Source organism: Rathayibacter sp. VKM Ac-2928 (assembly GCF_022815545.1).
Classification (GTDB): Bacteria; Actinomycetota; Actinomycetes; order Actinomycetales; family Microbacteriaceae; genus Rathayibacter; species Rathayibacter festucae.
In genome coordinates this window covers 1-57,671 of record NZ_JALGRU010000007.1, presented here as the reverse complement: position 1 = coordinate 57,671, position 57,671 = coordinate 1, and the positions used below count along the sequence as shown (strand labels likewise).

Below are 57,671 nucleotides of genomic sequence, written 5' to 3'. Positions count from 1 at the left end.
TCGTTTCGCTGTCCACGTCTTCGTCTCACCGTTCTTCAAAGCGGGATTACTGGCGGTGGACGCCGCTTCGTGCTCGACCTGAGCAGCCGGTCCGCCCGCCAGATCGCCTTCGTCCACCTGATCGGGGTCTTGCACAGCTACTGAGACGTCGCCGCCCGGCGACTCAGCGGGGTGCTCTTCGTTTGTCATGCGTACCTCCCTGGTCACCCCCAAAGTTAGGCGCATTCCGGCGGAAGCTTCATCTGCTTGTATATCGAACTGGTAACTAAAATGTTCATCGACCAGGGTGCTGTGCGGAACGTCGGCCTTGTGGCGCCCTTCTACGATAGTCGACGTTATTTCAGTTTCGAGCTGAGCTGTCTGCGTGTGGTGAGCCCCGGCGGGTCCACTCGACCGCCGTTCTGTTTCCCCGTTCGCTGACGACACCGGCAGGGGGCCTCGAGCGCATCGACGGTTGAAGCGGCCTACTTTGCGTTCGTCGAATTGTGAAAAGCTGCTTCCGCCTGGTCGGGCACGCGAGCGTCCAGGACATCGCGAAGATCGCGGAGACGGCGCAGGCATGGAAGGGTCACGACCCGATCGCAGAACGGGCCGCAGCCGTCGTGCAGCGCGAAGTGCTCGAGCGCTACGGCGTCGACACCGCCGTGCTCCGCGACGCCACCAGCCAGGGGAAGTCGGAGCTGGACCTGGCGAAGGAATGGGCCGCGGGCTCCGCGCCCGAGGACTACCACCACCACGACGACGACCGGCTCACCATGCGGGTCGGCGACCGTGTCGAGCCGGACGTGAACGCCGAGCGCGCCCTGCTCACCGACTACCGCGCCGCGCTGGCCGGCGACGTCGCCACCATCGAGTTATCCGCGGCTGAGGAGTGGAAGCGCGACACCGACCCCGCCGGGTTCCAGAACTACCGGGTGCAGACATCGATCGACTGGAACGACGCTGGCCAGGACAGCACCCCCGACCCCGCCGTCGTCGCCGCTGCGCGAGCGGCACTGGTCGAGGAGTGGAAGGACACGGTAGCTCCGGAGCGCGCCCGCGCCGGCGCCGAGGCGACGCAGGCGCAGCAGCTCATCGCGGAAGCCGATCGGCTCGACCGCGCGAACGACGCCCGCAACGACGCCCGCAACGACGCCGCCGCTCGAGAAACCCCCGGCCCGGCCGATGTCGACAACGGTCCGGCGAACATGGCAGCCGAGCTCGAAGCGCGCGCCAACGATTACGACCGCGACGCGGCCGGGGGCGGCACCGTCAACGTAACTTCCGACGAGCTGCGCGAGCTCGCCGTCGACGCACGCGCTCAGGCGCAGCTTTTCCGCGACGACGCCCCCGCCGAACGCCGTGACGCCGCTCAGAGGACCAATGGAACAGCGGCCGACTCCACACCCCCGGCGACGGATTCTCGCGCGTCAGCGGCGCGGGAAGCCGGCGAGGTCGCCTACGACAGCACCGCGCGGCGCCAGACGACCATTGAGGCGATGGAAGCCAAGGGAGTGCCCGCGCACGTCATCGAGGCGCGCATGAGCGCCGACACTGCACACGCCACCCCGCCCAGCGCCGCCGTTACGTCGAAGGCGCCGATGAGCACCGTGCCGCAGACGCGCCGCGGGCGGGGCCAGGGCCAGGGCGTTGATCGCGGAGATCTCAGCCGCTAGCCGATCTTCTACAACGGAGAAGGGGAGCACAAGTCGGTACTCCCGCTCTCCGCAGCCAGACGTGCGTGTGTTTGATTCCCACCTGAGGTAGCGAGCTGAGCGCGCCGCAGTCGGGAGACCATGCCTCATCTCATCGAGAGTGAGACGATCGACGTGAGGCGGACATACCTACACGACAGGCAACTTCGATGAGTGGCGCGCTGGCAAATCCGGGCGCAGAAGGAGTGATAATGATGGAACCTCACGAGCCGACCGCTGCCACGCTAGATCGAATGTTTTCGACGATCGAGACCTCAATGCTGAGGCGAGAGAGGCGAGGAAGGAAAGCGAAGATATTCTCCATTGGAGGTGGCGTCCTACTTGTTTTTGGAACTTCTTTGGGAATCGGGGCCGCGATGCAAACGCCCTCCGCGCTCGCTGAGTATGGAGCGGCATGTTGGAGCGATTGGTCGACCAGCGGACCTCGAAGTGATGTGGTGCTAGACGTACCTTTATCAAAAGATCCCGAAGAACGTGCCTCGCAGGCGCTTAGTTTATGCGGAACGACATCGACCACCTCGGTGGTTTGCGAGGGACACGATGGGCAAGCCAACGTCTTCCCGCGACGAGATGCCACCACCGCTGCGCAGGTATGCGGCAGGTCCAGCATGGCTCCGCTCGAATGAGCGATGTTTCTAGCGATAGCGGGGACCAACAGCTATTGGCTGCAGTTCTCGACGGCAACCGCCTGGCGTTCAAGCTTGTTTGGAACCGTTACGCGCCGCTAATCTATCGCTACGCCGCGTCACGCGTAGGAGCTCCTGACCTTCGGGAGGACATTACTCAAGAAGTATTCCTGACCTTCTGGCAAAAAAGAATGTCGATAATAATCTACGGAGAGACTTTGGCGCCCTGGCTAATAGCCACTGCGGCGTATCATATTCAGAATCAAAACCGAACGCAAACTCGAATAACACGAGTAACAGCCAAAATTGCGGCAAATTTGAATACAAATGATAAAAGTCAGCCAAGTGCAGAAAGTGATTTCTTCGACCAAGAGTTTGCCCGAGCTTTGCACGACGCATTGTCGCAGCTACCCTCAATTGACCAAAAGCTTTATATTTTATGTCATCGTGATGGGGTGACTTACGCAGAAGCGGCTAGACGTCTTCAAATTAGTCATGGAGCGGTGCGAAATAGACTTTTGCGTATGCGAAATCGACTTCGTGCCACCTTGAGTGCCGAGATCTAACGCAAAATGCCGGGTCCGGAGCACAATGCTCCAGACCCGGCATTTTATCTATCGTCCGGTGGTCAGTTCCAGAAAAGAATTGACGAAGCCCTGTCGTTCCAGGTGCTTCCAACCCAAGCCAACTGCCAGTTCGGTCCGTAGCCGGCGCCGCCCTGGTACTTTCCGTCGAAGAGGGTGACTGTGCACTGGGTTCCCTTGAATGAAGAGAGCCGGTTATCCCACCCCCATACTCCCAAGTCCCCCTTTACCTCGGGGTAGCTCGGAGCGCAGGCTGAGAGGTTCTGAGAAGAAAACGTGAGTGCGCTTCCTCCGTAGTTGATGTTGTCGTAGATGGTTCCCAGCGGGTAGTAAATGGCCGCCGCTTGCGCTCCTCGGTTGAGCGGGATGCTATCGATGAACGACTCCGCATCCTTCGTTCCGTCGTCGTAGAGTATGCCTAATTGCGTGTACGCTGCTTCGTAGACACCGGATTCCGTGTCGGCACATGCTTGTTCGGCAGAGTCGACGCTTCCGTCAACTACAGCGAGACAATAGGATTCTTCATCGGCAGGAACCTCCTCAGCTGAAGCCGTAGGAGCGATCCCGATCAGCCCTACTACCACTGCACACATCGCGAAGCCTGCAGACAGTCGCCTTTTCCCCTGCAACATATTTCCCCCCATTTGAGTTAGTGAATTCGATGAGCGAACCACATGCTCAGCGCTAGGAGCAGGCCCCCAGACGGGGAAGATTTGTTGATTTTATCCTCACCTAAATCGATGTGGGGTGGCGCCTATTGTGGTCTTCTCAATGTTGCGGTCTCCACGTCGTCGCGGGGGCTGCGCTCGGGCGGGATGGTCTATGCGGGCCGGCTGACTCATCGTCGCCTGCCACTCCAAGCACGCCAGCTAGATCCCGACACCGGCTCCCCGAGCCGGCTCCGCGACCTCAGAGGTGCCCCCGGTGGGAGATGATGCGCTTGTACGCGACATCGGCGGCCTCCGCGCACGACAAGGGAGTGTCGAGAGCCTGGAGGTGACGACCGGCGTCATCGACCGCGAAGAACTGGACGAGCATCAATACGAGATCCACTGCGGCGACCCGTACCTCGACGCCCGCGAAGTCTTCGTCGATGTCTAGGACATCGCTCAGACGCTCTGCGAGATACGCCTGGCTCGCCTGCCGCCCGTCCTTCCCTCCGCGGCGCAACCGCGGCTGTAGGAGGTTGCCCGCTTGCGTGAGGCGCCCTGCGAGCTGCGATCGGAATCTGGTCTTCACCTCGAAGACCACTAACTCGCCCTCCATGATCGCGACCAGGTCGAGATCCTGACGTCCCGCTGTTCGAGGCAATCCCGAATCCCCGAGAGCGACGATCGTCGCTCCCATCTCCTCCTCGAGGAGAGCAGCGACCGTCTCCTCACCGAGGCCACCGATCTGCGCATCCGTCGCGCCAGCAAGCAGACCCGCGAGCTCGTCGTCTCCAGTAGCCACCGCGTCGAAGCGGTTCTGGAAGGTTCGTGTGTCGACCGAGCCGTCGGAGACCAAGCCGAGCTGGATGCGTGCTGGCATCGCAGACAGATCCTCGTAGATGGGTCGCGCGAAGAAAAGTGATCCCGCCGGGCTCGCGACCGCTCGCCGCTCCAGCGCCCGATACTCCCGCCCGTCCACGGACCACCCGCGGTTCAATGCGCGATCCTGCGGGAACAGATTCGGGCCGTAGCCGCCCCCCGACGCATGAGGGAAGAAATGCCCGCGGTCGAGGGGCCGACCCGCGCACGTTTCGGGGATCGGGTGGCCGCGCTGATAGCTGGCCTCCCGTGAACGAGGCGGCGCGGAGGGCGTCCCGCAGACAAGGACACTGCGGTCCGTCTCCATGTCGAACAGGTAGGAAGCGCCATGGTGGCGGAACTCCACGAGCATCGAGTCCGGGAACTGGGCCTGGTAGGTATCTGCGGCCGCATCGCTCAGCCACTCGGCGACGGAAGCGCCCTGCTCGGTCGCCTGGGAGACCAGCGCGCGCACGTCGAGCTCACGCTCGTCCGAGTTCGAGGTCGGTACCAAGTAGCCACTCCAAGGTCTCGAGACACAGAGAATCAGTCGGAGAATATCGTTGTTCCGCTCGATGCGGCAGCTGTTCTCGGGCACCCAGAGTGCGATCTATGTTCGCTGAGCCGAATAGTAAATTTTCCGCCGGCCCCGTTCGAGGTGCGAGTAAACGGCCGACATGTAGTGGTGCCGGCTTTCTGCCGGACGGCCTGCGAGGAGTCGGCCAGGCCCGTGGTGCCGCCGCCGACCCTAGCTAGTGTCTGTCGCGCGCCAAGGCGGCCACGGATACCCGTTGAATCATCTACAAAATTCTCCGTAACAGCGGGAGGGCCGGGTCGCGTCGACGCCCTGGCCCTCTTCCGTGGACGTGCCTTTTCCGCTCGGTGGCGGGTTCTGCGGCACACCTCGTGCGCGACCGATCCCGTGCCGTGAAGGGTCCACGGGTCGCAGCGACGCTGTGTGAGCCGCGTGGTCGTTGTACCCAAAACGTGGGTCAATCACCGGCGCCCAAACATGGAGACGAGGTTCGGCTGCCCCTGCAAACTGGCACATTTCGCGAATCCCGAGCACTACACGCAATTTCAATCCGCAGTCCCCAAGTCTTGCTTCGAGAAATCTCAGGAGCGTTTGCGCTTGCTGCTACTTATGCTCTGGCTTGGGGATGCATGTGAGAGGCGCTACCTGTCTGAGTTTTATCACAGGTAGGGGTAATGAAGTGGCTTCACGTGCGTTTCGCCGAGGCGTAATCAACAAGCACAGCCGTATTCAGGGTTTGGCGCTGATCACCGTCACGGCTTTGACTGGCGTGTTGATGGCACCAGTCGCTAGTGCAACTTCAGAACTTGCTGCGCAACAGCCTGCCGCAATCGGGCCGGTGGATTCATCGGGTGCCTCGACCGCAGCAGACGCAGCGGCGATCGCAGCGAAGTTCGATCACGATGTCGTGGTCAGCAGCATGACAACTGCGACTGAGATCACGACGGCGCTGCCTGATGGCACCATGCAGTACGTCACGAGCACGGAGCCGCAGCGTGTCGAGGAAGACGGCTCGTGGGTTGACGTGGACACCACGTTGTCTCGGACACCTAGTGGGGCGGTCGAACCCGAAGTGGCTGTGGTGCCCGTTCGATTCTCTGGTGGCGGTGACGACACTCTCGCGCAGATCCAGACGATCACGGGTGCCTGGCTGACGATGACGTGGGATCACGGTGTCCTGCCGAAGCCCGTGCTTGATGGCGCGACTGCACTGTACGAGGACGTGTTTCCCGACGTGGACCTTGAGGTCGCGTCGACGAACGTCGGCATGTCGCAAGTTCTGATCGTGAAGACGCCGGAAGCGGGGGAGAACCCGGAGCTGGATACCGTTCGCTTCGAATTCGATGGCGGCGAGGTCTCGCAGGCCGACGACGGCGGCTTGTCGGCAGAGGTTGACGGCGTGGACTCGGCGCTCGTCTCGAGTGAGCCCACGTGGTGGGACTCGTCTTCCGTTGATGTGGACGAGCAGCCGACAGGCGACGCGCCAGCGTCGAGCTCCGTCCCCACCGAGACGACCGGCGACTCGATTTCTCTCGACGTCGATTCGGTACTCGAGACACCGAACCTCGAATACCCCGTGTACATCGATCCGGACTTCAACGGCACCAGCATCCACTCCTGGTGGATCGCTTCCAACCTTGCAAGTTCGTCGTTCCTCGATGGGCAGGGCAACGACGGCCGAGGCCAGTCCGTCGGGTCGGTCAACGACCCGGCCGGAAACATCCGCAACGCGCGGTCCTTCTTCCTGATGAACACCAACGGCATCAAGGGCGCAGACATCATCAGCGCGAGCTTCAGCGCGCACGAGATCTGGTCCTGGAACTGCACAGCAACCCCGGTCGAGCTGTGGTGGACCGGCAGCATGCGCGAGGGCGCAACCTGGAACGAATCCGGCGGCGGAAACTGGATCCAGAGACTCGACACCGTCAACGCATCAGGACGGCGCGGCGCCTCCGACTGCCCCGAGAAGAACGTCGGATGGAACGCCTACGAGGGCGCAAAAGTCGCCGCTGGCGCCAATGCTGACTCCATCACGTTCGGGCTGAGGGCGCCGAACGAGGGCGACTACAGCCAGTGGAAGCGATTCGAGCCCTCCGTCTCCATGACCGTGAGCTACGACCGCAGGCCGGACACGCCGACCAACGTCACCATGTCGACGCCCGACCGAGGCTGCGGCGTCGCCTCCGACCCCGCCTGGGTCACGAACAACACCCCCCTCGTCCTGCGCGCCAAGATGCACGACACCGACGGCGACCAGATGTACGGACGCTTCCAGATCGTGACCGCCAACAGCGGGGGAAACAGCCACGACGCTCCGCCGAACTCCTCCCGGGTCTTCTTCTCAACCACACCGGTCGAACCCAACGACTGGGACCGGAACATGACGATCAACGCCGGCACCCTCCCCGATGGGAAGTACGCATGGTCCGCTCGAGCTGACGACAACCGCCTCCAGTCCGATGACTCGCCCTGGTGCTACTTCAACGTCCGCAACAACGGCCCCTCGAATCTGCCGGAGATCAAGAACGACTCCAACCCGACCAGCTACACGGTCGGTCAGCCGTTCAACGTCCACTTCGAGGCCAGAACCGACGACGGAGTGGACCGGTTCCTCTACCGCTGGATTCCCACCAATGGCGTACCGAGCAACTACAACCTCAAGACGGAGGCAGGACCGCTACCCGCCTGCGGCTCGAAGACCGGACTGATCTACGTCGTATGCCCGGACTCCTCCGGACGGTCCGCAACGATCACCGTCGCGCCGATCTCGGAGATCTCCACCCTCATCGTGACAAGCGTCGACAAGGTCGGCAGCTGGGCGAACGTCGGCAACTCCGACGGCACCCGATCGACTGTCGCGCAGCTGAAGATCGGCGCATCCATCGACCCTGCAGCGGCCAGCTACAACGGCGGCCACGGATGGCTCACCCAGAAGCAAACCTCGCTGAGCTCCCCAATGGCCGACGAGAACACGAACAACGGCACGGGAACCACGGCAGCACTCCCACTCTCCTTCGGCGTGGGGACGGACCTGACGAAGAAGGCGGACCTCGCAGCGAACACGGTGACCGGGTCTGGCCCATCGCCGGCAAGCGTCATCCAGGCCTCAGGCGCACAGCCTCTGACAAGGTGGCTCTCCGGCTCCTACCACCGCGCCGAGATCGGTGACGGCTCGGGAACACTCGGAAGCTTCACCTTCCAGGGCGCGACAGGATGGCTCGCACCCCCTGGATCGACCATCACCGGGACGACCGCGCTCTACCGCTGCGCCGGCACGAACTCTGCATTCGTCTGGACCGACTCCGGCTGCCGCGGCGTCACCTCGACGTCGAAGCTGATCGGATACTCCTGGCCGAGCGCCGCCGCCACCGGCGACGCAGCATCCGGCAAGGAGCTGTTCCTCTGCCAGAACGGAAGCAACGCAGCCACCGCCGACTACCTGCAATCCACCGCCACGGACTGTGAGGGCCTGACGAAGGTGAAGTCCCTCGGCTTCATCTGGTCCAAGCCTGGATCAACGCTGGAGCACTCACCGATCAACGGCACTACCGGCCCGGCAGTGAACACGACAAAGAGCTTCACGGTCAGCGCCTGGCTGAACCCCGACGCCTTCGTCCCCGGCGAAGACATGAACGCGATGTCTCAGGTGGGAACGACGAACGGCGGCTTCTACCTGCAGCTGATCAACAACGGAGCCAACAACGGAAACGGCACCTGGCGATTCTGCGTTCGAGCACAAGTCGCCGGAAGTGGAGCTGACTGCGCAACGACGCCGAACACCAGCGGCACCGACTGGACGCTGCTGACCGGGGTGTACGACTCCGTCAACCGCCGCATCCTCCTCTACACCGGCACAGTCCTCGCCACAACGGTGCTGCACTCCGTGCCGGCAGGAGACTCGTCCGCGTCAGGACCGCTCGTGATCGGTACCGGTTTCTCGGCAGGGACATACCTCGCGTCCTGGAAGGGCCAGATCGCCAACCCAGCGATCTTCCCGGGCGTGCAGACCCCCACCCAGATCTCCTCCTTCTACAACGTCTCCCACTAGCCCGTCTCCGACGGCACGTACTCGAGAAATGGGCAGTCCCATGGCATCTCCGCATTCCCTCCTTCGGCGCGCTCGTATCCGTCGCAACGTTGCTGTGACGATCAGCGCTGTACTGGTCGCCACCGTCCTCACTGCGACGCCGGCATTCGCCGCTGATGTCGTGCCGCCGGCGGATCGTGGCGTGCTCGTTGACGTCGACTCGATCGTCGGCAGCACGCCTGATGTCGAAGCGGTTCCAGCGCCGCTGTCGGAGGAGGCGACTCTGCCAGAACCGGAGTCGTTCGACGTCGACTTATCGACGGACGAGCCGGCGACGCCGGATCCGGCGGAGGGCGGCGAGGACTCGTCTCCGGCGGCCAGTCCGGCGCAATCGGAGCCGTCGACCGACGTGCCCTCCTCCGAGGCACCGCTATCGTCGTCCTCTTCCTCTCCCGCCGATACGTCGACTCCGGCCATGCACCTCGAGGCCCTTCGCGAGATGTCGGGCCAGACTGCCGAGGGAACGGCGTCTCCAGAGGAGCTGGGAGACACGGGTATCACCGTTCAGGCGGTGCCTTCGGACGGCGCCGCCGCGGTGGACTCCGTATCGGTTGCGATTCTCAGCGTGGAGGATGCCGCGGCGAAGGGCGCTACCGGGCTGACTCTTGAGGTGACTCGAACGGACGGAGCCTCGACGCCGGGAACGATCGAGCTCTCTGTACCGGATGCGCTCACGTCCGCCCTCTACGGCGGCGACTATGCCTCCCGGGTGTCGTGGGTGCAAATCCCGGCCACGTCCTCGAAGAAGACGGCGGCGGCCACGCCTCTCGAGACGGAGAACTCGGACGGTGCGAGTGTGATGAGCGTCCAGACGAGCTCGACGCCGACTCTGGTGACGGCCGCCGCGGCGACGAGCTCGACGCAGGGCAGTGGGGACTACAGCGCGACGTCGCTGGCCTCATCAAGCACATGGGACGTCAGCGCGCAGACGGGTGCTTTCGTGTGGAGCTATCCCCTCGCCGTGCCGCCGGCAGCGGCCGGCCCGCAGCCGGATCTCGCGTTCACATACAACTCGCAGAGCGTCGACGGCCGCACATCGTCGACGAACAATCAGACTTCCGTTGTCGGTGAGGGCTGGGACCTGGCCGGCAGCGGCTTCATCGAACGCAGCTACATCCCCTGCGCCCTGGATGACAACGCCTCCAGTGACGCGAAGGCATCGGGCGATAAGTGCTGGAAGACCGACAACGCCACGATGTCGTTCGGTGGCCACTCCGGTCCCCTCGTGCGGGTCGGAACCACGAACGTGTGGAAGCTCGAGCAGGACGACGGCTCGCGGATCGAGAAGCTCACCGGCTCGAGCGAATGCGCGAACAACGGCGCGAAGGACGCTGAGTGCTGGCGGATGACGACCACCGACGGCACCCAGTACTTCTTCGGCCGGAACCGTCTCCCCGGGTGGACATCTGGGAAGACCGAGACGAAGTCGGTCTTCACAACGCCTGTCTTCGGCAACGACACGGGAGAGCCCTGCCACGCGTCGACGTTCGCGGCCTCGTCGTGCACGCAGGCATGGCGGTGGAACCTCGACTACGTCGTCGACACGCATGGCAACGCGGAAGCGTTCTACTACGCTCAGGAGACCAACCACTTCAAGTCGACGGCCGGCACCGGGTCGACCAGCTACGTCCGTGGCGGCGTTCTGACGAGCATCGAGTACGGCCTGAAGGCCAGCAACGTCTACATCGCGAACGCCGCGACTGGGAAGGTCAGTCTCGGCTACAACGCCAAGGGCCGCTGCAACGCCTCCGACACCAGCCAGTGCGCCCCTCTCGCGCTCGGCGGTGACGTCGAAACCCCGGGAGTGAACGGCACAGCAGGAAGCGCGAGCGTCTACCCGGACGTTCCCTTCGACCTGAACTGCAAGACCGGCACCTGCGACAGCCAGCGGTCACCCAGCTTCTGGTCGACCGCGCGCCTGGACACCGTCACCACCCAGGTCCGCACAGCCTCCGCCTACACGACGGTCGACACGTGGACCCTCGGTCACTCGTTCCCCACCACGGGCGACGGCACCGACCCCGCCCTGTGGCTCGACTCCGTCGCCCACGCCGGCGGCAGCGGCGCCAGCACGCTGCAGGAGGGCACCACGACCTTCACGGGCGCGCAGTTCCAGAACCGGGCGCGGGCGGCTATCGGCTACGCGCTGCTGAACAAGATGCGCCTGAACGCGGTGAAGCTGCCCACCGGTGGCGGCATCAGCGTCACCTACCTCGCGCCTGAGTGCGATGACGCGACGGTGCAGTCCGCGGTACTCGGCAACCTGACCGCGAACACGAAGCGCTGCTTCCCGCAGTGGTGGACGCCGAAGGTTACCGGGGCCGTGCCGCGACTGGACCTGTTCAACAAGTACGTCGTCAGCACCATGCTCGAGAGCCCGCAGACCAACGGAGCGATCGATGCGACGAAGGTCTCGACCTACGAGTACAGCGGGGGAGTGGCCTGGCGCTACGACAAGAACCCGCTGACCCCGGAAGCCAAGCGCACCTGGTCGGACTACGCCGGCTACGCGCAGCTCACCATCCGCGTCGGCGACCCGAACACGACCGACAAGCGAATCCGGACGGACTACGTCTTCTATCGCGGCCTGAACGCAGACAAGGACAAGTCGGGCACCCAGACCGTCCCCGGCACGAGCGTCACCGACGACCGATGGTTCGCCGGGCGCGTACGCGAAGTGAAGACTTACGTCGACACGACAGTTCTCACCGACACCGTAACAACACCATGGGCATCCGCCGTCGGCGCCGACGACGGCGTCCGCCAATCGCGCAAACTCAGCGACAGCACCGTCCAAGTCACGGAGCCTCTCGCGAGCGGCACCAACAGGGTGACAACCACCACGACGACGTTCGACGCGACCTACGGATACCCGACCAAGGTCAGCGTGGCGGCACCGACCGGTGAACTCTCCACCTGCACCACGACCAGCTACGCCACCCCGAACACCACGGCCTGGATCATCGGACTCACCAGCGAGGTCCTCAAAGTCGGGAAGGTATGCGGAACGACCCCGAGCTACCCCGGTGACGTTATCGCCGCGACCAGGGCCGCCTACGACGGCGCCGCGGTCGGAGCAGCAGCGACGCTCGGCGACGCCACCGCTAACTGGGTCGCGAAGTCCTACTCCGGATCCACGGCCACCTGGCTCAAGACCAGCGCCACCAGCTACGACAGCCTCGGACGAGTGACCTCAGCCATCGACGTCGCCCAGCACACCACGACGACGGCCTACACCCCCGCCGCGAACGCCGCCGCAGGATCCGGCGCACCGACGCAGATCGTCGTCACCAACCCCAAGGGATGGCAGACCACGAATGTCCTCGACCCGGCACGCGGCCAGGTGCTCACCAGCACCGACCCAAACGGCCGCATCACCTCGACCGACTATGACGCCCTAGGGCGGCTGAAAGCGGTCTGGAAACCGGGATGGCTGAAGACCGACAACCCCGACTACCCGAGCGTCAGCTTCACCTACGCGATCAACTCCACCGGCATCTCCACCGTCGAAACTCAGACCATCAAAGCCGGCCGCATCCTGAAGAAGCTCGACGTGTACGACGGGCTCGGGAAGATCGTCCAGTCCCGCACACCGGGACCGGAAAACAGCACGATCGTCGCAGACACCCAGTACGACTCCCTCGGACAAGTCATCGCCACCAACGGCCCCTACGGAGCGAACACCACCTACTCCAACAGCGCGGTCGTGCTCCAGGCCTACTCCTCCAACAACATCCCCACCCGCACGGTCAACGCCTATGACTCCGCTGGGCGCATCACCACGGCCTCTCTGTACGAGGTTGGCAACCACCTGCGCTCTAAGACCACGACTGCCTACTCGGGAGTCGACCGCGTCGATGTCACACCGCCGGCCGGCGCCATCGCGCAGACCACCTACACAAACGCGCAGGGCCTCACCAGCAAGCTCGTCCAGTGGCAAGGCGCCGTCGGATCCGCCTCACCCATCACCACCACCTACAGCTACAACGCTCAAGGTCAGATGGCGACCATGAAGGACCAGAACAACAACACCTGGTCCTGGACCTACGACGTCCGCGGCCGCAAGACCTCCTCCAACGACCCCGACACCGGCTCCTCGAGCTTCACCTACGACGACTCGAGCAACATGCTCACTTCGGTCGACGGCCGCGGCGTCACCCTCAAGTACACGTACGACGAGCTGAATCGGAAGACCGCGCAGCTCGATGGCTCCGACGTGGAGCTCGCCGACTGGACCTTCGACGCCCTCGCCAAGGGGCAGCTCAACGCCTCCTCGAGTACCGTCGCCGGCAAGATCTACACCAAAACCATCAACACGATCGACGCCGGCTACCGACCCACCAGCATCACCACCGCCATCCCCACCGGAGCAGCGGCCTTCGCCGGCTTCACCTACACCGAAGGCGCCGAATATTACGCAGACGGAGCACTGAAGAAGACCATCCTCCCGGCCGTCGCCGGCGCCCCCGGACAACCCGGACTCCCCGCTGAGACCGTGCAAACCACGTACGACTCGCTCGGCGCCATCGCCGGATCGACAGGCCTCCGCGACTACGTCGGAAGCGTTGTCCTCACCAACGTCGGAGAAGTCGCTCAGTTCCAGAGCAACCCAGATCCGAACGCCGCCGGCCGAACCACCATGTACACGACCACCGACCACGACGATGCAACAGGGCAGATCACCGCGATCCGCAACCTCACCATTGGCACCAATGGCGTGTTTACGGTCGCCGATCGGACCATCGGACGCAATCTTGCAGGCGGAGTTACTTCGATCCTCACCAAGATCGGCGATGCCAGCATCGACAATGTCGCACCATCCTCCTCAGACACCGCGGCGCAGGAGATGCAGTGCTTCAGCTACGACGCCCTGCAGAACCTCAAAGACGCCTGGACCCCCGCCTCCTCCTCGGGAGCATGGTCGTGCGGCTCGAGCGGAGCAGGAGTGACTCTTGGTGGCTCGGCTGCGTATCGGACGACCTATACCGTCGACGCGATCACCGGCAATCGAACCGCACAGTCAACGGCAGCCGCAGCCGGCGGAGGGGCCGCTTCCACTACGAGCTACACCTATGGCGCAGCCGGACACGCGCACGCTGTCAGCGCGACCGCCAGAACCGTCGGCACCGGATCACCTACAACCAGCAGCTACACCTACGACGCCTCCGGCAACACCCTCACCCGGCCCGGTCAGACACTGACATGGGACGCTCGAGGCAAGGTCAGCGTCATCACCGCGGGCACCGCCACTCAGTCCAACATCTACGACGCAGACGGCGACCTCCTACTTCGCATCGACTCCGCGGAGGGCGGACGACTCATCCTCGGCAGCACGGAGCTACGCCGCAGTCCCGGTTCGTCGACCACCTTTGGCACCCGTACTTACAGCTTCGACGGAGCCGCAGTTGCAGAAAGGACGACAACAGCATCGGCACCCTCAACGAACACCGTCGTTTGGCTAGCAACCGACACAGTCGGGACAGCATCAGTCTCCGTCGACCAAGCAACTGGATTGATTCGACGCCGATTTACGGACCCCTACGGCAATACCCGTGGGGCCGGAATCGCCTGGACATCAAACCATTTGTATCTCAATGCATTGCTATCATCAACGAGCGGACTTTCGCATTTGGGCGCTCGTGAATATGACTCGGCTCTTGGAAAATTCATCAGCGTCGATTCGATTCTCTCACCATCGGATCCGCAGCAGAATAATGGGTACTCTTACTCCTCGAACAATCCAATATCCTTGTCTGACCCTTCTGGTAATTGCCCAGTCGGCACCTTTGACAACTGCCACGGAACCTCTAATTCTCCGACATCAGGCGCCAAGTCCCCGCCAAGCGCTCCGTCAAAGAGCACGCCCCCAGCAGCTGGTGGCGTAAAGACGCCGTCGTCGGGTTCGCCGCAGCCGAAGCAAACGAACGATGTAGCTACGAAGTCGAAAAGTAGCTCTGGGTCCGGATCTCAGTGCGTCTACAGCTACACTCGGTGCGGCCAGGCCCCGCCGACCACCAACCAGCAATCAGTAGGCCTCGATTTCAGCTCTCGTAGCCTTTGGGATCAAGGGAAGTACAGCTACACTTACAATTGGAAAATTGCGTCCACCAAGAGTAAGTGTGGAACGGCAGAATGTGTAATGGGAGTGTTTCAGGAACGCCCGTCAGCAATTTTCCCTTTCAAAGTTAGCGGATGCGACTCCTTCGAATCAGGTGGTTCGTGCCGACTAGTCAATGCGCTCGGAGCTTTCCCATACCAAGGAAGTGCCGATGTGTCCGTCGAGACGACAAAAACCTCGGTTCAGTTCACGGTGACGAGTGACGATTACTTCGACGCACCTGGCTCTCAGATCACTTTCAGCACTTACGAATATGGTTCGAACGTATATCTTCGACAGCAGGGAGCTGGCCAAGAAAGCAACATTCTTGTCGCGGGAGGTGTTGGGTTCGGTGCAGCCAGCGGAACTTGGAGTATTCAAGCCGATAATCTAGCTCGGGAGGTGCAAAATAAATGACGGACGAAACGAGCGAGAACAGGCAAAGCGGCAAGTATGCCAAATCGGCTCTAAGCTTGACCGTCGGAAGCTTTCTCCTTGGTCTCTTTTTTCCGGCGCTTGGCGGATGGATTTCATTCTCGTCTCCTGAGATCCAACTTTTTCTAGGTGCCGCAGTGGTATCCGGATTACTTCTCACGCTAAATAACGTTCTCTTAAGTCTAATTCTAGTCCTGATAGAGAGGACTATTGTTCGGCGCGTAAGTGAAATAAAAAAGTTGATCGTTGTATTAGTGGTTGGAGTTGCTGGAACATTTTGGTTCTCTTGGCTAATAGCAGGAGCTCTCTTTCAGGAAGAGAACGTCACTCTTCGTGTGAGCTTGATGTTGCTGAATGGCCTCCTACTCGCTGTCTTGAAGTTGAAAAGGCTTAGTAGCACTCATCGACGAATGGGCCCACTCCAACCCTCACGGTGACCGGTCGGTGACGCAACGTGCGTGCGCCGCCCGACACTGCATGCGAGACCAAGTAAGCTCCGGTCGCACATCTGACGCTTGAGCGCGCTGTTCATTGTGGCCGGCGCCTCTCTCGTCAATATCCGATAATCGACGTTATGTCAGTTTGTTCGCACACACTCAGCTCGACGGGCTCCGAGGTGTGAGTTGCACACGAGCCTCGGAACCCGCCGGAGTCCCGCCGGCTAGGCGCCGGGTGCGAGGCCGAGCTGCCTGAGGATGCCGAGCTCGTCGCTGCTTCCCCAGCGCTCGGCGAGCTTGCCGTCGACGAAGGTGCTGATCTGCATGCCGCGGATCTTCACGGACTTGCCCGTCGGCGCGTGGCCCTGGAACACACCGGTCTGCGTGCCGGTCAGTGTGTAGGCGAACGCGACGCTGTCGTCGTCCGCGACGAGCTTCTCGACCTCGAGTGCCATGTCGGGGAACGCGGTCCGCAGGTCGCCGAAGAACGCGGCGTATCCCGCCGGACCGGGTGCCTGGCCGGGCGCCGGGTCGTGATCGACCGAGTCGGGCGCGACGAGTGCGTCGAACGCGGCGAAGTCGCCGGCGTTGACCGCCTCGCCGAAGGCCTGCTGGGAGGCGATGTTCTGCTCGCGAGTCATGTGCTGTCACCTGTTCTGCACCGGTCCGGTGCCTCGAGGAGTGGTGCGGGTCGTCAGCGACGGTACCCAGGCCCGTCGAGGGCGGTACAGGGCTTGTGCGCTCCCCCGGGCGCTTCCCAATGCCGCTTCTCATAAGCGAGATTATGTCAGTTGTGAGACCGAGCGCGCGTAATGGCTCAGTGGAGGTCGGCGCTCCCGGCGCGTCTGTTGCACGATTCGAGTTCAGAGCGCCGTCAGAACGCCTGCTTGTCGAACCCCTCCGGAGCCGTGTTCATCGGATCTGCCCATTGCAGGCCGGCTGCGACCGCGCGGGCCAAGCTCTCGATGCCGGTGTCGAAGTAGCAGTACCCGTGGGTCGTCTCGATCTGCTGGTGCGGCGGCATCACCACGAGGCGCCAGTTAAACAGCATCTTGCACACCTCGACCGTGAAGGTCTCCGTCTCCTGCAGCCGGAACCCGTTCTCCGTCCGCACGAGCCGCTCCACCTTGATGTCGGCTTCGGAACGCAGCTGCTGCTCGAGGTCATCCAGCGCCTCAGCTCGGGTGCGCAGCATCGCCTTCTGGTCCACCACTCCAGTGTCCCGATAGCCGCCCCGTCACCGGGCATTTCATCGGGCGGGTCTAATGGGACACTGCCGCCCGCGCCCGCGCGCGACGCATCCCGCTCGCCGAAGTGACGCGGTGAACGACCCCTCAACGGACGCCAAGCCGACCCGGTGACCTACCTGTCGCTCGTCAAGCACGACGGACGCCTGGTCTCGGTCGGGATGCTGGAGCCGATCCACGAGGGGGGCATCGACTTCTCGACGATCTCGCTCCAGCGCATCTCGATCGCCGGCTCGATGATCGGCAGCATCGCCGAGACCCAGGACGTCCTCGACTTCTGCGCCGAGCACGGCATCAGCGCCGACGTCGAGGTCATCCCGATCGACCGCATCAACGAGGCGTTCGACGCGATCGTGGCCAAGGACATCGAGTTCCGCTACGTCATCGACATCAGCACGCTCGACCACCCCGAGTGAGGCGCTGACGGCCCCTCTCCAGCGAGGGGCCGTGCCGCGCCGGCGAGCAGAGGATGCAGGGGAGGGCGGAGGCATGTTCTCGGTCGCGGCTAGCAGCAACCGGGCGCCGCGTCGAGGGCCCCGACGCCCGACCCGTGCCGGGGTCACGATGGGAGGGCGCCCACAGGAGTAAGCACAGAGGAATACGCCTAGAGGAGCGCGCCCCACCATCGCAGAGGAGGTTCCGCCATGACGGACCGCACCGCCTACCTGAGCTACGGACCCGAGGTCGAGCAGCAGCAGCCGCACGAGGACGAGGACGTCCAGGCGCTCCGCGAGACCTTCGCGAAGATCCGGATCATGGCGTTCGAGAAGACCCGTCACGCCGTCCGCGACGCGCACGCGAAGAGCCACGGGATCCTCGCGGGCACTCTCCGCGTGCATGACGGCCTGCCGGTCGAGCTCGCGCAGGGGCTCTTCGCGCGGCCCGCGGAGCACCCCGTCATCGTCCGGTTCTCGACGGCTCCCGGCGACATCGTCTCCGACGGCATCGGCTCGGCCTTCGGCATGGCGATCAAGGTGCTGGAGGTGGACGGCGAGAAGGTCCTGCCCGGCGACACGCAGCCGCGCACGCAGGACTTCCTGCTGGTGAACCATCCGACGATCTCCTCCGGCGACGTGCACACCTACCGGCGCGACCAAGCGGTGCTGCTGCAGACGTCGAAGGCGCCCGAGGGTGTCCAGGTCGCGGCGACGACGGTGCTGCGCGGAGCGGCGGACGTGCTGCGCAGCGTCGGCATCGACCGCACCGGCGGCCCCGCCGGGCAGGCGAAGCCGCACGTGCACCTGCTCGGCGAGACCTACTGGTCGCAGGGCGCGCTCCGCCACGGCGATCACGTCGCCAAGGTGTCGGCGGCTCCGGTCTCGGAGAACCTCACGGCGCTGACCGGCGAGCACGTGTCGATCCGGGAGCCCTCCGCCTACCGCGACCTCACCTCGGCCTTCTTCGCCGAGGGCCGCGGAGTGTGGGAGCTGCGCGTGCAGCTGGCGACCGACCTGGAGACCACGCCCGTCGAGGACGCGTCCGTGCGCTGGCCGGAGGACGTCACGCCGTACCGGACGGTGGCGACGCTCACCCTCGAGCCGCAGGACTCCTTCTCGCCGGCCCGCCGCGTCTACGGCGACGACGAGCTGTCGTTCAACCCCTGGCACTGCCTCGTCGAGCACCGGCCGCTCGGCTCCATCCAGCGCGTGCGGCGCCCGGTCTACGACGACTCGACGTCCTACCGCTCCGACACGAACGCCCGCGCCCTGAACGAGCCCGAGACCCTCGACGACCTCCCGGACTGACGCCCCGACGCTCCCGCTGCGCGTCTCGCGCGCGCGGACAAACGAGCGACGGGCGCCCGCAGGCACCCGTCGCTCGTCCGATCACCCCTAGGACGGAGCCTCAGTGGGCGGGGTGCAGGACGACCTTGGTCCAGCCGTCGACGCGCTTGTCGAACTGGTCGAAGCCGCGCACCGCGTCGTCCAGCGGCAGCTCGTGCGAGACGATGTCGCCCGGAGTGGCGCGGCCGTGGATGATCAGGTCGCGCAGGTGCCGGTTGTACGCCTTCACCGGGCACTGCCCCGTGCCGATGCTGATGCCCTTCGTGAACGCGGTGCCGAAGTCGAAGGCGATGCGCCCCTCCTTCGCCTCCTCGGTCGCGGCGTCGGGGTCCGACGGGTTGTACACGCCGACCACGCCGATCGCGCCCGTCGCGCGGACGACCTGCACGAGGTTGTCCAGCACCAGCGAGGGGTGCTCGTTCCCGGCGGAGTCGTGCGCCTGGTAGCCGACCGCCTCCACCCCGGAGTCGACGCCGAAGCCGTCGGTGCCGTCCATGATCGCCTCGACGACGTCCACGTCCGCCGCGTTCACCGCGGTCGCGCCGTACTTCTCGGCCAGCGCGAGCCGGTCGGCCTGGTGGTCGACGACGAAGACCTGCGACGCCCCGCGCAGGAACGCGCTGTGCGCCGCCATCAGCCCCACCGGGCCGGCGCCGAAGATCGCGACGCTCTTGCCCGGGGTCACCTTCGCCAGCTCCGTGCCGTGGTAGCCGGTCGGGAAGATGTCGGAGAGCATCGTGTAGTCGAGCTCGTGCTCTGTGCCGGCCGGCAGCTCGAGCAGGTTGAAGTCCGCCCACGGCACCCGCAGCAGCTCGGCCTGACCGCCCCAGTACGGCCCCATCGCCGGATAGCCGTAGCCCGCGCCCGGCTGGCCCGACGGGTTCGCCCGCAGACAGGCCGACGTGAAGCCGTCGTTGCAGTTGCGGCAGGTTCCGCAGGCGAGGTTGAACGGCACCGACACCCGGTCGCCGACCTTGATCCGGTTCACTCCGGGGCCGACCTCCTCGACGATCCCCATGTTCTCGTGGCCGAAGACCATGCCCGACTCGAACTCGACCCGGCCCTCGTAGGGGTGCAGATCGGACCCGCAGATGTTCGCCGAGGTGATGCGGATGATCGCATCCAACGGCTCCTGGATGGTGGGATCCGGCACGGTCTCCACCGCGACGTCGAACGGTCCCTTGTACACGACAGCCTTCACGGCGTCCTCCTTCGTGGCTCACCGCCCCAAGTCGAAGCGGCTCCTGGAACCCATCCAAGATCCGCTCTCCCAAGGGGGCAAGGGACCTGACCCCTGACGGAGGGGGATGGCGGATTCGCGAACCATCGGATACCGGCGTCGTAGACGGCTCCTCAGACGGGCGGGGTCCGGTCGAGCTCGGCCTCGGCCAGGATGACCAGGCCGCGGTCGCTGTGCGAGGTCTCGAGCATCGCGAGGACCCAGGCCTTGTTGATGGTGGGCGGCCGGCTGCCACTGAACTGGAACTGCAGCGGGATCGACGGGGCGATCCACAGCGAAGCGCGACCGGAGCCGTGATCGACGGAGATCGGCCAGGACAGCAGGAAGCTCTCCTGGCGGCGCAGCTTCGCGGTGAGCGCGAGCTTCACGTGCGCGAGGGTGCGGTCGTCCATGTCGTACTCGGTGCCCGGGCCGTAGATCAGTTGTCCCACGGGTGAAGCCTCCCACAGTCGTTAGACGACAACCGTCGGCGGGTCAACCGTGTCCATGGAGTCCCCTTCACTTCGTACCGTCGAGGATGCCGGCGTCAGGTCGGCGATGAAGGGGTACCACATGCTGCAGGTCACGGTGCAGGAGCGGACCTATCTGCTCGCGGCAGGATCGACGATGATCGAGACGAAGCAGGCGGTCCTGGACGCGATGCGGACGGCGCCCGCGTTCCTCTCGCTGCGCACCGTCCTGGGAGGTCAGGTCGAGGTGCTGGTCACGGCGACGAGCACGGTCGTGCTCGAGCAGCACGACGAGGCCCCGCTGCCCACCATCCCGCGCGCGCCCGTGGGCGAGACCGACTACGACGACCTGTACGGCATGGACTACGTCTGAGCTCCGCATCGACGACGAAAGCCCTCGCCACCGTGACGCTCAGTGGATAGAAATCCCCGTGGCGCTCTAGGTCGTCGATACCGTCACTACTGCGTCGCAGATTCGAGGCGGTTCCAGTCCTAGGACCGCCGGGCGACTACAGCGCGTCGTTGAGGGCGCTGATCGTCACGCCTTCTGAAGGGGTTCCTCATGCCTGTCGTCTCGGTCCTGTCTCGTCGTGCGACATTCGTCCTCCCCCGAGCGGAGTGGATCGCAGTCGGTCCCGCGGTCTGGTCGCCGTGTCCTCCGGACTGCACCAGGGCCGCATCGAGGTCCGCGGCGCCGCTTTGACAGCCCTCGACGACACCGGTGCGCTCATCGGCGCCTTCGGCTCACTCCGTGAGGCGATGACCGCCGTCGAGGGCCACGTCACCAGCGTCGACGTCGCCGCCTGACCGAACGCATCACACGCTCCCTCCACCAGCTCCCCCTCCTCCCTCTCGAGACAGGATCACGATCATGGGCACTCTCCTCTACGGCACTCCTCCGACCGAGCACGACATCGAGGACCGTCTCCTCGCGCACCTGCAGGTCGTCATCATCAACAAGTTCCGCCGCGGGGAGTCCTTCGCCTTCACCCTGACCGTGCCGGCCTCGCACGGCAGCGGCCGCCAGACGCTCTGGCTCAGCCCGAGCATCCCGGTGCAGTTCTCCTTCCACGGCAGTCGAGCCCCGGCACTGAACCCGACCTGGGTGCAGGAGCTGATGAACGAGGCCAACAGCGGCCGCGGGCTGAGCGTGATGCCCGAGCCGCAGCACCGCCAGGCTCCTCGGACGACCGTCGCCGCCTGATCCAGGCTGCAGGCGCTCGCGCAAGGGGAGTGCGCGCGGGCGCCGATAAGCGCTAGCTGGCTCCATCGCCTTATACGACGATCAAGGAACATCTCGCACCCGCGTCGGACAGGATGACGCGGCGCACCGGAACGAGAAGGGAGACGAAGATGGACTTCTTCGAGTTCGCCTCGTCCGAGGACCGCGGATACCCGGACGACGTCGTGCCTCTCTTCGCCTGCTCCACGTCCCACGTCGACGGTGGCGGAAGCGTCGCCATCACCCCCGACGCGGTGTATCTCCGCGAGGGCGGCGATCTGACCCGCATCGATGCCGTCGACATCCGCTCCTGGCGGTCGGCGTCGCGCGGGCCGCTGTTCGCGCTGACCGTCGAGTGCGACGAAGCGCACGTCACGCACCTCGTCGCTCACCTGCGCTCCGCGACGGTGCAGGCCATGTCGAAGGCCGTCGGACCCGAAGGCGTCCAGCTCCGCGCCGCTTAGTTCATCCGCTTAACGAAACGACGGGGCTCTCGATGCCGCGCGCACCGTTGCTCCGTGGGAATCTATGGACGATGAACACGGATCACGGTCGGGTCGCACGGTCGGAAGTGACCGGCCACGACTTCGACGAGGCGCGCACCCTGCTCGAGGGCGAGTACCACGGGTACGGATTCAGCGTCGAACCCACCGAGGCCGACTTCACGTTCCGCTACTCACAGGTCGGTGACGACGAGCTCACCCTCCGCGGCAACCTCTTCACCGGATCGATCCGCGGCGCGATCCACACCGAGGGCGAGTACATCGTCTCGTGGATCACCGCTGGCACCGGCGCGCTCGACCTCACCGGCGACGCCGTCCGCCTCGCGCACGGGCAGCCGGCTGTCTTCGCCAACGGCCGTCCGGCCGAGTTCGACTTCGCCGATCACCGCCAGAACCTGATGCACTTCGACGGCGCCTTCCTCGAATGCGTCGCCGCCGAGCACGAGGGTGCCACCGGCGCGCTGCTCTTCGACACCCGCGCCCAACCGACCGGCGACGCACTGCAGAAGTGGGCGAGCACTGTCGCCGGCGTCGCGCGCGTCATCTACAACGACGACAGCCCCGCCCTGCTGGGCAGCGAGGCCAAGCGCACCGCCGCCGTCTCCCTCCTCGACACCTTCCCCCACATTCCCCTCGCCGTTTCGACCCCGATCGCCAGGCCCTCCGGCGCCACCCTCCGCGCCGCGATCGAGCACCTGCACGCCGACGCCCACCTCCCCATCGCCATCGACGACGTCGCGACCGCCGCCGGCGTCAGCGTCCGTGGTCTTCAAGCTCTCTTCCGACGCGAACTCGACGTCACCCCGCTCGACTACCTTCGCCGCATCCGCCTCGACCGCCTCCACGCCGAGCTCCGCACCCTCGAACCCGGCACCACCACCGTCGGCGAGATCGCCGGCCGCTGGGGCTTCACCCACCTCGGCCGCTTCTCCGCCCACTACGCACGCCGCTTCGGCGAATACCCCAGGAACACCCTCAACACCGACTGATGCCAGCGCCGCGCGCGCGCCGACTCCTCACTGACGAAATCGGTGACCGGTAGACCATCCCCTAACGGGACGTGCGCAGGTGGTCTTGTGCTCATGGATCCAGATCATTTAGACGACGAGGGACGAGAGGAAGACGACCTGCGTCAGCTGGTCGCTGTGGGTTTGTCCCGATCGGGCGGCGTGTCGGCCGTGAGGGGTCGGCCCGCGCGCTCCTCGAGGAGTGCGGCGGCGAGGAGCTCGCCGTCCACGTCGCCGAAGGAGGCGAGGGCCTCCCGGTGCAGGCGGGTGACGAGCGCGATTGTCTCGCGCGGCGTCCCGGCTTCCTCGGCGAGGCGCAGCACCGTCTCCAGCTCCTCGACGACGCGGCCGAGCGGGAAGTCGGGCATGCGGTCGCCGGCGAGGAGCGCCGGTGCGTGCCGCTCGAGGAAGGCGCTTGCGCCGGGACTCTCCAGCAGCGCGGCGCGTAGGGCGGGCGGTTCCCAGCCCAGCGCTCGGCCCAGCAGGAGCACCTCGGTGACGGCGATCACCTGGCCGAACCAGAGGGTGTTGGCGACCAGTTTCGCGACGTGCGCGAGCACGGGATCCGACTGCGCGACGGGCATCGCAGCGTCGTGCCCCAGCGCCACCAGCACGTCCACCACCTCGTGCACCGCGGCGGCGTCCCCGCCGAGGTAGAAGCCGAGCGTCCCCGCCGCGGCGTCCGCCGGCCCGCCCCGCAGCGGAGCCGCGACCGCGCCGATCCCCCGCCGCTCAGCCTCCGCCACCAGGGTCGCGACGCTGCGTGGGTCGTTGCTGGTGAAGTCGAGCCAGACGCCGCCCGGAGCCAGCCCGCCGAGCGCGCCGCCCGCGCCGAGCAGGGCCTCCCGGCACTCGATCGGCCCCGGCAGCACGGTGATCAGCGTGTCCGAGCGGGCCGCCAGCGCGGCACCGTCCGGCGCCGTCGACAGCCAGTTGGCCTGCGCCCGCTGCAGCGCCTCCCGTCGACGTCGGACACCGTCACGTCGAAGCCGTGCCCCTGCAGCCGCCGCGCGACGGGTACTCCCATCCGGCCGTACCCGAGGATGCCGATGCGTCTGATCATGGCCCCAGCATGCCTCGCGCGGCACGACGGAGAGGAGAACGGAGGCCCTGCCGAGAATATCGGTGGCCGTTTGGGATTGCGGCGTACCGCGGAGCATGGTGCCGACGATTGGCGCCTTCCGGCGCACGCGGTGTGGGGCGCTCGCTTTTGCCTCACCGGAGTTTTGAGAAGATGACGCTCGGACCTTCGGCGTGTGTCACACTCCCGAGATGGGCGCAGTCTCCTGTGTCGGGAAGGCCACCATGGGCCGCTTGCACTACGACTCCTCCCTCGAAGCAGACTTCGATGACCGAGTCCTCGCCCACCTCCAGATCGTCATCGGCTCGAAACTGACCCGCAACGAGTCCTTCTACTTCTCCTGGAAGGACTCCCAGAGCATCGGAGACGGACGCACCAGCATCTGGATGCACCCGGCGATCCCGCTGCGGTTCAAATACCATGGCGGCCGCCCTCCGGCGATCAACCCGAGCTGGATCCGTCAGCTCCTCGCCGACTCCCACACCGCCGCGGGCCTGCGCATCAGCGACGAACCCGATCAATCCCCCACCGCGACGACACGGCCTGAAAGCACAACGACCCCATGAGAAAGCTCTACTACTCCAGCGGATCCATGCTCGTCGCCGACGTCACCTGCAAAGCGGTCCTCCGCTACGCGCGAGCCCTCGCGGACGTCGGCAAATCAGACGTCGTCTCTGTTCCCGCCGTCACCGACGGCGGCAGCAACGCCTACGCCCACCTACTCATCGGGCCCGCCAACCAGCTGTTCTCCACCCCCGTCGAGAACAGCCACGGCGACGAACCCGTCGATGAAGACGCCATCGCCCACATCGAACGAGAGACGCAGCGCATGCAGCCGGCCCGCCCCTCCTGGGACGACGAAATGACCGACATCACCGACGTCGACTTCCTGACCTACCCAGAACCCAGCTGACCTGCACACGCGATCGTCGCCGCAGAAGAACGACTACACCGCCGGCTGCGGGGGCGTCGTGCTGACATCTCATAATTGAGACTATGTCAGTGTTTTGTTCGGACGGATCGAGATGGGCTGCGGTCAGAATCTTCGGTGTGAGAATCTCCTCGTGCCCGCCCCCTCCGTTCTTGGTCTCGAATCGCAGCGCGAGTGCGAGCGCTTCTGCGGGATCTGCGGTGTCTGGGCACTCTCCACCCGGGCTCATGTGCCTCCGCGTGCTGCCGGCAACGGGACCAATGTGAAGCGCCTCGTCTTCCGCACCGTCGACGGCAGGGTGCTCCCCGCGGGCCGACCGCTCGAGGGTGGGATGTGGGTGCGCGGTCTGTGCTCGCGCTGCAATAGCGACGCAGGAAGTCGCTTCGACGAGGCGTATGCGGACTTCGCACGCTCGGTCATCCGCTACGGGAGCACCTTCGCGCCTCTCGCACAGCTGTCAGCCGTGCCACCTGTGCGATTGGCACCCGGACCCGTCTCGCGCTCGATTCTCCACGGGATGCACGCCCTCAACCCCACTCTGCGACTGTTGTTTCCCGAGCTTGCCACCGCTCTGCGAGCAGGTGGGCCGGTGCGGCTTCCGGCGCAGACAAAGCTTCGCGTCGCTGCATATGGGTTCAGCCGAGCGCGCCTCTCTGGCTCCATCCATTCGCGACGTGTTCTTCAGGAGGCCGCGGTCCATCTCTCCTTCGCAGACGTCGTCTTCCCGCCGTTCATTTGGAGCCTGGTCGTCGCCGAAGAGGGCCAGGCGACAGATGACTGGGCGGACGCCAGCGAGTGGCCGCTCTACGGGCCGGACGCCGTTGTGGGCTTGAGACTGCTGACCCACCGATTCCCTCTCGCCAATTATCCGCTCGACGTCCTGCCCAACTCGTGGATCCAGATGCACTCCGACGAGGCGGCGGTGATCTTGGAAGGAAACGTCCAACGGTCTGACCTACTTCGGTGATCGGCTTGATCAGGACAGGCAAGCGCCCCCGCGGGTATGCCGAATGGGGGATGGAGCAGAGTTTCTCTCCGCTAGAAGCCGTAGACGATCTGCAGGTTGTCGACGAGGATTCGGCGGCGGTCCTTCTGGCGGGTAGCCCACGAAGCGAAGAGGTCCAGAAGAGCGGCGTCATCGGGCATTGGTACTTCGCCGCGTGAGGCGGTCGGGTGCGGCCAATCACCTCCCTAGAGCATCCGCTCGGGTGCTGCGCTCGCGAAAGCGGCGCCGACAGCAGAGCGGTCGCTGTAGCTGGGTGGCCCCTCCGGGGACTCGTGGTAGACGCCGGGGAGCTTGACCCGCGCTTGCCCCTCGTCGATGAAGTCCATCACGGCCGCGAAGGCCGGATGCGTGACGGCCGGGATCCGGCCCATGTGATCGATGACGAGATCGGTCGGTAGTCCTGATGCGGTCGGGGTTCTCGAGAATCCCGTCTGCACCGGGTCATGGACGCCGAAGCCACCTTCGCCGTCTCCCTGCACGAGCACGATCCCGGATTCCAGGCCATCCGCGATCACGACGCGGACACGGCCAGCTCGGCCATGGAGACCCACATGAGCTGAGCAAGGCCAGCGACTCTCGAGCACGAGACCGACCAGACCAGCTGAGCCCGTCCGGCCGATCACGAGCTCACCTCCGGTTCTTGCGCTTCGGCTGCGTACGCTGTCCGCGCCTGGCCGGCGGAGGAGCGCTCGCGAACTTCTCGATCGGGAGCAGCCTCTTCACCTCCTCATCCATCTGCGAGTCGGGAGTCGGCAGCGTCCCGTCGTAGACCACCTCGACGAGACGCTCAGTGGTCTCGTCGTAGATCAGGACCGCGCCCCGTCGGAGCTGCAGCTGGTACTTCTTCGCCTTCAAGTACGTCCTGGTCTCGTCGACGACGTCTGCCAGATCCACGCCTTCAGGACGCGTGCACAGCACCAAGAGCCAGGCGTTGTCGGCCGTCGTTCCAAAGGGAGTGGTCCAGCGTCGAGGTGATCCGGTCGGCTCGTCGAGCAGCCTCTTCAATCTCCGTGGCCAATCAGCCTGCATTTTGGTGGAACCGGAGATGAACGTCGCCCCCAGGCTCAGCCATCCGTAGTCGCCGCGCTGCTGCAGCTCATCGGCCAGAGCGTTCAACGGGCTGTTGAGCCTCACCGGTTTTGGAGCGCTCGGTTTCGCAGCATCGATCTGCGCGTCGTGCCATGCGTCGAGCGGGTCGGTGAGGGTCGGGATTACCACGAGCTGCTGCTGGGCACGACGTCGTAGGTCCCCAGTGCGGGGAGCGCTTGATCGCAAATGTGGCAGCGTCGCGAGAGTCGGGTCGGGCTCGACGTAGAGCCCCTTCCGGAAGAAGTAGAGGAGGAGGTCGAGCTCGTCCGCCGCGAAGTATCGGCGGGACGCCTCGGGGTCGCGGCGCCGACGAAGGTAGAGCAGGAATTCCGCCGGCCGGTCGATGACGTCTGCGATGACCTGAAGGTCGTGAATCGACACCACCCACGGTGTCTTCGTCGCGTCGAGCAAGTTCGCGTCGATCAGATCGTGCGTCGCGATCGCCAACCCTGACAGGTCCTCCAGGCTCAGCACGACGGTATGTATCTCCCGGATATGGGTGAGATCCAGCCATCCGCCGTATCGCAGTTGGAGACCGCCGTCCTCCTCGATTCTCGTCTGCACGCGGGCGGCCTGCTTCGCGGCCTTCGTGACGATGCCGACCAGGTTGTCGCGCAGTCGACGCGTCTCCCCAGCTCGCGCTGCGGGAGTCAGAGCGACAGCCTTCGCTTCGATGATGACGGCCACGTCATCCAGAACGACCAGGAGATCGCCCTCCACCTTCTTGGTATACGCCGTCGGTAGACCGCTCGCCTCCTCGGCATCAACCGGAACGAAGTAGTCGAAGGAGAAGTGCGTGGTGCAGCCCGGGAGCAGTTTCTGGAACGCCGCCTTCCCGATCTCTTCCAGCACGTCTCCGCGGCGCTTCTGGTAGACCGCCCACGCGGATGGCGTCGTCTTCATCAGCTGCTCGAGATTTTCCCGAACCGCCGGCTGAACTAGCGCGTCGTGAACCATGAGAAAGGTGCCCCGATCCGTTCGGATCACCGGGTTCGTCCTGAGTGGGTTGTCCCCACTGAGGAAGCTGTCGAGCACTTCTCGAGCGTTCTTGCCTTCCACGGAAACCGAGAACTGCTCAAGCACGGCGAACGCTACCGACTCGGTCACACCTGCTTCGGCGGCGATAGCTGCCGGCGTAAAGGCCACCAGGTCGGCGGTCGGCTGAGCGGCGTTGTTGATCGCGGCCTTCGCGCGGCGAGCGAGCTCGGATTCCGCATCCGTCGTCCCCGACTCCGCAGCCTCCTGCAAGGCCGTCACCATCGCCTGAAATCGTCCGTTCAAAGCAGACACCTGCAGATCGTGCAGAGCCGTCATGACCCCAACGGCGTCGTCGGCATCGAACCCGGCGAGCTTCATGAGCTCCGAGCGCGTCGGTTCCTCCCTGAAGAGGAGATCGTGGGTGGTTTTGACCATGTCCGGGTATGACGTGTTCCGCACCCACAGCTCCCTCAACCGTGATGACATCGCGATGGTCGTGAGGGGATCACCTGCGTCAGCCCTGGCGCCCAGGAAGTGCAGCGCTTGCATCGAGTAGATCAGCGCCTCTGTCTGCTGTATCCACTCCTGAGCCTCCTTCCGGAGCGAGTGTGGATCGTCATCCTCCGCTGAGCCGTCCGCTGTCGCTGTCGACGAGGAGAGAGCGAGAAGAGCGATCAGTTCCGCCTTGGCCGGTCCACTCTGCGTATCCACCCCCATGCCCAGAAACCCTGACCAGGGAAGGCATCCGAGCCGTGCAAGCTCGATCACCCGCTCCGGACGGTGCTCCTTCAGAGCGTCCGTCAGTGCCGCCAGCTGCGACGTGATCTGCTCCTCCGCTGCCGCCATCGGGGAGGGCTGTGCCTGCAGCTCTTCGAGAGTGGCCAGCAACGAGTCGACGGATTGCATCACCTGCTCGCTATGTTCCACGCTCCGCGTCGTTCTGGATGGTTGCTGCTCTCGGGGCGGGGTGCGTCGCGCGCTCATGGCGTCATCCGACCACATCCCTCCGACATGGACAGGCGGACTTCTCATGCGGAGATGACGCTGACCACCTCGCCGAACGCTGGCTCTAGCCGATCCGACCGGTCACCCACTCCTACGATCGACCTGTGCCCTCGCGATCGTCGTCCCCTTCCGAAGACCTTCCGTGCGTCTTCATCGGTTCGTCCTCGGAGGGGATTGAGATTCGGGGTCTGCATCCGACCTCCAGGCGACACGGCCGCCAGCTCCTCGACCGTCGCGGCGGTCAGGGCGAGGACGAGGGGCCGGCGCTGCCGGCCCCTCACTGACCGAGTGCCCCTACTGGCTAATAATCGCGGGTATGTCCGTGTGGCTGCGTGCCGCTATCGCAGCGAGGTAGGCGAGCCCACGACACATGAGGCGACGCTCAGCTGTGATCCACTAGAGATCATGACGACCTACATAGTGAGTTACGACCTGCGCGCTCCAGAACGCGACTACTCGAAGCTGCACGAACACCTGAAGAGTTACTCGGAATCGAGCCACCCCCTCGAGAGCGTATGGATGGTCGTGAGCACAGGGAGCGCGGCCGAAGTTCGGGATATGGTGGTGAAGCACGTCGATTCCGATGACAAGGTCTTGGTCGTAACTGTCACGAGTGGATGGGCCACTCGAAACATCTCGGTCAGGCTCACCAATTGGTTTCGTAGCCATCTGTAACGTCTACCACCGCGCCAATGCTCGCAAACCCGGTGCGGCCTTCGCCGCACCGCAATCGAACCTCGATCGTCGAGGGTTCCAGCGGGGCGCTCGGCGGTAGGCTCGCGCCATGACCGAAGAGTGGTTGCGGGGAAGCTACATCGTCACGGCGGCGGCGCGCCGACCTGACCTCGTGCTTCTCGTAGATGAGGTCATGGGTGACTACTCGACGGTTGGGCTAATCGATCCGCCGCACGAGGTAGAGATCGAGGTCCGGGCGTCAGAAATGGGGCGAGCGCGAACCGACGCCAACGATGTTGCCATGATCACGGCTCTGGTCACCGATGTCTCGGTCAATCTGGCGGCGTCCGCGATCTGGGCCGCGATCGTGTCCTCCGTGCACGGGATCCTGCGAGCAAGGCGTGCGCAGCGAGACGCAGAGCAGCGCTTCGTTCTCACTGTTGTCGTCCCGACGTCCTCCGGTGATCGGATCGTGGAGAGCGAAGTAGTCGGCGAAGGGTCGATCGAAGCGGGGCTGGCAGCGACGGAGAGGATCGTGTCGGAGATCCTCGGCTCCTCAGCTCGAGACTGAGTCGAGATGGCGGCCCTCGTACGGCGTCTCGCCGGCGCGTTGCCCTTGAAGCTCGATTGGGGCGTCGCGGATGTCCCGCACACGTGCCCTTCGTGTAAGGCGTCGTTCGTTGTCTTGTCGACGATCGTGGCTGATTGGCTCGACCACGTCGGAGCGCAAGCACAGGTGGCCAGCGCAGAGGGTATCGAGTGCCCTGCGTGCGGGAGGAAGCTCCCCTTCGCTGCGCCGCTCTTCCAGATCCGGAACGGCGACGCAGCTGACCTCCTCGCGGCGTTCCCCTGGGCGACGACGCCGGACGAGGACACAGAGTGGGTCGTTGCCGCTCGCGCTGCTTTTCCTGAGATGACCGCCGCGCGGATCGCACCAGTCCGCGTTGACTGGTGGCGCGGTGTCTCCGCGGCCCCTCTCGGCCCGGTTCTCGTCGGCGTCATCGACCCCGACGTGCCGGCGCCGCATGACGAGATTCGGTCTTGGCGCTCCTCCGTGACAGAGATGCTGCCGATGCCGCCCATCACCGCGATGGTGGGGCAGCTGGCGGTCACCGAGACCTATGCGGCCGCTCAGGCGCTCCTCGAAGCGCACCCCGAGCTAGTCGCACCGCAATGGAGAACCACGGTGCGGGCGACGATCCATGCACTCATCAACGCGCAGCCCGACCCACAGACGCGCGACCTCGTGATGGCACGAACGATTCAACGACTTCGAACGCTCGACCTGTTCCGGGGAGGCGCGCCGACTGATCTCCAGGCGGAAGTCCAAATGCTCGTCGACGCGGCGGCTGCGCTCGCGCCCAGTGATGGAGGAAGACTGGAGGCGGTGAGGACTGCAACGGCCGCGCTCGAGTCGACGCTCAGGGAGGGTGTGGAGGTAGCTGGAGCCTTGACCTCGCTCTCCCGAGCGCTCTACGACAGTCCCCGCCGGAACCGCAGCTATATCGAGGAGGCGATCCGGGTCGCTGATCGAGCTGTCGCGATGGCGGAGAGCGCGTTCGACGCCGATCACGATCTCGTCGTGATGAACCGAGCGAACTCATTTGTGATGGCCGCTGATCTGCTCGGTCCGGACCCAGCCGATGTCGAATCCGCTGTGGACCGTGTGAGTGAGTACGCGCGGATACTGCATCTGCGGGCATCACCGCACCTCCCCGATGTGCTCACGAACCTCGTCGGGCTCATGCACCGCCAGAGGAACCTGCCCCGCGCGGCTCGAAGTGAGGCCCAGCTGGGTCTCCTCGCGCAAGCCGAGCGGGCAGCGTTGCTTCTCGACCCGGACAACACTCACCTGCGCTTCGTCATCGAGACGAACATCGCGACCACCTACGGCGCTCGTATCGTCGGAACGTCGAACGCCGACACGGCACTCGAGTCGCTCTCGCGCACGCCGAATCAGCCGGGACTGAGCCTGTCCGCAGCTGACCTACTGATGCGACGAACGACCGAGGTCTCGATCACCTACCGGTCAGTGAGAGACAGCGGCTCGTCGACCGGGATACCAGCGCTCCTCGAACGCTGTGTGGGCTTGCGGGACGCCGCGCTGGCTCTGAGCGCAGACAGTGAGGTGGCGATAACGGCGCTCGTGAACTCCGCGTCGATCATGGGGGATCTCGTCCATCGATCCGATCCAGCCGGTGCTGGTCGCCAGTATCTGCCGCAGGCTCTGGTGACGGCGAGGCTCGCGGTCGATCGTGCCGCGGAGCACCTCGGGCTCACCACCAGTGCGCACCTGACGGCGCTGATCACTCTGGGGAATCTCCAGTCGTTGTCGGACTCGGAGACGAGCGCTGCCGATTCCGCGGCGAGCTACCGCAGCGTCGTGGAACTGGCTCGCGGAAACTCCGACCATCACGTTGCGGTGGCGTGGCGGAACCTCGGCACCCTGTACTTCGAGGTGGGTTCATGGGCAGAGGCGGCGACGTCGTTGGAGCAGGCAGGCTACGCCCGTCGGCGCCTCGTCGATAGTGCGGACGGCACTCACCTGATCCTTGGAGAATTGGCCGACAGTGAAGACCTGGTCGGACGAGAGGCCCTCGCGCGAGTTCTGGAGGGGCGGCCGCTTCTGGCTGTCGCCGCCGTGGAACGGAGTCGAGGCCACCTACTCCGACGCCGCCTTGGGCTCCCGCCGACCGATCTCACGACGCAGGAACTGCCCGAATCGACGACGATTCACCTCACCGGCAGCAACATCGGCACATCCCTCGTCATACGAGGAACAGACGGAGTCCGATTCGCCACAGCCTACGCATTAGGCGTAGAGGTAGCCGATCTCGTCGCCCAGCTACTCCGAGTTCGTTCACGAGCTGCCCGATCTTCCGCCCTAAGGCAACTCGGTGCCAAGTTGAGCCCGGTCTTGGCGGACATCGTCTCCTTCGCTCGCGGCGACACCGACCTCCACGTCGTCACTTCAGGAGCATGGGCCGGCGTCCCGCTCCACATCCTCCTCCGCGAACAGGGACCACCAAAGTGGCGTCCCACCGTCCGCTACCTGCCCTCCGAGGGGATCGGCCTCGCCCTCCGAGAACGCCCTACTCGCAGCGGTGGTGACGCGATCGCCTTCATCGACCCCGACGGAGACCTTCCGCTCGCCGCTCACGAAGGCGCCGCCTTCACGAGCGCCTACCCTGACACCCGGACGTTCCCAGGAGCCACGACCCGCACGACGGCGCTCGCCTCGATAGCAGACGCTCACACCATCCACCTGGCGTGCCATGCCCGGTTCGACTCGAGCGATCCGACTCGCTCCCACCTCTCGCTTGGACAAGGACAGGAACTGACTTTCGCGGACCTGATCGCGACCGCAGAGGCGCAGCACCTCGACCTCGTCGTCGCATCCGCCTGCCAATCAGGCGCATCGGGCGGATGGAACCCCGATGAGATGACCGCGATCGCCCACGGCTTTCTCCACGTCGGCGCGCGCGCCGTCGTCACAACGCTCTGGGATGTCAACGATCTCCCCGCGGCGCTCGTGATGTGCAAGTTCTACAGCTCGGACTCAGTACGTTCCGATCCCGCCACGGCACTTTCAGAGGCACAGGACTGGCTCCGGGCGCTCAACCCCGCCGACGCAGCCAACGGCTTTCACGAGCTGCCGCTGCAGATGGCAGAGATCCTCGAGAAGTACCTGAAGCGCCTGGAGCCGGACGACGCGCCCTTCGCGAACGCCATCGACTGGGGGGCATTCGTCTACGTCGGCCCGTGACTCCTGCAGCGCCGCCGAGAGGGAGCGTGCGCCGAGGGTGGACGTCGCCTGCTGCTGAGCGTTGTCTCCGGCGATCGCGATGTTGCCGTAGGTCTAGGGCGAGCTACTCTCGCGATATGGATGATGCAATGGAGCATGTGAAGAGGGCCGCCGGAGCCGACGAGGTCTGGGAGGAGCGTCGGTTCCAGATCTACCGCGGAAGTCGACAGATCACCGTGACGGTCTCCGATCAGGGCCCGTCCGTCCCCCCGACGCTGCGGTACTCCGCTCGAGCGGAGGGAACCCGCCCCGAGGACACGACGGTGAGCCACGGAAACCCCGCGAGCACGATCGAGGACGCGCTCGAGAACGTGCACTGGCAGGAGTTCGACGGCGAGGCCTGAACCCGGTCGCGCCGCCCGGCGCCGCAGCGAGCGACCGCAGCTGCTGCCTCCACGATCCAACTGGCCGGCAGCATGGGTGAACGCGCGAGGCTCCGCACCCATAGGTGCGGAGCCTCTTGGGGCTTAGAGCCCCAGCCACCATCTCCCGACCGTCAACCCGATGTGGACGACTGCTTGCACAGCCAACCCCACCCAGAAGCGTGTCCGCGAAGAGGCGCCGCAATGCGCGCAGTGAGCGCTCATCTTGTCCTCCGTAGAACTGGTCGAGTTCACGAAGGACGGTGACGCCTGGTGTGGCAGAGCTACCCGCCGTCCACGACCGGGGCTGTGGATAGCTGCTCGACACGCCCGGGGCGCGTCGGGTTTTGTGGATAACTTGCTGCCGCGTAGTATTTCCGGTATCACGACCGGGAAACACTACTTCCCAAAACGTTCACCGACTGGCGAACAGACAAAGCTCAGACCGTTGGTAGCGGTGCTGGGCTTTTCGTCTGTCCGGGGGCGCCGAGCTCGACCTGCTCCCGACGTCCTGGCATCCATTATCCCAGAACACCCCTCCCTTCGTGGGCTCTCAGAGGCGATCTCCGGCCCAAGTTCGCCTGGCCGACCGGAAATGCGTCCTCAGCCGCAGGTATCGCGCTGACCACGCCCTGGAATCGACGTGGGACCCTTTCTCCAGGGTCTGGTCGGTCGGCGTGTCGCAGGGAGGCCGGCAAGCTGCAGGCTGCAGGGTCAAGCCGCAGCGTTTGAGACCAAGTAGCGCGTCGATCTACGCGGTAGCCCACCGCCTGTCGTGCTCTCGTGTCCGCCCCGAGGGATCGTGCGCCGGACGTTCCGATGTCTCGCACCACCCGGAGTGACCGTGAGCGGTCCGCGGAGCGTGACTCGAGGTGTGAGCGAGGCGACTACCGGGCGGGGGTGGTCCAGCGGACGACGCCGTCCAGCAGTAGGCGCACGGAAAGTTCCTCGGCCACCTTCTCAAGGGAGCGTCAGGCACTCTCCACGTGGCCGGTCACGGCTGCAATAGTGAGGAGGAAAGACCGGGTGAAACGCACGTCGTATCCTCGGTCGCACCAGGCGCGATCTCCTGAAGAGGGTCGTGACGAAGTCAGGGAACGAATCATTTCCGTCCCCGGTTTCCCTGCAGGCGCCGACTGTTGACGAGCGTGCGACGCGGTGGCGGCACGACGCGGATGGTCTTGCGGATCATGAGGCGGAGATTTCCGTGCGCTCCACTCGCCTTCAGTTGGGCGACCGCGAAGTGGCCTGAGGTGGCGGATTGCTGCTGCTCGATGTAGTTGTACTCGGCGAGGTCGAAGGCTTCATCGATCTCGTCGAGCGCCTGGACCCAGACCAGGAACGCCACATCCATTTCATGGTCGCCGTAGGCGCCGATCAGAGCTCGCGCCTCGGCCTCCGCCGCGAGATCTCGCTCGGTGTCCGGACGTCGGTTCGGTGCGTACGGGTCACCCGGTGCACCGGTGTAGGGATCGTCTTCCCTGCGCGCCTGGGTGAGGTTGAAGATGCGGTTGTCGGCGCTGCGGAGGCCGGTCTCGAGGAGCTGCAGAACGCGCACCATCGCCTTCGCCCGCTCGCCGGCATATTGCAGCTGCAGTCCGGCCAGGCGGTTGCGATGCGCGACCCAGGTGTTGGCGATGATGCCCGCGCTTCCGACGACGAGCGCGACGCTCGCTGCGATGAGAGCTGCCGTTCCCGAATCGATCACGCGCCGGCTCCCGTCGACAAGAAGGTAGCTGCCGCTCCTACCGCGGCGATCGCCCGAGTGGGCTGGTGCTCCTGCAAGAGACGCTCTCCGCCAGGTGTTCGGGCTTCTAGTGCTTGGTGTCCTTGGTGGATGACTCGTTGCCCGGCTTCACGGTGTCGGCGTCCCGGATCACGCCCTTCGGGGTGCGGATGTAGACCTGTCCGCCGCCCGCCGCAGAGACTTGGCTCTTCGCGATCTTCTCGGCAGCCGACTGAGTGCGTGCGGTCGCGGTCGGCCGGCTCGCGCCGGGGGTGGTCACCTTCCATCCGTTCCCGGAGTTCGGGGAGACGTCGCGGCGGTTGTTGTTCGGCATGATGCCCTCCAATGTCTGGTGACTCCAGGGTAGCAAATCTTCACCAAAATGTTCATTGCTGTGATGATTGCGGTGCTAACCTCTAGGTGAGGAAGGTGATCGATGATGGTGACATCCACTGCACGACCCCGCACGCTTCGTCCCGCTCCGGAACCGCTCGGTAGCTTCATCCGCCCCGGCTACAACGACCACACGGTCCTGGCCCAGGCGTTGGCGGAAGGCCGTGGGAGCGGGTCCGGGTTGGTGATCAATCCGGTGCACGCGGAGCGCCAGGTACCCCTGATCGAGCACGCGCGTGCTGCTGGTGTCGAGACGGTCCTGGACAGCAAGAGCCTCGAGCTCTCCTCCCCCGGCGGCTACGCCATGAGTGGCGTCCCGCGCCTCCCCTGGGCGTCCGAGGTGATGCAGTCGCCACTGACGCTCTCCGGACCGGGGGCGGGTCAGCTCGTGCGTTCCTTCTCCGAGTACGCGGCTGAGGCCCGGGTCAGCGCCGTCCTCGCCCCGACGCATCTGCTCGGGAGTGCCGACTCCCCCTGGTGGGCGATCGACGCCACACTCACTCGTGCCCTCCGGCAGAATCTCAACGAGCTCGAACTTCGGAACGCCCTGATCTACTACCCCGTCATGGTGCGGACCTCGACCTTGGCGACACCAGGGCTGATGGAGCAGCTCATCGAGCACCTGAGCGGACTGCCAATCGATGGAGTGTGGCTGCGGCTGCATCCCTTCGGCACGAGCAGCAGCGGACCTCTCGCCCTCAAGCGCTATCTCGCGCTTTGCCGGCAGTTGCACGCGCTCGGGATCCCGATCGTCGCCGAGCACAGTGGCAACGTCGGAGTCGCGCTTCTCGCGTTCGGCGCTGTCGGGGGCATCGAGTCGGGGGTGACGTTCACCGACACCGTCAACCTCGACGGGATCCTGCGAGCCCCAAAGCCCGACGCGCGAAAGTTCCTGCCCCCGGCTCGTGTCTATCTGCACCAGATCGGTGCATTCCTGGACCCGAAGGTGGCGGACTCCCTGTTTGCGAAGCGGGGTATGAAGTCGTTGCACGGATGCCACGACACGACCTGCTGCCCGCGCGGTTGGTCAGACCAGGTGGCGAACCCGAGAGGTCACTTCCTCAGGGAACGGGCCCGCGAGGTCGCGCAGCTTTCCGCGATGCCGCCGTCGCTGCGCGCCGGCTACTACATGGAGAACTTCCTCCGCCCTGCGACCGACCGGGCGGTGCGAGCGGCCGAGCTCGAGCCGGCTCTGCTGAACGTGCGCAAGCGTCTCGACTCGTGGCGGCGGACGCTCGGAGCGGAACTCGAGCAGCGCTCCGACTTCAGTATCAGCGCACCCGCCGCTGGACGCCGGCTGCGCGTACGTCCCAGCGCGTAGCTCACAATGGAAGGAATGACGAGAGAAGAGAGCACACCATGGCAAGCGCAGTAGCGGCGCGCCTGGATTCGATCAAGGCGCACGCCGGAGTTCAGAGCCGCGAAATCGCCCAGCTCCTGGACACCACACCACAGACGATCTCGAGATGGCAGCAAGGGAAGGTCGACCCGCACTCCGCGAAGCTGCAGCAGCTGCTCACCCTCGAGTGGCTCGCCGACCAGCTCAGCGAGTTCTACGACCCCGAAGAAGCCCGACTCTGGCTCTTCTCCCGCCACCGACTCCTCGCGGGACAAACCCCCGCGGACCGAATACAAGCGGGCCGAGCTGACGACGTCCTCGCTCTGCTCGACCAGCTCCGAGACGGAGCGTTCGTCTAACCATGCCCACCTACGACCCCGCCTTTCTTGACGCCATCGAGAACCTCCCCACACGGGAGTGGCGGGGTCGTGTCTGGCGGCACATGTTCAACGACTACGAACCCGAACGCATCAACATCGGCGGTGCCCGATGGAACCCACCCGGCGTCGGTGCCATCTACGCTGCACTCGACCGCGACACCGCGATCGCCGAAGGCGACCGGATGATCGAAGTTCAGCCACGACGGTTCTTCCGCAGACGCGTGCTGTACGAACTTCAGGTCGATGCCGACAACATCGTCGATCTCACCGGGCCTGGCGCTCTCACTGCTGCAGGACTCTCGATGACCGACGTCGAGTCCGACGACCACGCGGCATGCCAGCGGGTCGGCGGATCGATCGCTTGGCTCCAACGCGGAGGCATCCTCGTCCCGAGCGCACGAAACAACGGGACCAACATGGTCATCCTCATCGGCCCCGGCGGCGACGCCGAAATCGACCGAGTCGGACAAGAAACCCTCTTTGACAGTGACAGGAAATAGGGGCCCTCTCACTATCCCGTAAGGGAGTTCAAGAGCAATCTCGTTTGCATGTCGTTGACACCCGAGATCGTCCTGCTCGGCAGGCTGCCCGGCGCGCCCGCGGCAGACACCTCGCGACACGGCTGCGTCCGGCTTCACGGTCCAAGGCCCACAACGAGAGAGGGAGGGCGGCGCGGGCGCTTCCCTCCCTCTCTCGGATCAGGCCGTCTCGTACGCCTCGCTCGGGGCCGAGACATCCGGCTGCTTGTCCGGCTGGAACAGGTGTTCCGGGGGTCGGTTGTAGGGCAGTGGGTCTCCGACCTCGTTCTCGTCTCTCGAGTCCCCGAACGGGCCGTCCGGTGAGAGCAGGACCGTCATGTGAGGCCCAGCATGGTTGATCCACCAGGTGCTCGTGCCGAGCCCGGGGTCAAGGCGTGCAGCCTCCCAGCCGCGCCAGAGAGTCTCGAGGCGCTGCACGGCCTCGTCGGTGTTCCACCACTCCGCTTTCCACCGTCCGGTAGCGGTGCCCTTTGCGGACACTCTGCGGCGGTAGGTGAACCGCCAGTATTTCCGCAGCCACTCATCCACCGAGCCGTACACGGTGTCCTCCGTCGACCCGGTACCGGCCTCATCCGCTTCTGCGGGCTCGAATGCGCGCTCGACCGCGGCGGTCGTGCGGTCTTGAAGCATCAAGACCCGTTCGGGCGTCAGAGCGACGCTGAGCGCTTCCTTCGCGAGCTTAGAGACGAGCTGCGCGACGACGGCGGTCGCCGCCTCTGACACGAGGGCGTCGACGTCGAGCGCGCCCAGGGCGTTTTCCACCGCTGTGTTCATCCCCGCCGCGAGCCCCTGGGGACTCTCCGCGGTCGGAGAGCCCCCATCGGCCGGAGAGGCGGAGTCGAGGTCGTCGGCGTCGAGCGGGTCGTAGTCAGCCATCGATGTGCTTCCGCTCGTTCTCCTGCTCGTTCTCACGCTCCATCAGCGCTCGCATCGAGGAGGCCAGATCAATCGGTTCCGTGGAGCCGGTTGGCTGGGCCGGCTCCGTCGCCACGACGACCGGCGACGCCGGCGCTGGTGCAGCGCTGGCTGCCGGCGACATCGGAGCTGTAGCACTCGCGGGGTCGTGCGCGGCGATTGACGCCTTGATCGCAGCGACCTGCTCCTTCTGCCCCTCGTACCACGGGACCGTGCGCAGCAGCGCCGCTCGAGCGCCGGTGGAGAGCATCACCGCGCGGCCACGCGGCATCGCGCCCAGCTCGTCCACGGTCAGGATGCGCTCACGCTTGAGGGAGGAGGACGTCGAGCGGACGCCCTTGTTGTAGCTGGCGGAGGTCGTCTCGCGGTCGTAGTCCCCGACGAGCTCTGACACGTTCTGGAGGAAGTCGTTCTCCTTCACGCTGCCGAGGTAGAGGAACGCGTTCGACGCGCTCCACAGCTTCAACATTCCCTCTTTGCCGAACACGGCGACGCCCTGCGACCAGGACTGGAACACCGACATGATCGGGATGCCGCGGGAGCCGAAGTGCGAGTACAGGTCGGGGAGGTCTCGCCACCGGCACACGTTCGCGGCCTCATCGAGGATCCCGACGAGCGGCGTGCGCAGCCGGCCTCCGGGCGAGGTGTCGGCCAGGTCGGTCGCCGCCTCGAGAGTGGCGGCGGTGAGCGCGGTGACGAGGGGGCCGGCGGTGCCGGCGCCCTCCTTGGAGAGCGAGTAGAGCGTGCCGTGGCCCTTCACGAACTCGGCCGCGTCGAACTGCGGCCGCGGGTCGGCGGCGCCGCGGGGGTTCACCCAGTCCGCGACCTGCGTGTTCTTCAAGCACGCGGCCATTTCCTGACCCGTGGAGTAGACCGAGCCGCGCAGCTTGTCGGTGGACTGGATGATGCCGAGTACGGCGTCTCCGATCATCGGGTAGCCGCCCGCGCGCAGCAGCCGCACCGGCTCCTCGTTGGTCGAGTCCGTCAGCCAGGAGAACACGTCCCGGATCGGCCGCTTGCCGACCGCGGCCGCGAGCAGCATTCCGGCGAGGAGGTTCTGACCGGCGCCGTCGAAGAAGGCATCCGTCTTCGCGTCCGTCGCCCGGGATCCCGAGGCGAAGTACTGCGCGAGCTTCGCCGCGCGGGTGTCGTCGGTGACATAGGAGAGGGGGTTCCACCACCACGTCGCGTCCTCGCGGGCGACGCGCTGCGGGTCGAACACCCACACCGGGCCGTCCTTCTCGCGCACGTCCCGGGTCGCATCGAGCACGTCGCGCTTGTTCGACGTCGTGACGACCGCGCCCGGTGCGGCGATGATCGCCGGGATGACCAGCGATGTCGACTTGCCCACGCGAGGGCCGGCGATGACGGTAATCATGTCCTCGAACGAGGCGTAGAGCATTTTCCCGGTCGTCACCAGGCGCCCCACGGGAACGCCGGGCGAGCCCTCGACTCCGAGGCGCTTGGACTTCTTCATCGCCTCCTTGCTCAGCATTGGTGCGAGGTCCCGCTCCGTCGCCATGTACCGAGCTGCGCGGTCGACGTTCGCACGGTTCTTGCGGCCGAGAGCGCGCATCCACATCATCCACAGGGCGATCGTCACGATGACGCCGACCGCGGCAAGCGCGACCGCTGTCGCAGACGCCGACCAGGTGACGGTGCCGCGGGCGAGGCCCGAAAGGATCTCGAACGGGTCCTTGGGCAGGGTCTCGTTTACGCCGTCGAGCTGCGACCCGACGGCGACGGACACCCAGACGATGCCGATAGCGGCGATTGCTGCGAGGGCTCCGCCGAGCATCAGGCCGTCGTTGTTGGCCTTGCCAGGCTCCCGCCGGCGGTTGTTCGTCGTGCTCATGCTGCAGCTCCTTCAATCGGTGCGGTGGTGGTGCGGGTCGGTGGCGCGGGAATCGCCCGCTGCACCGTCGCGGTGAACGCGAGAGTGGCGGCCGTGGCTACGAGGACCGCGACCGCAAGGAGCCCGGCGACAGCCCCGATCTGGCCGAGCGGATCTCGCAGCAGCGCGTCCCGGGTGCGGGCGGCGATCACGATGTCGCCCGCTCGAGCGGCGGAGCGGATGCCGGCAGGAACCGGCGCGGCTCGCACCGCTCGTAGATCGGCCCGTCGTAGCGGGCCGTCGTGTCGTCGGTGGTCGCCTGTCGGCTCGTGCCCCAGGTGAGGAGGGCCTGGCCGTTGTCGGCGTACTCGACGGGCAGGTCCGTGATGTGGTCGGTATGCGGGAGCGTCGTCGTCATCGAGCAGCCCCAGAGGTAGCCGTCGTAGACGACCGTCGACGTGCAGCTCATGCGATCACCCGGTCCCACTGGTCCCAAGCGACGAAACCCGCCATGAGGGCGACCCCGGTCCAGCAGCCCGTGAGCAGAAACCGATCGCGCTCCGCCGCCCCCCGATGGCGGGCGGCGATCACGCTGACGATCGCGGCGCCGGCCGCGCCGAGCGCGACGCAGCTCGCGCCGAGGGCGACGAGGACGCTCACGGCAGAATCTCCACCATGACCGGATCGGTCGCCAGCGGCTCGTTCGCGCGGCCTGCGCGGCTCGTGGTGTGCCAAAGCTTGTTGGTGTCGTTGACGTCCTTTTCCGCCGCGGTCAGGTGGACGCGGACGGGGATGCCGGGACGGCCACCCACCTTGATCAGGAACAGGCCACGGCCGGGCGGGTCCGCTTCCTTCCCGGAGACGCCATCCCAGGCGGGCGGGTCCTGCCAGCTCGTGAGCATCTCCTGCTCCTTCGCGGACAGCGGCACCGCCGACGTGAGCAGGGGCATCTCCGCACCGGGAAGGCCGCCGCAGATGACCATGCCGGAGCGCTCCACGAAGCCGCGGGCCTTCATCCGGTCCTCCTCGCTGGAAAGCGCGAGGAGGTCGGACATGGTGTGGCTGATCATCGCGAGGCCGACTCCGCGGGCACGGTTCAGGCGGGTGAGCGCGTCGACGCGATCGACCATGCCCTTGCCCGCGCGCAGCGCCCGCCACAGCTCGTCCAGGATCACGAAGTAGTGGCGGCGGGGCTCGATCCCCGCGTCGGCCAGCGCGGCGGCGACGTTGACCGTCCCGAACCCGGCGGACCAGCACGCGAGAAGGATCGCCGCCTGGAGGTCGCCTTCGGAGTCATCGATCGAGGACACGTCGTAGACCACCGGCCGGTCCCGCCGCATCGGGGTCGTCGTCTGGCGGGAGAAGATCTCGCCCAGTCGGCCACCGGAGGTGAGGCCGATGAGCGATGCTTCGAGGTTCTCGGTGATTTCCTTGTACCGCTTGAGGTCGTTGCGGTCGAGGGCGACCTGTCGAATCTCGTCCGGCGCGGCCTGGATGACGGCGAGGAGGTCCGCGAGGACGGGGATGCCCTCGTGGTGCTCGTCCAGGTACTTGAGCGCCCGGTCGATGATCGTCTCCTCCCGGTCCGTGGGCGGCTGGGAGCGGAGGATCGTCAGGAGCGCCGCGATCATCGTGTGCCGGCGGCCGTGAGCGTCCGCGAGGACCTGAGCGGCGAGGCGCTGCGCTTTCACCGCACGCAGGCGCAGCTCCTTGGAGTCGCCGCCGCGCGCATCGAGCTCCGCGGCTTGCTCGAGCGCCTGATCGGCGTCGTCGCGCAGGCGCTTCGCCGCGCTGGTCGCCTCGCCCGGGTCGAGGATGTTGAGGTAGCCGCGGTCGCGGCCGAGGGTGATGACCTGTCCCTCCATCGCGCGGATCAGGTCCACGTAGTCGGGCTTCAAATCCCCGAGGACCAGCGGAATCGTGCCGTACCCGGCGAGCCCGGTCGCCATGCGGCGGGTCAGTGAAGACTTCCCCAGGCCCGGCTTGCCGAGGACGAACATCGACGGGTTGGAGATGAGCTGCGCCCGCTGGAACCACGAAATCGGGTCGCACAGCACGGAGGCGCCGGTGGTGAGGTTCTTCCCCAGCGGTACACCGATCATGGGCGTGCCGGTTCCGACCGAGAACGGGTACAGCCCGCACACCTGAACGGTCGTCGCGCGGAACTCATCGGCGGGCTGGATCGAGACGGCCTGTCCGCCGCCGCGGCCGAGCCATCCCGTCGACGTCGGCCGCATCGGGCGCTTCGGCGCCGACTCCTTCTCGATGTTCTGTCTGCCGCCCTGGTGCGGGATCGCTCGCTTCTTCCGGGACCGCTTGGAGGGCTTCTCGCGGGCGAGAGGAGAGCTGGCGGCGCGAGCTGCGGCGGCCTCCTCCTCAGCTTTCTGCGCGCGGCGTGAACGGGCGCGAGCGTCCGTCGACGTCGCCGCGGCCTGCGCCGTCGTCGGGGCTCCGACCGCGCCCGTGGGTGTGGCGGAGTCGAGCGCGTCGACGTCGCCGGCCTCTTCGCTCTGGTCGACGTCGACGGCACCGGTGGGCAGCTCGTCGCCGTCGACGTCGGCGGGGGCGTCGACGGGCTCGGTGTCGCGGTGGCGGGAGAAGAACTTGGTGGTGCTGCTCACTGGGGGCCTCCAAGAAGGGTCGGAACGACGGCAAAGACGGGTGAGGGCTGAGGGTTAACCCGGGACGGCACCGGACGTGTGTCCAGTGCCGTCCTGGTGGTGGCGGGGTGTGTCACAGGATTTCCCGCATCTCGTTGGGGATGCGCAGGTGCCGGGGCAGGACCAGCCCCAGCGGGAGGGCGGCGGCGAAGGCGGAGTCCTGCGAGCCGAACGCGGGCCGCATCCGTAGTCGGGCGGCCGAGGTGAGGGAGTCGATCGCGGCGCGCGCTTCGGGCTCCTGGCCACGCTGCAGCGTGGTCGTGGTGACGATCAGGCCGAAGTTCATCAGCCCGGCGCCGGAGGCTTCCTCCGCGGCCGTGGCCTGCGCCGAGCGGGTCGAGAGCGTCGAGCGGGCCGTGGGCTTGGTGGACGCGGAGGAGTTGAACTGGGCGGCGTTCAGGTCCGCCTCCACGAGCGCAGCGGCGCGGGCGGGGTCGATGGGCCGGTAGAGCAGGGTGACGCGCTTGCGGGCGATGTCGCGGTGCGGTGCGAGCAGGCGGGCGAGGATGTTCGACTGGACGACGCCGCGCGGGGGCGCCGTCATCGTCCATGACGTCGACACCGCTCCGTCGTGACGGTAGGAGTCCCAGTGCGCTTCGGCGCCCGCGGGGCCGACGTCGGTCCAGGACAGGTCCGCCGTCTCGCCCTCTGCGCGCGCCTGATCGATCAAGAGCGCCGCGTCGGGGTCGTAGGCGGTGCGGATGACTTCGCAGAGCTCCTGCGCGCTCAGGGGTCGCGCTGCGCCCGCTCCCGTCGCTGCGAGGGAGGACGTCAGGCCGGGGATGCGGGCGGAGAGGTCCGCGGCGACCTCCTTAGCATTGCGGCGCTTCCCATTGATGCGGGCCGTCGCCGTGAACGTGAGCGCGATGTAGGCGTGGATCGTGGCCGATCCGACCGGGTAGGTCTCTACGACCTCTTGGAGCATCGCTCGCGCGAACAGCGGAGCGTCCGGGTCCATCGACCCCTCGACCTCACCGCGCAAGCGCGTGCCCGTGTCGGGCGCCGTCTCGACGGTGACCGACGCGGCTTCGATGCCGGGCTCGTCTCCAAGGTTCGCGAGCCAGATGCCGTACTCCGCGACCTGGTTGTTGATCTGCTCCTGATCCACCAGCGCGGCGCCGTCCGGCTCGGTCGCCAGCACGACGGTGAAGTGCTTCGTCATCGGGGTGCTGATCAGTGCGAACCGGCGACCGTGGGAGTCCTCGTGCTCGGTGAGCTGCGAGGGTGCGGCCAGGCCCGGGAGCTGGAACGTCCCCCACTTCGCGCGGCCGATCGGCCCGGAGCGGTAGATGTTCGCTCCCTTGCTCTTGGTACGCCACCAGTTCACGCGGACCACCATCCTTCCGAGGGCGCTCTGCCCGTGCTTGTCCTTGACCGAGACGGTCAGGAGGATGCCGCCGAAGATGGCGGCGACGATGAGTGCCGGCCCTAGGCCGGAGAACATGGACGCGATGATCGAGGCGACGATGCCCACGAACATCACGAGGGTGGCGAGCTGTCCCAGCCCGCCGAGGCCGGCGGTCTGCGGCTTTCGCCAGTTGCCGTAGGTGCGAGCCTTGATCGTCTCGGTTGCTGTGCTGGACATGGGTTAGCTCCCGCTCTCGTTGCTGCCGGTCGCCTCTTCGGTGCTGGCCTTCACGGCCTGCGCGGCGTGCTTCGCGCCCTCCGCGGCCTTCGTTGCGACGGCGATACCGGCGCCGATCGGTCCGGCCGCGGCCGCGGCGCCGCTCGCGGCTGCCCCGGCCCCGGCGCCGCTCGACGCCGCGGCTCCCGCGCCGCTGGTCGCCGCGCTTCCGGCACCAGCACCTGCGCCGCTTCCTGCCGTCGACGCCGACCCAGACGGGTCAGCGGCCGACGTCGACGCGGGAGAGCCCGGCGTCGACGTGCTACCGGACGGTCCGTCCGTGGACGAGCTGTTGCCGCCTCCACCGCCGCCATTCCCGCCACCGCCGCCACCGTTGTTGCTGGCGCGGATCGCGCCCGTCGCGACGTCACCTGCGGCCGAGAGCGCCGCGGCGCCCAGCAGCAGGCCCGCCGCCCCGCCACCGCCGACCGAGGAAACGGCCGGGACGAGGAAACGCATCAGCGCGGGCAGGGCCACGAGCGCGATGAGCATCAGCGCGAGGCCCGTGACGATCTGGAAGAGCCCGGTGCCGTCCGACTTGAACAGGTCCGTGCCGGTCATCCGGAACGCGATCGCGTACACGATCGCCGCGGCGGGCTTGTAGAGGATGAATGCGAGGGTCCAGGCCATCGCCTTCTTGAACCACTGCCGCCCGATTTCCGTGTTCGTCGCTGCGGCGGCGATCGGGAAGATGCCGGCGAGGACGACGAGCATCGCGCCGCGGAACACCATCAGCGCGATCTGCACGTAGGTCATGAACACGGCGAGCATGCCCAGCAGGAACAGTCCGATCAGGCCGATGGAGTTCTGCGACGCCATCGTCATCCCGATCATCGCTCCGACCGTCGTGCCGAAGCAGTTCGACTCCCCGTTGGTCACGCTGCAGTCGGTCGAGTTGTCGAGGATCCAGACGGAGAACGCATCGCCCGCGGACGTTGCCAAGCGGATCACGACGAGGCCGGCCCCGGCCACCGCGATCAGCGTCAGGACCGACCCCGCGAGCTCGCGCAACGGCATCGCGCGCTGCGTCCACACCATGCGACCCGCGGCGACGAGGATCGAGAGGATCGCGATACCGCCGGTGTACCACTGCAACTGACCCTGCACCCAGCCGACGACGCTCGAGGACTCGTTCAGGTGCATCGCCAGAGGCAGGAACCCGGTCACGAGCGCCGACGCCGAGGACAGCAGCAGCACGGCCATGATGATCACGCCGATACGGCCCATGTGAGCCTCGCCGTCGCCGTGCCGGCGCCGGGAGGCCATCATCACTCCGGCGATGATGAGGGACATGACGGCCAGGCCCGCGGACACCCACGTCACGTAGCCGAGAATCGTCTCGAACGCCTCCGGCTGCGGCGGAGTCCCCCCACCGTTCACTCCGCCGCCCTGGTCCACGACCGTGACCGGCGAGGGCACGCGCACCCAGAGGGTGCCGAGAGAGGCGAGGGCCTTCCCGTAGCCCTCCATGATGTTGTTGACGAACTGCTGCAACGCATCGTTCGCGGCGACCGACACGATGTCGCCGATGCCCTCGTTGAGCTTGCAGGGGAAGTCGAGGAGGCCGCATTCCGATTCGGGCGGAGTGGTGGTGGTGGCGAGGATGCTCATGCAACACCTGCCCATGGCACGTAGCCACCGAGGCTCTGGAGCCGCACCGGGTTGTAGGCCGACTGGCCCTCATCGGTGAGCTGCATCTTCCAGTCGCCGTCCGACCAGGCAATGTCCGTCGCGATACTCGCGAGGGTCCCGTCGTTGAGCCGGAAGGCAATGTCGATCGTCGCGCTGTCTCCGTTGTAGGACAGCGTCTTAAAGCCCGCGATCTGTGCGCTCAGGCCCGTGTTCGATTGCGCCACGTCCCTCGCCAGTGCTGCATCCCGTCCCGGGCCGGGAACGGTCAGCTTCTCGATGACGGGATCGGACAAGCGTGCGTTGGAACCCATCGCCCACAGGTTCGCGACTGCGAAGAGTGCTCCGTCGACGGTGTGGGCGTAGCAGCGTCGCACGCCGTCGTCATCAGTAGCTCCCGGTCCGGCCGTGTCCGAGTTCGGAGCGGCCATCGTGCCGACGATGGTCCATTCCGTCGTCGGTGCTGCGGTGAGAGTCTCGGTCTCGTCGTATCCGGGGAGTCCGCACACGCTCGCGGCGTCCGCCGAAATGGTCGAGCTGGGGGTGGAGGCGCCGGGGGTGGCGGCGGTGTTGCCGCCTCCCCCGGCGTCCAGGGACGTCACGCCGAGCACGATGCCGGCGACGGCGAGTGCTCCGACGATGGCGGCTCCGACGATGAAGCCCTTCGTGGTGAATGGGTTACGCGGTTCGGAGTCGTTCATGACGTCCCTTGCCTTTCTGTTGGTTGTGTCGGTTTCCCGGGGACGCTACGCGCCCATCAGGAAGCCGACGATCGTGAAGGCAGCGGACACGATGATCACGCCGACGAGCAGGCGGCCGAGCCAGCCGCCGATTTCTCCGCCTTCGCCGCGGCGGGCGGAGACGGTCATGGTGACGCCGAGGATGATCAGGCCGACGACGGCGACGCCGAGGCCGACCCACTTGGCCCAGCCCATGACGGTGGTGAAGGCCTCGAATCCGGGGGGCATGCCCCCGGGGCCCGGATCGGGCACGACGGCGCCGAGCGCGCCCGCGGTGGTGAGGATGTCGGTCGTTGCTGCGAGCAGTGCAGACATGGTGTGCTCCGTTTTCTGTGTTGGGTGGTGCGGGGTGATCGGCGCCGCGGGTGCGGCGTCGAAAGGGTCCGGTTATCCGGTGGTGAGGGGGCCGTCGGCGTAGGCGACGTCGAAGTGCAGGTGGTTCGGGGTGTCACCGAACTGGGTGATGTGCTGATACGTGGTCGAGCGGCACTGGATCTGGCCAGCACGAGAGCCCTGGGGCACCTGCGGGTCCAGGACCGTCAGCAGTTGCAGGGCGTTCGCGTCGCAGCCGGTGGTGGCGGTGTTGTTGAAGGAGAAGAAGTCGACGGCGTTGCCGCCGCCGTTCATCCAGTGCGACGAGCCCGTGCCCGCTCCGAGTAGTGAGCCGGTGCACTGGCGGTTGAGGTCCGAGACGCCGACGTGCTCGAACGTGTTGAGGGCGATCGTGATGATCTGGAGAATGCGGACGTCGATGCCGCAGTTCTCCTTTGCGGTCCCGGCGGCCATGTCGCGGATCTGCTGCGCGTAGCGGTCCTCGAGCAGCCGCAGCCGGCCCTCCTCCATCGCCGTCACGAGGCCGGCCGCGAGTGCCTGCGCGTCGCCGGACACGGGGACGCATCCGCCGACCGGCGCGGCCGTCGACGTCGCGGTGCTCGTCGGCGTCGACGGGACGCTCACCGGCGCAGTGGTGGCCGTGGGTGCGGTAGTGCTGCTGCCGAGGCCGTTGAAGTACGTCATGATCGCCACGGCGTCGGCGCGGTACTTCGTGTAGTGGTTCGGGTCGGCGTTGCGCTGGACCTTGTTGATCGCGATGGAGGGCTCCATCGCCTGCCAGCCCTCGACGGCGACGAGGCGGTCGTAGAAGAAGCCCGCCGAGGTCGTCGGGTCCATGCGCTGCTCGGCGGTGCCCCAGCTCGACTGCTGCTGGAACAGGCCGATCGAGTCAGCGACCGACCCATCCGGGTTGATCGCGCCGTCCCCGTAGCCGATGTTCACCAGCGAGGACTCCCCGATCGCCGTCTGCACGCCGAGCGTCTGCCCATCGGCGCCGAGGCCCTTCGCGGCGCCAGCGTTGACGATCAGTGCTGCGTTGACGAGCTGGTCGTGCCCGTAGGCGCCGACCTTCGCGTCCGCGGGGATCGCGGACACGTTCACCGGTCCGCCGCCAGGCAGGCATGCTGTGGCCGCGTCCTCAGCGGCGCCGAAGAACAGCAGCCACAGCAGCAGTGCGATCGCGAGAAGCGGTGCCAGGACCGCCGCGAGAACCCCCATTCCCCCCTTCGCCACCGGCCTACTCCGACGCCAGGGGGGTGATCTGCTCGACAGCCCATGGACCTGTCTCGACGGTGCGGTGGACGTACACGGAGTACTCCCCCGCGTCCGTGGGAACCAGGATGCGCATCGTGAAGGCGCCGTCCCCGTCCCGGACCGACGCTGCGCCGGTGAGGGTCGTGCAGGGCACGTTGGCCGGGTAGACCGTTTCGTAGGCGACCGCTGCTTGCTGGCTGAGGAACGGATACAGCTCAGCGATCCACGTGTCGTAGTCCAGGGAGGGTCGGCAAAACGCCGTGACAGCGGCCGTGGCGATCGCAAGAGTGTCGGCCTCGACGTCCAGAGCTGGAGCCGGCTCGGCATCGACTGGCGCCGTTTCGGTAGCTGATGGGATCGGCGCCGGCGAACCCTCGGCGGCGTCGGGACTGGTCAAGACGGTCGGCGTCTGAGCTTGCGAGTTTTCAGTCGCCGGAGGGGTGACGGGTGTTGAGCATGCCGAGAGGAGTCCTGTGATCGAGACGGACACCCCAAGCAGCAGTGCGCGTGCGCGCCGCTCGCTTACGATCCGCTGGTGAACTGCACTCAAGTTGCGCCCCCTGCGAGATGAGCAGGAGCGAAAGCCACCCCCACAGATCGAAGATATCACTTCGTGAGGTCATGATTGCAAAGGTTGACATCCGGAACTCAGCCAGTGCAGTCTTACTTTCGCATCGATACCCGAAGATGTCTCGGCGGGGACCCCATACGCCATGATGTTGTGATGACCTCCGAGCCCGGCACCCCTGATGTGCCCGCCTTGCCACCGGAGGTTCTGTTGACTCAAGCCGTTCTGGCAAAGAAAAACGGCGAAGTCATCCGCGCATTGTGGGGCGAGACCGGAATGTACTTCGGAGATCTGAAACGTTCCGTCAATATGACCGACGCATCGCTCTCGCGCTGTCTCTCAACGCTCGAAAGTGCCGGTATCGTCCGAGTGAGTACTCACCTTCCACCCGGTGGACGTCGCGGGGTTTCGGTCATGTACTCGATAGACACCAAGCGATTCGATGAAGTCCTCAACGGCTTCACGTCGTGGATCAAGAGCAATCACACGCCGTAGCATACTTATTCCGCTTCCAGCTCCGCGAGGATGCGTTCCATTGCCGCCTCTGCTTCGGGTGAAATCTCCCCAATAGAGCGCATTTCTCTTCGAACTCGATTTCTCCGAAGGTCGAGGATGGCCGGCATGGCCTCCTGGAGACGCGGCGGCACATCTTCTTCGGCCCGATACAAAAAGGTAGAAGGGATGTCAAACAGATCGCCCAGCGCCTCGAACACGCCAATGTCCTTTGCGAGGACGTGAGAGCCGGACAGCATGTAGTGCCATTTGGTACGAGAGAGGTCGACCCCCGCGGCCTTGACGTGTTCCTCCACCACAGCCCAGGACGGCTGACGCCCGTGCATGGTTTCGTAGCGGTCGGTTGCGAGTCGCAGACGCTGCGCCAGCTCCTCCTTCGAGACGGTGATCCCACCGGGGCTCGTCGGGGTGCCCGCTCCTGACTCGGAATCAGTCATGAGGTACTCCCTGTCGTTCGTGCACATAGGCGCGGGCTTCTTCTAACACTCTGTACTGGTCGCCAGAGAGATTCGCATGCAGTAATAGGGCGTCCTCGCACTCGGAGAGGTAGCCATACAGCTCGCTGTAATCATCATCTGAGCCGCCGTTCCGGCGTCGCGCCGCCGGAATTTGCGTCATGAGGTCCGTCCAGATCGGCCTCAGTCTGACTAAATGGTATCGCTCACGCTGGTGCTGCTGACGAGCCCGCCACCGGTCAGTAATCGGTGCGTAGCTGAAGCCGGCCGCGAGGAAAGCACCGCCCGCCAGCGACAGGGCCAGATCCGTCCCTTTGGAGATGTGGTCCGAATTCACCCAGCCTCTAGCAACGAGCAGAGTTACTAGCAGCACTCCGAAACAACCGATGGCGATCAGGTAGATAGGCAGCCGACGATGGAAACCGAAATGAACACGGAGATTCCTACGACAGGCAACAATTCCCATACTTGCTGTCGTGATGAGAGAAAGCCAGAGCACCGATTTAAAGGCGAGCGCCGACGTTTCGCGGTCATAGTGAATGAGCTCGACATCAGTAATGGGCCAGCTGCTGGCCATAAAAACCGCCACCTGTAGGCACGCGCCCGTCAGACCAAGCAAGTAGACGGTGAACCGCCAGCGCCCGCGGTTTTTTGTTGAAGTGGCGGAACGAATAATTATGTCATCGAAGATGATGGTTGCGACGAGTCCAGCCATGTGCATTAGCAGAACGGCTCGGTTGTGGCCGCCTACAGCCTGATCGACGACTGTATAAAGAAGCGTGTTCTTTAGCGCAAGGAGTATTGCAAAGCCCACGCACCCGATCGTCAATAGAGGGTATTTAAAGGCATTTCGTGTCGCAATTAGGGCAATGACTGGAAGAGTGCTTGCTGCAACGATGACCCACTCGAGAATTATCACCATAGCGTTCCGCCGAAACCAATGTTGCGTTGCATCGACTGGTCAAGAGCGTCAGCCGCTTGAATCTTCGCGAGAGCGTCTGCGATAGCCTCCGCTAAGTCCTCCCGATCGACCCCGATCGTTACCTCCTGTTGATCGAGAAAGAACCACATCAGCACGTGTCCGTATTCATGTTGCAGATTGTGCTTGCGGTGTAGACGCGTCGTGTCGTGGGGAATGTACATGACGTTTTTATTGCTACTTGTCCGCTGCCAGTAGCTCACCACTCCCCCATGCAGGAGAGCAGGAGGTGTGTCACGAAACACGATGTCTCTTCCGCAGAGGTCCTCCATGTAGGCGAGCAGGCTCTCCGCGGTCAGGGGTCGCGGAAGCTTCGCAGCGAGCATCACCCTCGACACGAGGGCGCGTACCTGTTTTGACCACACGGACACATTATGGTTCATTGAACACGTACAACACCGGTCGTTAGCGGCCAGACGGGGGGTGGTTCCATGCACGCATCGCACGCCGCACGGCTCCGTGCGCTCGCGGCGGCGCCGCGGGAGGCGTGGGCCGACACCTACCGTCAGCTTGTGATGTTCGATCTGCCTCGCGACGCGCAGATCGGTCTCATGCTCAGCTACTACCGGTCCTTCGCTGTCCCGTCGATCGCCCGGACGCTCCACCGTTCAGGCGCTATCAAGTCGGATCCCAGAAAACGCTCAGTAGACACTGCGCTCATTCTCTACGAACTCATCGACGGAGAACTTCAGTCAGATCGCGCGCTCGAGATGATCGACCTACTTGTTTCGGCTCATCGCCATGTGAAAGCGCCTAGCGATGATTTCCTCTACGTTCTCTTCAGTCTTGCAATAGTACCGATCCGGTGGATAGAGAAGCATGGGTGGCGTGAGCTGACTTCGGTGGAGCAGGTTTCAACAATCGACTTTTACGCGAATCTCGGACGCGCGATGGGTCTCAGTGATGTTCCAGGGGACGTCGACGCCGCGACCTCCTTCTATCGCTCCTATGAGGAGGATCGGATTGCCTGGTCGCGTGAGGGGCAAGAGCTGACCGATTGGACAGTCGGAGTCATCCGCTCAACTATGCCAAAGCCTGTCCGCCCCTTTGCGCGGCTGATCCTCAGCACATGGATTGGCGATAAGCGCGTGAGTCAGGCGCTAGGACTTCCTCCAACCAACGCCTTTGTCTCGGCGCTTTCCGCTGCTGCAATGAGCGTGCGGAATCGCCTCACGGCGCGCGCCCCCCGTCCCGCAAGCCCGCGATTCGTGCAAGGCGTAACGGGGTCTGCCCAGTACCCGCACGGATATTCGTTGACAGATTTGGGGGCGCATTGATGATGAGCACTAAGGCCTTTGGCCCCGGCAACGATACTGATGCGCTTGGAGCTATCCAGACGCTTGTCGAGCCGGACATGACCCGTGTGCTGAGCTTCCTCGCAGACACGGCGGCATCGCCGGAGCTGCTGGCGCGCGCTACTCGCCTGCGGCCGTCCGCGGTGCGCCTCAAAGTCGAAGCGCTCGACCGGTTGGGGCTCCTGATCCATTTGGGCGAAGACCTCCGCGTCGACCCCAACTCGATCGCGTCGTTCGTGGTCGCCGCGCGACGCTCGCTCGACCTGTGACGGCGACACACCGGGCAGCGCGTCTCGCGATCGCTAGCGACAGCGGTATGTTTCCAGGCATGGCTACTCCCAGGCGACCTCGCGGCTCGCTCAATGACGCCGTAGCGACCGGCTGGAAGGTCGAGCGCGCGGCGAAGGATCGTTTCGATCAGCTCGCGCGTCACGCCAACGTGTCATCGGCTGTGTTCTTCGAACGACTGGTGGAGAGCATCGAGGTCGATTCTCGGGGGCTGCCGGTGTGGTGGACCTCTGAGACCGAGCCAAACGAGGAGTTGCCGATCACCACGATTTAACGCATTAGGCCCGCCGCTCACGCGACGGGCCTAGAAGCTCTCGCTTCACACCCTCTGGCTTGCCGGCGGGAGGTGTGAAGCAGTTTCCCGAAGTACCGGTTCTCAGGCCGGGCCTTCGTCATCCCCACCCGAGGGAGGAGAAGTGACCTCATCGTAAGCCACATTGCTGTGTCTCCGCACGCCCAAAACGCCGAAGTTGACTCCTTCTCGGCGCCCTGGGCACTGACGCGACGGCTGAGCCCTCGTGCCGCGGTGCGCACGATGCGTCTGGACGCCTACGGGCGCTTGGACGAGAACGCCTATCCGGCCGCGTTCCCCGTCTCCCCCGTCGCTCCGACCGCCCCATGGGCGATCTACCTCACCGACGACGCCGGAGCGTTCCGGCTGCTGTGCTTCGACTTCGACGGCAAGGACTCCCACGGCGTCGACGCCGACCTCATGGAGCAGGCTGCAGACGACTGCGACGCCCTCTCCGCCGTCCTCGACGCTCACCAGGTCGCTCACGTCGTGTGCCAGTCCTCCGGGACCGGCGGCCGGCACCTGTGGGTCGCTCTCGCGGAAGGCGCCCCGGCCGAGCTGGTGGCCCGATTGGCGATCGCCGCTCGCGCGAACTTCCGCACCCTGGATCACGGAATGCTCCGCAACCCGCGCACCGGCGCCGCTCGGCCGCCGCTGTCCCCGCACCGCGACGGCAGTTTCTCGAGCGTCCTCCGCGGCCGCGCAGAGGAGCTGCTGGACACCACCGTCACCGCGGCCGCCATCGAGGCCGTCACAGCCGCACTGGAAGCGTCCCGGCCGCCGCTGCGCGTCGACGCCACTCCCCCGGTACCCACCGCCACCGCCCATCACACGCACCGGTCGCTGAGCGCGGCCGGCGCCGCGCACATGGCCACGGCCGGCGGCGGCGCGAATCCGTCGTGGACGGCGTTCATGTGCCTACTCTCGGCCGCGCACGCCGGCTGGTCTGACACCGACGTCGAGCACGCCGCCCGGACCGCTCCCGGGATGGAGCACTACCGGACCAAGAACACCGGCCGTGGCCACCGCCGGCCGCGCTCGCGCGACGAGGCCGCGGAGCGCCTGGCTCGGCAGTGGGAGAAGGCCCGCCAGTATGCGGCGCTGCACGCCGTTCTCCCGCCCGAGCGTGAGCCTGCAGACCTGATGGAGCTGGAAAGCCTCATCGCCTCCGTCAGTGCCCTCCTGGACCGGTTCCGGGTCAGTCCCGGCCGGTGGGGTCGGAGCGAGCGGGCGACGTCGGAGAAGACGATCCTCACCGCCCTCGCGTACCTCACGCTGCACACCGGCAAGCGCACCGTCGCCGCCTCCATCCGCGATCTGGCGCTCCTCGCCGGGCTCGGCCGGACCACGGCCGCCAGCGCCCTCCGGACGCTGCGCGAGGACGGCTACGTGCAGCTCGTCGTCCGCGCGGACGGCTCCAACGCCAGCGAATGGCGACTCTCCGAGCACTTTTCCACAGCCCCTCTGCAAGGTCCGGTCACAACCACTAATAACCCCCGCCCCCCCGGGCCGCTCTTCACCGAACGAACCATGCTCCTCGCCACGCTCGAAGCCGACCTCACCGACTCGCGGCACGACCTCTTCACCCGCGCCGGCTTGGGACACCTGGCAGGAAAGGCCTACGCGCTGCTGCGCCGCGAAGGGACCCTCGCCGTCGCGGACGCCGCCGTGCTGCTGGGAGTGACCACCCGTACCGCCGCCACTGCCCTCTCTCGTCTGCGTACACACCGGCTCATCGTCAGGTACACCAACGGTTGGACTCAGGCGAAGCGCGACCTTCGCACTGCCGCAGCTCGCGCACTCGGCGTCGACGGAACCCTGATGGATCGAGCTCACCGCTACGACGTCGAGCGCGAAGTCTGGGCCTGGTGGCAAGCCGAGCTGACCCACCGCTCCTCCTCCCCCAGAGAACGCCCTCGACGCCGCCACGTCACGAGCCGACCCCTGTTCGAGGACACCACCGCTGGCGAGCGCGTCTGGCCGCTCTACCCCCGCGACGCCGCCGGCCGCGGCGATCACCGCGAGGCGCTGCACTGGGGACGCACCGGCATGCTCGCTCCCGGCTCGCTTTGGTGGTCCTCGACCGCCGCGTAACGTCGACCGCGAGCATTCGAACATATGTTCTACTGACGTGCGTGGGAACGAACCGACGCTACGAGCGCCACGTCGGCGCGCAGATCGATCGACGCATCGAGGAGACCTTCGGCCGCGGCGACCCCATCGGCCTGACCGATGATGAGCTGGACAAGACCCGGCAGCGCCCGACCTGGGCCACCACTCCCCTGCCTGTCTGGGCATGGGTCCGCTACCCCGGCACCGCAGTCCGAGTTGAGGGCTTTGCGATCGCCTGGACCGCCCGAGCCGTCATGGTCGAGTGGCAGGACCGAGACGCCAGCCGCCGACTCTGGGTTTGGGCTTCTGCTGTCGAAGCAAGGCCGGCGTCGGTTGCTTTGTAGAACCTCGACGCTTCGCATCGTGAGGGACGGCCGGCGAGCCGGCCGACTGCATGCACCCTTCGGGTGTCGTTTCTTTGCCGTGAAGCCTTCGGCGGCTCGGTCGCTGCGCTCCCTCGTAGCCACCTACGGGCTCCGTTCAAGTGGCTCCGCCACCGGCTCCTCCGAGACTTTCGGCACGCGGTCGCTGCGCTCCCTTATTTCGCGCCGAAACTCTCTCCCCCGCCGCCCTCCGGGTTGCACTACGCCCTCCGGTCGCTAAGGCGGAAAACCGCCTTCACGGCAAAAAAACGTGGGGGACAGCGAGAGCTAACAGTACTAATACCGTCAACGGAGGTAACCGAAATGGCCCGCAAGATCACCAGCACCAAGACCGCCGAAGAGCGCCGCGAGCAGGCCGAGGCGCTGCAAGCGTCGATCGCTGAGCAGGTCGAGGAGCTGCGCGGCACGGAGCAGTGGACGCGCTTCCTGACCTTTGCGCAGGCGTTCCACTCCTACTCGCTCAACAACGTTCTTCTGATCCTCAGCCAGATGCCCACCGCGAGCCGCGTCGCCGGGTTCCGCAAGTGGCAGGCGCTCGGCCGCCAGGTGCGGAAGGGCGAGCGCGGCATCCGAATCTTCGGCTTCCGTCAGAAGAAGGTTGCCGCCGAGGACGTCGCGGAGGGCGAGGAGACGACGACCGACGAGGAGGGGCAGAAGGTCGTTCGGTTCTTCCCCATCCTCTCCGTGTTCGACATCAGCCAGACGGACCTCATCGACCCCGAGGCGGGCGACCCCCAGGCGCTCGCACAGCGGCTCACGGGTGACGACTTGCTCGGCATCACGGCGGCCGTCGAGGACTACCTCTCCGAGGAGGGATGGACCGTCGAACGCGAGAACATCCCCGGTGAGGCCAACGGCTACACGACCACGGACGGCACGTGCCGCGTCGTGATCGACGCCAACCTCTCCCCCGCCCAGGCCGCCAAGACCGCGCTGCACGAGGCCGCTCACGTCATCCTCCACGCCGAGGAGGACGAGGAAGAGTACATCGAGCACCGCGGCATCAAGGAGACCGAGGCCGAGAGCGTCGCGT

Annotated in this window: 53 protein-coding genes and 1 pseudogene (1 of these 54 running past the window's edge); 27 read left to right on the top strand and 27 right to left on the bottom strand. The window is 65.8% G+C overall.

All coding sequences use genetic code 11. The features are described 5' to 3' along the window. Window positions 1-189, bottom strand: the 5' portion of a protein-coding gene (locus MT350_RS19600; protein WP_243616507.1) for a hypothetical protein. It extends 519 nt beyond the left edge of the window; the window shows 189 of its 708 coding nt (coding positions 1-189); it begins with the start codon at window positions 187-189; its stop codon lies off the left edge, out of view. Window positions 190-602: 413 nt separating this feature from the next. Here MT350_RS19600 and MT350_RS19595 point away from each other — a divergent pair, with 413 nt between their 5' ends. After that, window positions 603-1,655 (top strand): hypothetical protein, encoded by a 1,053-nt coding sequence (locus MT350_RS19595; RefSeq protein ID WP_243616506.1) that lies wholly within the window; start codon window positions 603-605, stop codon window positions 1,653-1,655. Window positions 1,656-2,316: 661 nt separating this feature from the next. After that, the gene (locus MT350_RS19590) at window positions 2,317-2,886 is read left to right on the top strand and encodes an RNA polymerase sigma factor (protein WP_243616505.1); all 570 of its coding nucleotides are present in this window, start codon (window positions 2,317-2,319) and stop codon (window positions 2,884-2,886) included. Window positions 2,887-2,948: 62 nt separating this feature from the next. Here the strand turns inward: MT350_RS19590 and MT350_RS19585 are convergent, their stop codons facing one another. Both MT350_RS19585 and MT350_RS19580 read right to left on the bottom strand, forming a co-directional pair. Next, window positions 2,949-3,497: a hypothetical protein gene (locus MT350_RS19585; protein ID WP_243616504.1), complete on the bottom strand. Its 549-nt coding sequence runs from the start codon at window positions 3,495-3,497 to the stop codon at window positions 2,949-2,951. 316 nt (window positions 3,498-3,813) lie between these two features. Further along, entirely contained in the window at window positions 3,814-5,010 is a 1,197-nt protein-coding gene (locus MT350_RS19580) for a nuclease-related domain-containing protein (RefSeq protein ID WP_243616503.1), read from the bottom strand. A gap of 616 nt (window positions 5,011-5,626) precedes the next feature. Here MT350_RS19580 and MT350_RS20570 point away from each other — a divergent pair. Both MT350_RS20570 and MT350_RS20565 read left to right on the top strand, forming a co-directional pair. After that, window positions 5,627-8,995: a LamG domain-containing protein gene (locus tag MT350_RS20570; protein WP_243616502.1), complete on the top strand. Its 3,369-nt coding sequence runs from the start codon at window positions 5,627-5,629 to the stop codon at window positions 8,993-8,995. 94 nt (window positions 8,996-9,089) lie between these two features. After that, entirely contained in the window at window positions 9,090-15,548 is a 6,459-nt protein-coding gene (locus MT350_RS20565) for an RHS repeat-associated core domain-containing protein (protein ID WP_243616501.1), read from the top strand. A gap of 679 nt (window positions 15,549-16,227) precedes the next feature. Here the strand turns inward: MT350_RS20565 and MT350_RS19565 are convergent. Continuing rightward, on the bottom strand, window positions 16,228-16,644 hold the full coding sequence (locus MT350_RS19565) for an ester cyclase (protein WP_243616500.1): 417 nt from the start codon (window positions 16,642-16,644) through the stop codon (window positions 16,228-16,230). A 233-nt stretch (window positions 16,645-16,877) separates the two neighbouring features. Continuing rightward, a complete protein-coding gene (locus MT350_RS19560) occupies window positions 16,878-17,213 on the bottom strand; it encodes a hypothetical protein (RefSeq protein ID WP_243616499.1) in 336 nt (111 codons plus the stop codon). 147 nt (window positions 17,214-17,360) lie between these two features. Between MT350_RS19560 and MT350_RS19555 the strand changes: the two genes are divergently transcribed. Both MT350_RS19555 and MT350_RS19550 read left to right on the top strand, forming a co-directional pair. Then, on the top strand, window positions 17,361-17,666 hold the full coding sequence (locus tag MT350_RS19555; RefSeq protein WP_132438214.1) for a hypothetical protein: 306 nt from the start codon (window positions 17,361-17,363) through the stop codon (window positions 17,664-17,666). A 228-nt stretch (window positions 17,667-17,894) separates the two neighbouring features. After that, on the top strand, window positions 17,895-18,995 hold the full coding sequence (locus MT350_RS19550) for a catalase family protein (protein ID WP_243616498.1): 1,101 nt from the start codon (window positions 17,895-17,897) through the stop codon (window positions 18,993-18,995). Window positions 18,996-19,095: 100 nt separating this feature from the next. On the opposite strand, the gene MT350_RS20560 is transcribed toward MT350_RS19550, so the two are convergent. Together MT350_RS20560 and MT350_RS19540 are read right to left on the bottom strand one after the other, a co-directional pair. Continuing rightward, window positions 19,096-20,235, bottom strand: coding sequence for a glutathione-independent formaldehyde dehydrogenase (locus MT350_RS20560; protein ID WP_132438216.1), 1,140 nt, complete (start codon window positions 20,233-20,235; stop codon window positions 19,096-19,098). Window positions 20,236-20,387: 152 nt separating this feature from the next. Further along, entirely contained in the window at window positions 20,388-20,705 is a 318-nt protein-coding gene (locus tag MT350_RS19540) for a hypothetical protein (protein WP_243616497.1), read from the bottom strand. Between the two features lie 121 nt (window positions 20,706-20,826). Here MT350_RS19540 and MT350_RS19535 point away from each other — a divergent pair, with 121 nt between their 5' ends. The 5 genes from MT350_RS19535 to MT350_RS20555 all read left to right on the top strand — a co-directional run bounded on the left by MT350_RS19535 (window position 20,827) and on the right by MT350_RS20555 (window position 23,437). Continuing rightward, window positions 20,827-21,096 carry a hypothetical protein gene (locus tag MT350_RS19535; protein ID WP_243616496.1) on the top strand — a complete coding sequence of 90 codons (270 nt, stop codon included), beginning with the start codon at window positions 20,827-20,829 and terminating at the stop codon, window positions 21,094-21,096. Between the two features lie 278 nt (window positions 21,097-21,374). After that, on the top strand, window positions 21,375-21,530 hold the full coding sequence (locus MT350_RS19530; protein ID WP_243616495.1) for a hypothetical protein: 156 nt from the start codon (window positions 21,375-21,377) through the stop codon (window positions 21,528-21,530). Between the two features lie 64 nt (window positions 21,531-21,594). Further along, window positions 21,595-21,927 (top strand): ATP-dependent DNA ligase, encoded by a 333-nt coding sequence (locus MT350_RS19525; protein ID WP_243616494.1) that lies wholly within the window; start codon window positions 21,595-21,597, stop codon window positions 21,925-21,927. A gap of 149 nt (window positions 21,928-22,076) precedes the next feature. Then, a complete protein-coding gene (locus MT350_RS19520) occupies window positions 22,077-22,409 on the top strand; it encodes a hypothetical protein (protein WP_243616493.1) in 333 nt (110 codons plus the stop codon). 107 nt (window positions 22,410-22,516) lie between these two features. Then, window positions 22,517-23,437 carry a helix-turn-helix transcriptional regulator gene (locus MT350_RS20555; RefSeq protein WP_243616492.1) on the top strand — a complete coding sequence of 307 codons (921 nt, stop codon included), beginning with the start codon at window positions 22,517-22,519 and terminating at the stop codon, window positions 23,435-23,437. A gap of 143 nt (window positions 23,438-23,580) precedes the next feature. Here MT350_RS20555 and MT350_RS20620 read toward each other — a convergent pair whose 3' ends face one another. Together MT350_RS20620 and MT350_RS20615 are read right to left on the bottom strand one after the other, a co-directional pair. Beyond that, window positions 23,581-24,039 (bottom strand): NAD-binding protein, encoded by a 459-nt coding sequence (locus MT350_RS20620; protein WP_374206657.1) that lies wholly within the window; start codon window positions 24,037-24,039, stop codon window positions 23,581-23,583. A 69-nt stretch (window positions 24,040-24,108) separates the two neighbouring features. After that, window positions 24,109-24,482 (bottom strand): annotated as a pseudogene (locus MT350_RS20615) (NAD(P)-binding domain-containing protein); the annotation flags it as partial. Window positions 24,483-24,727: 245 nt separating this feature from the next. Here MT350_RS20615 and MT350_RS19505 point away from each other — a divergent pair. From MT350_RS19505 to MT350_RS19495, 3 genes are all read left to right on the top strand, one after another. Continuing rightward, the gene (locus MT350_RS19505; RefSeq protein WP_308197486.1) at window positions 24,728-25,102 is read left to right on the top strand and encodes an ATP-dependent DNA ligase; all 375 of its coding nucleotides are present in this window, start codon (window positions 24,728-24,730) and stop codon (window positions 25,100-25,102) included. Beyond that, on the top strand, window positions 25,099-25,449 hold the full coding sequence (locus MT350_RS19500; protein WP_243616490.1) for a hypothetical protein: 351 nt from the start codon (window positions 25,099-25,101) through the stop codon (window positions 25,447-25,449). The genes MT350_RS19505 and MT350_RS19500 overlap by 4 nt, the downstream gene beginning before the upstream one ends. Window positions 25,450-25,729: 280 nt before the next feature. Continuing rightward, window positions 25,730-26,434 carry a hypothetical protein gene (locus MT350_RS19495; protein WP_243616489.1) on the top strand — a complete coding sequence of 235 codons (705 nt, stop codon included), beginning with the start codon at window positions 25,730-25,732 and terminating at the stop codon, window positions 26,432-26,434. Between the two features lie 224 nt (window positions 26,435-26,658). Here MT350_RS19495 and MT350_RS19490 read toward each other — a convergent pair whose 3' ends face one another. Beyond that, the gene (locus tag MT350_RS19490) at window positions 26,659-26,988 is read right to left on the bottom strand and encodes an amidohydrolase family protein (protein WP_243616488.1); all 330 of its coding nucleotides are present in this window, start codon (window positions 26,986-26,988) and stop codon (window positions 26,659-26,661) included. Here MT350_RS19490 and MT350_RS20610 point away from each other — a divergent pair. Then, window positions 26,947-27,033 carry a hypothetical protein gene (locus MT350_RS20610; RefSeq protein WP_374206656.1) on the top strand — a complete coding sequence of 29 codons (87 nt, stop codon included), beginning with the start codon at window positions 26,947-26,949 and terminating at the stop codon, window positions 27,031-27,033. The genes MT350_RS19490 and MT350_RS20610 overlap by 42 nt on opposite strands. 67 nt (window positions 27,034-27,100) lie before the next feature. Here MT350_RS20610 and MT350_RS19485 read toward each other — a convergent pair whose 3' ends face one another. Beyond that, window positions 27,101-29,446 carry a hypothetical protein gene (locus tag MT350_RS19485; protein ID WP_243616487.1) on the bottom strand — a complete coding sequence of 782 codons (2,346 nt, stop codon included), beginning with the start codon at window positions 29,444-29,446 and terminating at the stop codon, window positions 27,101-27,103. 883 nt (window positions 29,447-30,329) lie between these two features. On the opposite strand from MT350_RS19485, the gene MT350_RS19480 reads away from it, so the two are divergent. The 3 genes from MT350_RS19480 (at window position 30,330) to MT350_RS19470 (ending at window position 34,369) form a co-directional block, all read left to right on the top strand. Next, complete coding sequence (locus tag MT350_RS19480; RefSeq protein WP_243616486.1) at window positions 30,330-30,791, top strand: hypothetical protein; 462 nt, start codon at window positions 30,330-30,332, stop codon at window positions 30,789-30,791. Between the two features lie 6 nt (window positions 30,792-30,797). Further along, entirely contained in the window at window positions 30,798-33,986 is a 3,189-nt protein-coding gene (locus MT350_RS19475) for a CHAT domain-containing protein (RefSeq protein ID WP_243616485.1), read from the top strand. A gap of 128 nt (window positions 33,987-34,114) precedes the next feature. Next, window positions 34,115-34,369, top strand: coding sequence for a hypothetical protein (locus MT350_RS19470; RefSeq protein ID WP_243616484.1), 255 nt, complete (start codon window positions 34,115-34,117; stop codon window positions 34,367-34,369). A 1,120-nt stretch (window positions 34,370-35,489) separates the two neighbouring features. Here the strand turns inward: MT350_RS19470 and MT350_RS19465 are convergent. Further along, window positions 35,490-36,095, bottom strand: a complete 606-nt coding sequence (locus MT350_RS19465; RefSeq protein WP_243616483.1) for a hypothetical protein — start codon at window positions 36,093-36,095, stop codon at window positions 35,490-35,492. 106 nt (window positions 36,096-36,201) lie between these two features. Continuing rightward, the gene (locus MT350_RS19460) at window positions 36,202-36,447 is read right to left on the bottom strand and encodes a DUF2188 domain-containing protein (RefSeq protein WP_243616482.1); all 246 of its coding nucleotides are present in this window, start codon (window positions 36,445-36,447) and stop codon (window positions 36,202-36,204) included. 105 nt (window positions 36,448-36,552) lie between these two features. Here MT350_RS19460 and MT350_RS19455 point away from each other — a divergent pair, with 105 nt between their 5' ends. From MT350_RS19455 to MT350_RS19445, 3 genes are read left to right on the top strand one after another with little or no spacing between them, the layout of a single operon-like run. Continuing rightward, window positions 36,553-37,827: a hypothetical protein gene (locus MT350_RS19455; protein WP_243616481.1), complete on the top strand. Its 1,275-nt coding sequence runs from the start codon at window positions 36,553-36,555 to the stop codon at window positions 37,825-37,827. Between the two features lie 38 nt (window positions 37,828-37,865). Beyond that, window positions 37,866-38,204, top strand: coding sequence for an antitoxin Xre/MbcA/ParS toxin-binding domain-containing protein (locus tag MT350_RS19450; RefSeq protein ID WP_243616480.1), 339 nt, complete (start codon window positions 37,866-37,868; stop codon window positions 38,202-38,204). A gap of 2 nt (window positions 38,205-38,206) precedes the next feature. Further along, window positions 38,207-38,725: an RES family NAD+ phosphorylase gene (locus MT350_RS19445; protein WP_243616479.1), complete on the top strand. Its 519-nt coding sequence runs from the start codon at window positions 38,207-38,209 to the stop codon at window positions 38,723-38,725. 198 nt (window positions 38,726-38,923) lie between these two features. On the opposite strand, the gene MT350_RS19440 is transcribed toward MT350_RS19445, so the two are convergent. From MT350_RS19440 to MT350_RS19390, 11 genes are all read right to left on the bottom strand, one after another. Then, window positions 38,924-39,640 (bottom strand): DUF4913 domain-containing protein, encoded by a 717-nt coding sequence (locus tag MT350_RS19440; protein ID WP_243616478.1) that lies wholly within the window; start codon window positions 39,638-39,640, stop codon window positions 38,924-38,926. After that, window positions 39,633-41,534, bottom strand: coding sequence for a type IV secretory system conjugative DNA transfer family protein (locus MT350_RS19435; protein ID WP_243616477.1), 1,902 nt, complete (start codon window positions 41,532-41,534; stop codon window positions 39,633-39,635). Before MT350_RS19435 ends, MT350_RS19440 begins: the two co-directional genes overlap by 8 nt. A 187-nt stretch (window positions 41,535-41,721) precedes the next feature. Next, the gene (locus MT350_RS19430) at window positions 41,722-41,982 is read right to left on the bottom strand and encodes a hypothetical protein (protein WP_243616476.1); all 261 of its coding nucleotides are present in this window, start codon (window positions 41,980-41,982) and stop codon (window positions 41,722-41,724) included. Beyond that, a complete protein-coding gene (locus MT350_RS19425) occupies window positions 41,979-42,173 on the bottom strand; it encodes a hypothetical protein (RefSeq protein WP_243616475.1) in 195 nt (64 codons plus the stop codon). The genes MT350_RS19430 and MT350_RS19425 overlap by 4 nt, the downstream gene beginning before the upstream one ends. Further along, window positions 42,170-43,750 (bottom strand): ATP/GTP-binding protein, encoded by a 1,581-nt coding sequence (locus tag MT350_RS19420; RefSeq protein ID WP_243616529.1) that lies wholly within the window; start codon window positions 43,748-43,750, stop codon window positions 42,170-42,172. The genes MT350_RS19425 and MT350_RS19420 overlap by 4 nt, the downstream gene beginning before the upstream one ends. Before the next feature lie 496 nt (window positions 43,751-44,246). Next, complete coding sequence (locus tag MT350_RS19415) at window positions 44,247-45,758, bottom strand: SCO6880 family protein (protein WP_243616474.1); 1,512 nt, start codon at window positions 45,756-45,758, stop codon at window positions 44,247-44,249. A gap of 3 nt (window positions 45,759-45,761) precedes the next feature. After that, a complete protein-coding gene (locus MT350_RS19410) occupies window positions 45,762-47,408 on the bottom strand; it encodes a hypothetical protein (RefSeq protein WP_243616473.1) in 1,647 nt (548 codons plus the stop codon). Further along, window positions 47,405-48,127 (bottom strand): hypothetical protein, encoded by a 723-nt coding sequence (locus MT350_RS19405; RefSeq protein ID WP_243616472.1) that lies wholly within the window; start codon window positions 48,125-48,127, stop codon window positions 47,405-47,407. Before MT350_RS19405 ends, MT350_RS19410 begins: the two co-directional genes overlap by 4 nt. A 45-nt stretch (window positions 48,128-48,172) precedes the next feature. Beyond that, complete coding sequence (locus tag MT350_RS19400) at window positions 48,173-48,481, bottom strand: hypothetical protein (protein WP_104261433.1); 309 nt, start codon at window positions 48,479-48,481, stop codon at window positions 48,173-48,175. Between the two features lie 72 nt (window positions 48,482-48,553). Beyond that, window positions 48,554-49,717 (bottom strand): hypothetical protein, encoded by a 1,164-nt coding sequence (locus MT350_RS19395; RefSeq protein ID WP_243616471.1) that lies wholly within the window; start codon window positions 49,715-49,717, stop codon window positions 48,554-48,556. 19 nt (window positions 49,718-49,736) lie between these two features. Next, entirely contained in the window at window positions 49,737-50,150 is a 414-nt protein-coding gene (locus tag MT350_RS19390) for a hypothetical protein (RefSeq protein WP_243616470.1), read from the bottom strand. A gap of 327 nt (window positions 50,151-50,477) precedes the next feature. Here MT350_RS19390 and MT350_RS19385 point away from each other — a divergent pair, with 327 nt between their 5' ends. After that, entirely contained in the window at window positions 50,478-50,816 is a 339-nt protein-coding gene (locus MT350_RS19385; RefSeq protein WP_243616469.1) for a helix-turn-helix domain-containing protein, read from the top strand. A 5-nt stretch (window positions 50,817-50,821) separates the two neighbouring features. Here MT350_RS19385 and MT350_RS19380 read toward each other — a convergent pair whose 3' ends face one another. From MT350_RS19380 to MT350_RS19370, 3 genes are read right to left on the bottom strand one after another with little or no spacing between them, the layout of a single operon-like run. Then, the gene (locus MT350_RS19380; protein ID WP_243616468.1) at window positions 50,822-51,271 is read right to left on the bottom strand and encodes a hypothetical protein; all 450 of its coding nucleotides are present in this window, start codon (window positions 51,269-51,271) and stop codon (window positions 50,822-50,824) included. Then, the gene (locus MT350_RS19375) at window positions 51,264-52,211 is read right to left on the bottom strand and encodes a hypothetical protein (RefSeq protein WP_243616467.1); all 948 of its coding nucleotides are present in this window, start codon (window positions 52,209-52,211) and stop codon (window positions 51,264-51,266) included. Before MT350_RS19375 ends, MT350_RS19380 begins: the two co-directional genes overlap by 8 nt. Next, window positions 52,205-52,432: a hypothetical protein gene (locus tag MT350_RS19370; RefSeq protein WP_243616466.1), complete on the bottom strand. Its 228-nt coding sequence runs from the start codon at window positions 52,430-52,432 to the stop codon at window positions 52,205-52,207. Before MT350_RS19370 ends, MT350_RS19375 begins: the two co-directional genes overlap by 7 nt. Window positions 52,433-52,699: 267 nt before the next feature. On the opposite strand from MT350_RS19370, the gene MT350_RS19365 reads away from it, so the two are divergent. The 5 genes from MT350_RS19365 to MT350_RS19345 form a co-directional block, all read left to right on the top strand. Next, window positions 52,700-53,545, top strand: a complete 846-nt coding sequence (locus MT350_RS19365; RefSeq protein WP_243616465.1) for an oxygenase MpaB family protein — start codon at window positions 52,700-52,702, stop codon at window positions 53,543-53,545. A gap of 2 nt (window positions 53,546-53,547) precedes the next feature. Further along, entirely contained in the window at window positions 53,548-53,832 is a 285-nt protein-coding gene (locus MT350_RS19360) for a hypothetical protein (protein ID WP_243616464.1), read from the top strand. Between the two features lie 59 nt (window positions 53,833-53,891). Beyond that, a complete protein-coding gene (locus MT350_RS19355; protein WP_243616463.1) occupies window positions 53,892-54,125 on the top strand; it encodes a hypothetical protein in 234 nt (77 codons plus the stop codon). Between the two features lie 633 nt (window positions 54,126-54,758). Next, entirely contained in the window at window positions 54,759-56,237 is a 1,479-nt protein-coding gene (locus tag MT350_RS19350; protein WP_243616462.1) for a hypothetical protein, read from the top strand. Between the two features lie 704 nt (window positions 56,238-56,941). After that, window positions 56,942-57,671 (top strand): ArdC-like ssDNA-binding domain-containing protein (locus MT350_RS19345; protein WP_243616461.1); only part of this gene is annotated, 730 nt, incomplete at its 3' end.

Coding starts and splice junctions, on each gene's coding strand:
- MT350_RS20620 (WP_374206657.1), bottom strand. CDS start 24,039: ATGCCCGTCGCGCAGTCGGATCCCGTGCTCGCGCACGTCGCGAAACTG.
- MT350_RS19550 (WP_243616498.1), top strand. CDS start 17,895: ATGACGGACCGCACCGCCTACCTGAGCTACGGACCCGAGGTCGAGCAG.
- MT350_RS19525 (WP_243616494.1), top strand. CDS start 21,595: ATGGGCACTCTCCTCTACGGCACTCCTCCGACCGAGCACGACATCGAG.
- MT350_RS19460 (WP_243616482.1), bottom strand. CDS start 36,447: ATGCCGAACAACAACCGCCGCGACGTCTCCCCGAACTCCGGGAACGGA.
- MT350_RS19400 (WP_104261433.1), bottom strand. CDS start 48,481: ATGTCTGCACTGCTCGCAGCAACGACCGACATCCTCACCACCGCGGGC.
- MT350_RS19385 (WP_243616469.1), top strand. CDS start 50,478: ATGACCTCCGAGCCCGGCACCCCTGATGTGCCCGCCTTGCCACCGGAG.
- MT350_RS19435 (WP_243616477.1), bottom strand. CDS start 41,534: ATGAGCACGACGAACAACCGCCGGCGGGAGCCTGGCAAGGCCAACAAC.
- MT350_RS19470 (WP_243616484.1), top strand. CDS start 34,115: ATGGAGCATGTGAAGAGGGCCGCCGGAGCCGACGAGGTCTGGGAGGAG.
- MT350_RS19590 (WP_243616505.1), top strand. CDS start 2,317: ATGAGCGATGTTTCTAGCGATAGCGGGGACCAACAGCTATTGGCTGCA.
- MT350_RS19410 (WP_243616473.1), bottom strand. CDS start 47,408: ATGAGCATCCTCGCCACCACCACCACTCCGCCCGAATCGGAATGCGGC.
- MT350_RS19420 (WP_243616529.1), bottom strand. CDS start 43,750: ATGCGGCCGACGTCGACGGGATGGCTCGGCCGCGGCGGCGGACAGGCC.
- MT350_RS19370 (WP_243616466.1), bottom strand. CDS start 52,432: ATGTACATTCCCCACGACACGACGCGTCTACACCGCAAGCACAATCTG.
- MT350_RS19375 (WP_243616467.1), bottom strand. CDS start 52,211: ATGGTGATAATTCTCGAGTGGGTCATCGTTGCAGCAAGCACTCTTCCA.
- MT350_RS19585 (WP_243616504.1), bottom strand. CDS start 3,497: ATGTGTGCAGTGGTAGTAGGGCTGATCGGGATCGCTCCTACGGCTTCA.
- MT350_RS19430 (WP_243616476.1), bottom strand. CDS start 41,982: ATGAGCTGCACGTCGACGGTCGTCTACGACGGCTACCTCTGGGGCTGC.
- MT350_RS19480 (WP_243616486.1), top strand. CDS start 30,330: ATGACCGAAGAGTGGTTGCGGGGAAGCTACATCGTCACGGCGGCGGCG.
- MT350_RS19500 (WP_243616490.1), top strand. CDS start 25,099: ATGAGAAAGCTCTACTACTCCAGCGGATCCATGCTCGTCGCCGACGTC.
- MT350_RS19445 (WP_243616479.1), top strand. CDS start 38,207: ATGCCCACCTACGACCCCGCCTTTCTTGACGCCATCGAGAACCTCCCC.
- MT350_RS19355 (WP_243616463.1), top strand. CDS start 53,892: ATGGCTACTCCCAGGCGACCTCGCGGCTCGCTCAATGACGCCGTAGCG.
- MT350_RS19505 (WP_308197486.1), top strand. CDS start 24,728: ATGGGCGCAGTCTCCTGTGTCGGGAAGGCCACCATGGGCCGCTTGCAC.
- MT350_RS19455 (WP_243616481.1), top strand. CDS start 36,553: ATGGTGACATCCACTGCACGACCCCGCACGCTTCGTCCCGCTCCGGAA.
- MT350_RS19450 (WP_243616480.1), top strand. CDS start 37,866: ATGGCAAGCGCAGTAGCGGCGCGCCTGGATTCGATCAAGGCGCACGCC.
- MT350_RS19360 (WP_243616464.1), top strand. CDS start 53,548: ATGAGCACTAAGGCCTTTGGCCCCGGCAACGATACTGATGCGCTTGGA.
- MT350_RS19405 (WP_243616472.1), bottom strand. CDS start 48,127: ATGAACGACTCCGAACCGCGTAACCCATTCACCACGAAGGGCTTCATC.
- MT350_RS19350 (WP_243616462.1), top strand. CDS start 54,759: ATGCTCCGCAACCCGCGCACCGGCGCCGCTCGGCCGCCGCTGTCCCCG.
- MT350_RS19395 (WP_243616471.1), bottom strand. CDS start 49,717: ATGGGGGTTCTCGCGGCGGTCCTGGCACCGCTTCTCGCGATCGCACTG.
- MT350_RS19520 (WP_243616493.1), top strand. CDS start 22,077: ATGGACTTCTTCGAGTTCGCCTCGTCCGAGGACCGCGGATACCCGGAC.
- MT350_RS19415 (WP_243616474.1), bottom strand. CDS start 45,758: ATGTCCAGCACAGCAACCGAGACGATCAAGGCTCGCACCTACGGCAAC.
- MT350_RS19475 (WP_243616485.1), top strand. CDS start 30,798: ATGGCGGCCCTCGTACGGCGTCTCGCCGGCGCGTTGCCCTTGAAGCTC.
- MT350_RS19380 (WP_243616468.1), bottom strand. CDS start 51,271: ATGACTGATTCCGAGTCAGGAGCGGGCACCCCGACGAGCCCCGGTGGG.
- MT350_RS19535 (WP_243616496.1), top strand. CDS start 20,827: ATGCTGCAGGTCACGGTGCAGGAGCGGACCTATCTGCTCGCGGCAGGA.
- MT350_RS19565 (WP_243616500.1), bottom strand. CDS start 16,644: ATGACTCGCGAGCAGAACATCGCCTCCCAGCAGGCCTTCGGCGAGGCG.
- MT350_RS19440 (WP_243616478.1), bottom strand. CDS start 39,640: ATGGCTGACTACGACCCGCTCGACGCCGACGACCTCGACTCCGCCTCT.
- MT350_RS19365 (WP_243616465.1), top strand. CDS start 52,700: ATGCACGCATCGCACGCCGCACGGCTCCGTGCGCTCGCGGCGGCGCCG.
- MT350_RS19485 (WP_243616487.1), bottom strand. CDS start 29,446: ATGCAATCCGTCGACTCGTTGCTGGCCACTCTCGAAGAGCTGCAGGCA.